The following is a 54884-nucleotide window of genomic DNA, read 5'->3' as shown; positions in this document are numbered from 1 at the left end:
GGGCGTCCTCTCCGGTAATCCAGGCGTTCGTGCCATCGGCGGCTGCGACGTAGCCATCGAAGGTTTGCGCAATTTTCGCGGTCACGAACGGGCGCGCTTCGCGCGTGGCGAGGAACCAGCGGCGGTTCAGTTCCGTTGCGCGGGCAGTGAGGTCCCCTCCGACGCTACCCGGCAACGCGTCACTCCACAGACGGGCGTTGATGCCGGCATCGCGAAGAAGAGCACCCCCGTTCGCGGCGATGTCGTGCGGGTCTTGAACGGCGTAGAGCACGCGCGCAACGCCCGCGTCGATGAGAGTGCGCGCGCACGAGGGCGTACGGCCCGCGTGGGCGCACGGTTCAAGAGTCACGATGCAGGTCGCGCCGTGCACATCGAGGCCACGTTCCCGGGCGACCGCGAGGGCATCTGCTTCGGCATGCGGGGTTCGGGCGCCTCGGTGGAAGCCTGTGGCAAGGAGTTCCCCGGAGGGGCTGAGGAGCGCTGCGCCGACGCGCGGATTGGCACCGAGGGGTCCGCGCCGCGCCTGTTCGAGTGCGCGCTCACACGCCTCACGCAGGGCGCTTTCGCGCGCGGCGTCGTGAGGGGGCTGATTCATGCCCATGGTCCTCGCCTCCCGCATCGCTCATCTCGATCGATGGTCCGGGAGAAGGGAAAACTGCGAGAGCACGGCGCGTAAAAGCGGCATGCTTCGCCCGCATGAACCTCCCATCCAGACTGTACTGTCGGCACCGGAATTCCACCGGTCAGGCCCAAGGCTCGCCCCACGGAGTGAAACGCGCCCGGGTTAGCGGGCTTTCACCGCCAGTTCGGAATTGCACCGAGTTCCCGGAACATGCGCCACCAGTTTAGCGCGCATGCGGGCGGGAACGACAAAACCCCGCTCTTTCAAGCGAGGGTTTCCGTGTCGTGCGCCATCAGGGATTCGAACCCCGGACCCACTGATTAAGAGTCCCAAACCAGGCGACCTTATCGAGGTTGATTTCACCGGCGGCAGCGGATGACCGCCTGAGTGACGCTACACCTTTGACGATATATATCTTGGGCAATATGGTGATGGCACGACGTGGACACTGCACTGCAGCATGGAAGTGTCCGAGTGGTACGCAAAACTCAGTCCCACAGACAAAGGGAACTCCTGCACGATTAGGTGACAATGGTGGTGTCAGGCTGCGAGGCTCACGGCCTGGTTCATGATGGTCTCGTATTCGATGGGGGCAGTCGGCCCAGTCGCGTTTGTCGGCGGCGCGGGTGGTACGTTCTCTCGATCCAGGTGCCGATTGCGATGCGGAGTTCTTCGCGGGTCCGCCACCGCTTGCGGTCCGGAACGTTTTTCTGCAGGAGTGCGAAGAAGGAGTCCATCGCTGCGTTGTCGCCGGCCGCACCAACTTTGCCCATCCACCCGATGAGGTGGTGGCGGTTCAGGGCGTGCACGAAGCTTCGCGCTCGGAACTGGAATCCTCGGTCCGCGTGCACGATGCACCCAGCAGCATCGGAACGGCGCGATACCGCGTTGTTCAGGGCGTTCACCGCGAGACGGGCCTTCATCCGGCCGCTGATCGAGTAGCCCACGATCCTCCCGAAGAACTCGTCTTTGATCGCGCACAGGTAGAGCTTGCCCTCGTCGGTCCAGTGCTCGGTGATGTCGGTCAGCCAGAGCTCGTTGACGTCACCTGCGGTGAAGTCCCGCTGGACGAGATCGTCGTGCACGCTCGGGCCTGGGCGTTTCCTGTTCTTACCGCGCTTCTTCCCGAACACGGGCCACCACTGGTTATCTCGGCAGATCCGCCACGCGGTTTTCTCGCACATCACTTCGCCCGCGGCGCGGGCCTCCCCTCCCCTACTAGGAATCTGGATCCGAACTAGGGATCGTCCCGGTGGGCGTCGAACAGAGCGTTTGCCCGGTAGGCCTCGGTCAGCTCGGAGGCGGTGACCTGCCGGTTTCGCCAGCGGTAGTAGGGCTGGCGGGAGAGGTTCAGGACCCGCAAGGACACCGCGACGGGGATCCCGTCAGCGGCGAGCTCGCTCACGAGCGGTTAGAACCATTTCCCGGCAAATTCGTCTGGGACAGGTAGGCGGCCGCTCGACGGAGGACCTCGTTCTCCTGCTCCAGCACCCGGTTGCGGCGACGGAGATCGCGCAGTTCCGTCGAGTCCTCACGGGTCCTCCCGGGGCGGTTGCCGTCATCGATATCGGCCTGGCGGATCCATTTATGGAGCGCCATCTCGTGGATTCCGAAGTCCTTCGCGATCTGCGCGAGCGTGACGCCGTCCTCACGGGACCGGGCCACCCGTACGACGTCATCGCGGAACTCTCGAGGGTAGGGAGCGGGCATAGGGCACATCGTTCCAGGCCGCCCTGCGGGCAAGCCAGATCAGATGTCACCTTTCCGCGCAGCAGTCCCTCCTGATTGCTTTTCAAATCGCGCTTAAACTCCTGCGCCGAGGAAGAGCCTGGTGCATACGTTGTTGGGAGGTGCTCGTGCGTCGGCTACATCTGCCTGTTGATGGGTGCGCTGCCGAATGTGATCGCATCGGCAGCGCACCCGCCGCGGGGGCGTTTTCAGCCGCCCGAGGCCCTAGGAGTCGACCCGGTTGGGCTCTGCCGCAGTGCGCGTGCTGCGGTTCGGTCCGCGTTCTGCCTCTCGTGGCGGCGACGGCTGTGAGTGTGCACTGCGTGCCTTGAACACGAAGCCCCCGGTCGCGACAAGGACTGCGAGTGCCCCAATGCTGGACCAAATAGCATGCGTCTGTTGAGTGAAGGCATCACTTACTGCGATGGAACTCGATACGCCTAAGCATATGCCGAATAGCGCACCGATTAACCGGTCTTTCATCATGGCGGTTCCTATCTCTCGGGCCGTCGTGTTAGGGAAGGCGCATGCACGGAACGCAGACATTGGGGGCGCCAAACTTTGAACAGCATGCTCGCAACGCGGGACCGCATGAAGCGAAGGCGCACGCTAGGCAGAGGGCGATACCGGCGCCGGTGGGAGATGAGGCGCATGGTGCCGCGCATGTAGCGCATCCTGCTGCTCGCTCCAGACACTGCATGACGTTCTTTGACTGGCAGGATCCACTCACCTGATAGTTCGTCTTCGCGCAACCGCCACAAGGATCTTTCTTTGATGCTCTCGCTGTGTGAGCATCGTACGTGGCAGCTAATTGGGCAGCTGGGATTGGCTTTTCCGCGCGACCATTGACACTTGCGGCTGAAAGGGAGAGAGCGTCGTTTTCCTGGTCATACCTATATATTTCGACGCCGACTCCGGTGGAGCCGTCTTCGGCGGTCTCTTTTGTATAAACGAGGAACCGAGAGTCGGGAAGCTGGAGGGCTGCGACGGACCGGTGGGAGCCGTCGCTGAAGCTTGTCCGGGCGAACTCCGATTGCATTGCTTCGGGCGCATCGGGACGCTGCCCGGCCTCGGTGGCCTCCTTACCACGTAATCCCTTCTGAGCGATGGCTGTGCTCCGCGGGAGACTCGTTGCCAGGTCGAGGTCAAGTGCGGCGAGGGCAGCTCTTGTGTTGCTATCTTCCGAAAGCTCTTGCATCAGCTCGTCGATGCTGGGCTGGTCGAGACCACTAGTCTTGGACTTTAGCGGCTTCGGCTCGAGGGCATGCGCCACCCCTGAGCCAACCCGTGTATGGATGGTTGCAATGGTAGCGACGGCCGCGAGCCCGGCTGCGCTTTGAAGCGCGGCGCGCCTACTGAAGAACCGTCGCTCCGCATGAGGAGTAGTAAATGCTAGATGTTCATTATTGCGGTGAACTCCGATAATTCGGGCCAACAGAAGGGACGTAGTCGGGCCAAAGCGGCGGGCCATGAGAGCAACAAGCCGCGGGCCTGAGTATACCTTTGGGGTAGTACGATTGAACGTGATCGCCACGGGGATGTGTGGCGGGTTTGGGCCGAAGTGGTTGATGCGGATCTGTTCGACCTCTGGGTCGGAAAGAGGTCGTGCGAGGAGTTTGCCGTTGGTTTCCTGCTCCAGTGAGTGAGAGATGGCGCTACATTCCCCGCACCCTGAATCAAAGGCGATGTAGGTTTTCGAATAGTCCAGTGAGTCCTGCGTCATTACGGTACTCCTGTGGCTTTTTCGGAAGGCACCGGTTGGTCACCCCTGAGTCAAACTAGCAGCCGACTCTAGTGTGGTCAAGATCTCAAGTGAGCTTCCTCTGAACTCCGGGCCAGTTCTAAGGACCAAGCATGGGGAGTTGGTCAAACGTGTTGCTCTCGGAGATCGGTTTGGATTTCGTGAACAAACGAGGTGTGTAGTCGGGCGGCGATAGCCCTTTGTGGAGGCGCATACCGCCGAGGCTATTTCCCGACTAACCTGGCCGCGATGACGTCGTCCGTGTCGCCCTGAACCGTGAGCACGGCACCCACCTGAAGGACATCGCCGAGGACTTCGGCACCAGCTTCTCCTGCCTGACGAACTGGGTCCGCCAGGCCGAGGCCGAGGCCGGCAACAAGTCCGGCACCACGAAAGCCGAAGCCGAAGAACTCCGCGCCGCATCCCCACGCCCCCAGATGCCCATGAGCACCACTGAAACGTGGCAACCGAGCCACCCGCGACACCACGAGCCCACGCATCCTGCATCAGCACATGGTCAAAACCGTCGCCGTCATCAGCACGCGACAGCTCCGAAAACCGTGTCACCGCCTCAACTCCAGGCCCCACCTGACGAGACCCAACCCCCATCACGTCCTCAACCGCAGCCCGATCAAGATTCGTCGCGACACTCGTAATCACGTAACCGAGAGGGTTATCCATCGCCAGCAACCGCGCCGCGAAAACCCCTAAATCACCGCCACCGCAGCCAGCCACAACCAAGACCGCTTCGCTCACGCAGTCCCCACTGCATTCGAGCGTCGAAGACTTAGCTGAAAGCACTTCACCGATGAGCTCCACGAACTCAGGACCTGCTTCGCCGTGCCAGCCGTCTTCGGCTAGCCCGCCCAAGATTCCCCGAAACCTCGCTTGGTCAGTCATCGCGCTACCGCCTACTGCGCCGAGCCCTCGTCGGACTCACGCGCTTGCTCGGCAGCTTCACCCCATCGGCGAAGCATTTGGCCGCGAACGTTAATTTTTTCGTCAGTCGCGGCTCGTAAGGACAATGCGACTTCGTCCCAGGTCGCAGGCCGAACGGAACGCCTTTGGTCCATTGCCCAGTCATAAAGTCCGGGGTAGCCCTTTTGTGTGAGCAGGATGTCTGCAATTCGAGCACTAGTAGTCATAAGGACAGCGGACTACTATTTTTAGTAATCTCGCACCATCTTAAATACAAATTGGTAACGATGCAGTTAGCGCCCACCCTGAGGGTATGTTGACACTGAATCAGGTAGGAATCATAAAGCAAACGGTAGACGAACGAATTTCTGCGGCCACTCGCGCACTGGTAGCACTCCACGGCATGAGGAACGCCGACCTAGCAGATGTGCTTGGCATCGGGCAGAACTCTGTGTTTATGAAGTTGCGCGGCGACTCACCTTGGAAGGCGGCTGAGGTGGCACTGGTGGCGGAATACTTCGGTGTGCCGATCTCTATCATTTTCGATGGGATGGCTGCCGTTAACAATGAAGAAGCCCCCGCTCTTCCGAGCGGGGGCTTCCGTGTCGTGCGCCATCAGGGACTCGAACCCCGGACCCACTGATTAAGAGTCAGTTGCTCTAACCAACTGAGCTAATGGCGCCTAACGAAGAAATACACTACGCCGCTCACTGCCGCCCGCGCCAATCGATCAAGATGTTTTATGCCGAAGCACACATTCAGTGGCGCCGCCTACACTATGGAAGAACGTCATTGCCGGAGCCTAAGGAGTTGAGCGGTGCGGATCGCAGTCACGGGTGCGACAGGCGTCCTCGGGCAAGAAGCTGTCGAGGCACTCGTGGCAGCCGGCCACGAGGTCACGGGCGTGACCCGCCGAGAGCGCGGCATCCCTGTGGTGGAAGGTCGCGGGGCCCATGCCGTCATCGCCGATGTCTTCTCCGCCAATGACCTCGAACGCGCCTTTCGCGGCCACGATGTCGTCATCAATACGCTCGCGAAGATCCCCACGGGCATGGGTGCCCTCCGGCCGTTCGCCTGGCGCGAAGATGACCGCCTGCACCTCGAAGCATCAGCCGCGATCGCAAAGGCGGCAGCACGGGCCGGAGTCAGGAAGCTCATTCAGGAATCCTCGATGTTCATGTACCCCGATAACGGGAACAAGTGGATCAGTGAGGAGCATCCCCTTGCCGTGAAAAACCAGGCATTCAAGCCGCGAGTATGCGAAATGCGCGCTGCCGTCGACTTCGCCGAAAGCGGGCGCAGCGCCGTTGTGCTGCGTCTAGGTCAGCTGTATGGGCGCGACCCCGGCACAACCTACGCCCTTCGCAAGACTCGCGAGGGCGAGGCGGTGCTCCTCGGCAAGCCGAGCGACTACATCACGCTCGTGCACCATATCGACGCGGGACGTGCTTTTCTCGCGGCCCTCGATGCCCGTTCCGGTTTCTACAACGTGGGAGGCGAGCCCATCACACGCGCGAGGTGGGCAAAGGATCTCGGGCGCGAAGCGCGCGCGCAGGGGGACGCAAAATTCTTCCCCGCCGCAACGCAGGCCGTTCTCCCCGCGAAAATGGACGTGCAACGCCGCTCGCTGCGCGTCTCTTCGATCCGATTTATGCGGGAAACCGGATGGCGCCCAACGATCGGGCCGTCGAGCCTCGGCTGGTCGCGCATGTAAAACCTCGCTCCCGCCGACACGTGACATCTGTCAGCTCCTTCTCGTGACAGACCCCGATGGAGGAGTTCTCGAGCCTCGAACAAACTTGAGGCATGAACGACATCGCAGTGGAGCTCACGAAGCTTCGGAAACAGTTTTCCTCAATTGTCGCCGTCAATGACATCGACCTCACAGTCGAGCGCGGCGAGGTTCTCGCTTTTCTCGGACCGAACGGCGCCGGAAAAACGACAACACTCGACATGGTTCTCGGGCTCACAAGGCCTACGTCGGGAAGCATTTCGGTATGCGGAACCACTCCGCGCGAAGCGATCAAAGCAGGAAAAGTCTCGGCGCTTCTCCAAACGGGCGGGCTTCTCGCCGACATTACCGTCGGCGAGACCGTCGATTACATCGCCTCAACCTTCCCAAAGCCGACGATGGGGCGGCGCGCACTCGAGCTCGCTGGCATCGCGGAACTCGCGAGTCGCAAGGTCAAAGCCTGCTCCGGAGGTGAGCAGCAGCGCCTCAAATTTGCCCTCGCACTTTTGCCCGACCCGGAAGTGCTCATTCTCGACGAGCCCACAGCTGGGATGGACGTCTCGGCCCGCCGCACGTTCTGGGATCGCATGCAAGGTGAGGCGAGCTCGGGCCGCACGATTATCTTCGCGACCCACTATCTCGAAGAAGCAGAGCAATTCGCGCGTCGCGTCGTGTTCATTTCGGAGGGCGCAATTGTCGCCGATGGTCCCACGGAGCAGATCCGCGACCTCACCGGCGCAAGGTCGATCCAAGCGAACGTAGAAAACCCAGAGTCGGTCATGGTTTCCCTTCGCGAACGCTTCCCTCACCTGAGCGTCGAGGTCACGGGGGCACACTTGACAACCGTCGCGAGTGAAAGCGACGACGTGGCCCGTTTCCTCCTCTCGCTCGCGGGCGTGAGCAATCTCGAAATTTCACACCCGTCGCTTGAGGACTCGTTTGTTCGCCTCACGAAAGATCGGAAGGACGCCTAATGTTTGCGATCGAACTCAAACGCCTATTCAGGGATCTCGTCACCCTTTTCTACATCGTTGTCTTACCGGTCATCATCTACATTGCCCTCGGCGAGACAAGCAGCTTTGCCGAGGCGAGGATCGGCGATGGTAACGTTGCGATGTCGATCATGGTGGCTATGGCCGCCTACGGTGCCGCGAGTGCAACGGCGGGCATCGCGTCACAAGCCGGCGTCGAAAAGATCCGAGGCTGGGGCCGCCAACTCGGCCTTACACCGCTCAGCGACATGCGCTACATCGCAGTGAAGTCGGCGGTGGGCTCCATCATCGCTGCCCTTCCCATCATCATCATGTTCATCATCGGCGCCTTCACGACAGCCGACGCACCACTCGAAGATTGGATCGTGTCGTTCCTCATCCTGTTCGCGGGATCACTGATGTTCGGCTTTTACGGGCTGATCTTTGCCTTCGCCATGCGTAGTGAAGGCGCAGCGACCGCTTCGACCGGGTTGCTCGTGCTCTTTGGTTTCCTGGGGAATCTCTTCATTCCGCTTAGCGGAACTCTCCTTGAGATCGGGCGCTTCACACCCCTTTATGGCTACGCCATGCTCGCCAAGTATCCCTTCATGCATGGGAAGATGTACTCCATGAATGGAGGTCTCTACACCGATCCTCTGTGGTACGGGCTCGTCAATATGGCTGTGTGGTGCGTGATCTTCACTGCGGCCGCAGTCTTGCTCGCCCGTAAAACTCGCGAAAGGCAGTAATGCTCGAGAATTCTGGAAAGGGAGTCACCGAGAATCGAAGGCGCACGCTTGCCTATGCGATGTCGCTCGTGTGGCTTCTTTTCCTTTCATTTCCACTGCTCACCGCGGTCTACGATGATATTCCGACGGCTTCTCGGATCCTGTCGATCCTCGTGACGGTCGCCTTTGCTGGCCTCTATGCAGGATCGATGATCCGGCATTTTCGTGACCCCGATCGAATTACCGATTCGGTCACGTGGAAGACTGTCGCGTTCATCGCGCTCCTCGTGGCGATGTGCGTCACACAGCTGCTCCTTATTGGCGTCGATGCACTTTCACTCGTCGTGTTCCTCGTCCCCACGACAGTCTTCCTCTTGACGCCACGCTCCGGCTATATCGCCGGAGCGTGCGTCGTGGTCGCGATTCTCGCGGCAAGCCTCCTCACCCGAAACCTCGCAATCCTCTCCTTCGGGATCATCTCTATCGGCGTCTTTTTCAGCTGTGCTGGTTCGGTCTTCTTCACGAAATCAGCAATCGATGATTCCCGCGTCGCGACTCAAGAGGCCGTTCTTGACGAGCGCGAAAGGGTTGCGCGCGACATTCACGACGTTCTCGGGCACACGCTCACGGCGATCGTGCTCAAGTCGGAGCTCGCCGAGCGCCTCGTTGAGAAAGATCCGATCGCTGCTAAGCACGAGATAGCCCTCATTTCACAGCTCTCACGTGAAGGCATCGCCGACGTTCGCGCGACTGTTCTTGGGCTTCGCGTTCGCCAACTGGGCACAGAGCTTGAGCAAGTACGCGAGGTTGCGCACGGTGCGGGGATCGACCTCACCGTGCATGGCGAACCAAACGATGTCGATCCGCGTCACAGGATCCTTTTCGCATGGGCCCTGCGAGAGGCGATGACCAATATCGTGCGCCACGCCAACGCCCAAAATGTCAGCATCACCATGACGTCGCACGGAATCGACATCGTCGACGACGGTGTCGGCTTTTCGGGAACCGTTGGCAATGGGCTCAGAGGCCTTCGCGAGCGCATCGAGTATTCAGGTGGCAAACTCACCCTCCGCGGCGGCAATGACGGAACGAAGGTGCAGGTATCAATGTGATTCGAGTGCTCATTGCCGATGACCAAGCCATGGTGCGCGGTGCCCTTGCTGCTCTCCTTAATCTCGAGGACGATATTGACGTCGTTGCTGAAGCGGCCAACGGTGAGGAGGCCCTCACCGCGGCGGCCTCCACGGCGATCGACGTTGCACTTCTCGACATCGAGATGCCAAAACTCGATGGCATTGAGACGACCGCGGCTCTTCGTGCCCGCCACCCCGACATTCGGTGCCTGATCGTCACGACCTTCGGGCGTCCCGGCTACCTTCGCCGCGCGCTCGATGCCGGCGCACGCGGCTTCGTCGTGAAGGAAACTCCCGCCGAAAAGCTCGCCGAAGCCGTGCGGAAAATCCACGCGGGCCAGCGAGTCGTCGACCCGGCTCTCGCAACGGAATCCCTTTTCGAGGGGGCAAACCCCCTCACCGAACGGGAGCAAGAAATCCTGCGTATTGCCCGCGACGGCGACATAATTTCGAGCATCGCGAAGAAGGTTCACCTGAGCGAGGGAACGGTGCGTAACTATCTTTCCTCGGCGATCCACAAGACCGGCGCCGCGACGAGGGCTGCCGCCGCAAAGCGCGCCGACGAACGAGGATGGCTCTAGAAGGAAAGCAAGCGTCGGGCGACCCTCTCATACGCGCGAACGCGCGTTGACCTCGAACCTATCGAGCATGTCCTCTACCGCGTGGAACGCGTGATGGGAGTAGGCGCCCACCGACCGTTCCTCCTCGAGGGCGAGCCGAAGTGCTTCCAGATAGCGTGTGAAGAGCGCCCAGTAGACATCGCGCGTATCCCTCTCGAGCCGAAGAGCTTCCGTGTTCGTGCGGTTGTTGAGCGCCGCCATTCGCCTTTCAAGCTTCGTGATGACGTGCGCCGGAACCGGCTTGCCGTCGATCGTCTGCTCGGCGAGGGGGCCGAGCTCACGGTTGACCGTCTCCAGCATGCTCCTCACGAGCATTTTTTCCTCGTGCCGCCGCTCATCAATGCCGGGTGCCGCAAGATCTGTTGCGCGAATAACGAACGGGAGCGTCCCCCCGAAGAGCAGCAGCGACCCCACGGCCACGAGGAAGGCGACAAGAATGATCGCGCCGCGATACTCGACGAGCTGACCTCCCGCAACATAGGGAAGGGTTTGGATCGCCGCGAGGGTCACGACTCCTCGCATCCCCGCCCATGCCAGCACGATTCCGCCCTTCGGCGAAATCTGCTCGGTGAGCGCGTATTCGATGTCGGCACGGGTGCGATTGAGCCATCGCGAGCTTTCCGATTCCCAGTTCGAACCGAAGCGGTTACGCGCACGCTGCTCGCCCTTCTCGGTGAGGCCGCCCTTGAGCGTGTGCCCGAGCGCGCGGGCACGGGCCTCGCGGTGATTTGACATCCACACGACAACCGCGACGCCACACGCACGCAGCACGATCAACACGGCGAGCACAACGAGCGCCATGATCCACACGCGCCCCAGGCTTCCACTCACGCGCGAGTCGTTCACGAGCCGCGCCACTTGCATGCCCATGAGAAGGAACACCGCGTGCTCGAGCACGTAGCTCGTAGTTGCCCAGGTCGAGCGGACCATCGCGCGTTCCTCCGCGTTGAGGGACCGCGGCGCAAGATGGGACATCACTACCGCGGTGACGACGACCGCGATCACGCCGGACGCATGCACCTGCTCCGCGGGAACATACGACGCCCATGGGCTCGCGAGAGTCACGATGGTGACAAGCACCGGGTCGTTGAGGCGGCCACGGGCCCAATTAATGACCCGACCGGTCACATACCCGATCGCAAGCCCGCCTGCGACGGCCCACAGGAAGCCGAGGCTCGCTTCAACGAGCGAGAACCCGGTCGCGAGGGTCGCGACCGCCATCCGCATCGTCACGAGAGCGGCCGCGTCGTTGAAGAGGCTCTCCCCCTCGAGCAAAGTCATGAGGCGATCGGGAAGGCCGAGACGCCGGCCGATGCTCGTCGCCGCGACCGCATCGATCGGCGATACCGCGGCCCCGAGTGCGATGGCGAGTGGAAGGGAGATCTCGCAAAAAAGCAGGTGCACGATCACGCCCACGAGGACGGCCGGCACTATGACCATGACGATACTGAGCCACGCAATCGGCTTGAGATTTCGTCGAAGCTCAATCACGGGCACGTTGCGACCCGAGGCGAAAAGAATCGGCGGAAGCACGCCGAGGAGAACCATCTCGTTCGTGAGTTCAACGTCGGGAATCCACGGGGTGAAGCTCGCGACGATCCCGAGCACGAGAAGGAGGAGCGGCGCCGCGATGCCGGTGCGGCGCGAGAAAAGTGCGGAGGCAACGAGGACGGTGAGCCCCACGAGCGCGAGGACGATGAGTTCCATTTATGGCTCTTTCCTCGTGCGCGCGGGGCCCACTGTCATAATGCTCATTTCGCGTCCACCTGCGCGAGGAAGTCCTGTGCGCCGCCCACGAGCTCAATGTGCCCCGTGGGCAGGTCAGCCGTCGCCAGTTTCGCGATCTCTTCCGCGAACTCGCGCACCGAGTACAGCTTCCCGGCCGCCTCGCGACGCGCCTCGAGCGCACCCGGCTCCATGCGGTTGAGGAGTGTTGCCGTGACCGTTCCCTCGATCATGTCGCCCGAGACGACCACGAAGCTCACGCCCTTCTCGCTCATCTCGGGGATGCGCGATGTCAGCTCGTCCTCGCCCGCGCGCTTCGACTTCGCGACCGCGTCGTACGCGTCCATGGTCTCGACATTATTGATGAAGTGCGCCTGGTGGCTCGTCACGAAGATCACGCGACCGCCTGGGTTCATGCGCTTAAGGGCGGCGGTGAGGGCGTTCGTTTGCGCGTCGCGGTTGAGGCGAAGAGCGTAGTTCTCGCCGAGGTCCTTTTCCATGCCGCCCGAGGCGTTGAGCACGAGCAGATCGAGCGAACCGAATTCGTCAATCGCCGTCTGCATGAGGCGTTCGAGATCGTCCTCGTTCGTGAGGTCGGCCCCCACGGCAATGGCGTGACCGCCGGCTTCCTCGATCTCCTTCACGACCTTGTTCGCACGCGGCGCCTTCTGTCGGTAATTCACGACGACGTTGTAGCCGCCCGCGGCAAGGATCTTCGCGGTATCGGCGCCCACGCCTCGCGACGAGCCCGTGATGACGGCGGTCTTGGTGGTGGTCATGAATGATTCCTTCCGTTCGGAGGCGAAATGGGGTCAGAGGTAGAGGCCGGCGACGTCACCCTCGCGCGCGTCTTCGTACACGGCATGCACGTCGCGCTCGCGAAGGAGCACATACACTTTCGCGTCGAGTTCAACCTCGGCACGATCGGCGGGATCAAAAAGCACACGGTCCCCGACGCGCACTTGGCGCACGTTGCTACCGGCGGCGACAACGTTTGCCCACGAGAGCCGAGTCGAAACGTTCACTGTCGCCGGAATGAGAATGCCGGACTTGCTGCGGCGCTCCCCCTCGGGATCGGGCTCCACGAGCAGTCGGTCGTGGAGCATTCGCAGGGGAAGAGCAGGGTTGTCGCTCACTTCTGGCGGTAGTCCCGGTCGAAGTAGTCGCCGTCCTTCGGCGTGCGGGTCACAAGCACGATGGCTCCGGCCGCGATCGCGAGAAGGCCGAGAGCGCCACCGACGAGGCCCGCAACCGGAGCGGGCTTCACGGCGCCGCTATCGGCGACGAAAAAAGACTTCGCGGTATCCGTTGCTTCGTTCTTCCAGCGCTGGATGGCGTTGACGGGGTTGACGCGGTCGAGTAGTTCGTCGATGTCAGCGGCGAGGTTGTCCTGGCGGCGCAGGGCCTCCCCCTTCATGTCCTCGAGGCTTTCCTTCTTCTTTCCCACGAGTTCCTCCCGGGATGTGTCGTCGCATGGTCGTACCGCTCGAGTCTACCGGGCGCCGGCTGGACTTTCACCGCGATGCGTTGGCCGGGTAGGCTAGACGGGTATGCGCACGTGGCGGAATTGGTAGACGCGCTGGATTTAGGTTCCAGTGCCCTCGGGCGTGGGGGTTCAAGTCCCCCCGTGCGTACTCGCTCTTATCTCGACAGCGCCCCGTGCGTTGAGGAGGAATCGATGACCCTGATCGGCCTCGTGCGTCACGGCCAAACCGACTGGAACCTCAACAACATCTTCCAGGGGGCGAGCGATGTGCCGCTGAACGCCACCGGTATCGAGCAGGCCCACCACGCGCTCGACTTCTCCCCCGCACTCCCGTGGGACTTCGTCATGAGTTCGCCGCTCATCCGCGCACGCCGCACCGCTGAGATCATCGCCGCCGACCACAACCTCCGATTTACCGGAGTTCACGAAGGCTTTCGCGAGGTGGATTTCGGGTGGGCCGAAGGTAAGCCGACCGCCGACGCCTACGAAGCGTACCCCCAGCGTGACTTCCCGGGCCGCGAAAGCATCGATGAGGTTCTCGAGCGCGCATGCGCGGCGCTTCGCGATCTTTCATCGCAGCACCCCGATGGGCGCATTCTCGTGGTCGCCCACGGAACGCTCATCCGCTACCTCGTGAGCGCCGTGGCCGAGCGTGACTTCACGTCGCTCCCGAACACCTCCCTCACGATGCTCGAGGTCTCCCCCACGCTCTGGCGAGTCCCTATGATCGCGGGTTATTCGCTTCGTGAACCATTCGAGTGGGCACACGAGGAGGGGGCACTCCCCCGCTTCGATCCCGCCTGGGACGCGCCAAACGGCATTGACCCAGCTACTCTCCCGCTCACCGAGCGCTCCGCACTCGAGGCGTACCGCCCGACAACCGAAAAAGCACCGAGCCACACCACCGAGGAGTCACGATGACGCGCACCGCAGTGGGAACCGAATCCAACTGGTTTGACGACGACGAGATCCGTGAGCTCCGTCGTAAGCTCCCGATCCTCTACATCGACGTCGTCCCCGTTCGCCTCGACCCCTACGGGGCGATCAAGGACATCGGCCTGCTGCTTCGAGCCGACGGCTCCGGGCGCATCATTCGCTCCCTCGTCTCCGGCCGCGTCCTCGTGCACGAGAGCCTTCGCGAGGCCATCATTCGCCACGTCGAGAAGGATCTCGGTACCGTGGCACTTCCGAAGGTCCCCACGTCGATGGTGCCATTCACGGTGGCCGAATACTTCCCTACCCCGGGCCAGTCGCCGTTTGTGGACCCGCGCCAGCACGCGGTTTCACTCGCCTACATCGTTCCCGTCGAGGGCGACTGTGCCCCGCAAGAAGATGCACTGGATCTCGGGTGGTTCGATGCGGCGACGATCCTTGAGTCAGCCGTCATGGATGAACTTGAGCAATCGCATGCGATTCTCGTGCGGCGCGCCCTTGCCGCCGGGGGCATCAACTAACAGCACACGCCTAGCGTCTCAGGCGCGCAAGCGCCCCGCGGGAATCAGATCAGGCTCGCGAGTCTCCCCGCCAACGCGCGAAACGCCTTGCCGCGGTGGCTGATCGCGTTTTTCTCCTCGGCAGTGAGTTCAGCCGACGTCTTCTCGTACCCCTCAGGGACGAAAAGCGGATCGTAGCCAAAGCCTCCCTCACCGCGCGGCGCACGAAGGAGGGCCCCTCGCATCGTGCCGAGCTCGACAACCTCTCGAGCGCTGCCACCGTCGGAATGGGGAATGACCGCTGCGGCCGCACACACAAACTGCGCTCCGCGGTGGGCCGGTGCGATATCGGCGAGTTGAGCGAGAAGGAGGACGTTGTTGGCGGCGTCATCGCCGTGGCGGCCCGACCAGCGGGCGCTAAAGATTCCCGGGCTTCCGCCGAGAATATCAACGGCAAGACCCGAGTCATCGGCGATCGCGATAAGGCCGCTCTCTCGCGCCGCCGAACGTGCCTTGATCAGAGCGTTCTCCTCGAAGCTCACACCATCCTCAACCGGGTCGGTGAGGCCCAATTCGGCACTGGAGACGACAAGAGCCGGGTCGAAGCCGTCGATCGCCCCCGCGAGTACCTCGCGCAGTTCTTTGAGCTTCTTGGCGTTGTGGCTCGCGAGAACGATCTTCGCGTCGGTACTCACTGGCGTTCCTCAAAGGCCGCGAGCTGCATCTGGATCAACTGTTCACAGCCCTGGGAGGCCAGGCCAAGGAGTTGGTTCAGCTCGTCGTAGCTGAAGGGTGCTCCCTCGGCTGTTCCCTGTACCTCAACGAACTCGCCCGAACCGGTCATGACGACGTTCATGTCGGTTTCGGCCTTGACGTCCTCGCGGTACTCGAGGTCAAGCATCGGGGTGCCGTCGATGATGCCGACGCTCACCGCCGACACGGAGTCGCGCAGGACGTCGGCGAGCACCGGGATCGAGGCATGGCGTTTGCCCCACGTGATCGCGTCGACGAGGGCGACATACGCGCCCGTGATTGCTGCGGTCCGCGTTCCACCGTCGGCTTGCAGAACATCGCAATCGAGCTGAATCGTGTTCTCGCCAAGCGCCTTCATATCGACGACGCTTCGAAGCGAGCGGCCGATGAGTCGCGAGATTTCGTGGGTGCGCCCACCGATCTTGCCCTTGACGCTCTCGCGATCCGATCGGCTCCCGGTCGCGCGAGGAAGCATGGCGTATTCCGCCGTAACCCAGCCCGTGCCGCTGCCCTTCTTCCAGCGCGGCACCCCCTCCGTGAAGCTCGCCGCGCACAGCACGCGCGTGCGCCCAAATTCGATCAGGCAGCTGCCTTCGGCGTGGTCAAGCCAACCGCGCGTGATCCTCACGTCGCGGAGCTGATCGACGGTGCGCCCGTCGACTCGGGTGATCTGCTCGGTCATGGCTTTCTCCTCGTTGGTTGCGAGTAGGGAATTAAAGCGTGTAGGTGCGAAGTGACTCGGCGAGTTCGAGAGGACCGTCGAACTCGGCCCTCGCCTCTTCGAGCGGGACTTTGCGATCGGTCCACGGCGGGATGTGGGTCAGCACAAGCTTCTTCACACCGGCTTCGCGCGCCAGAATTCCCGCACGCTTGCCCGTCAAGTGGATGCCCTGGAAGTGGTCGTCGCGCCCCTCAACGTACCCGGCCTCGCACAATAGAAGGTCAACGCCACTTGCGAGAGCCGAGGCGCCCTCGCACACGTCGGTATCGCCCGTGTAGGCGAGTACGGTGTCGCCCACGGCGATACGGAAGCCGAATGCGGGAACGGGGTGCTCCACGGGAACCGCCGTGATGATCGCGCGCCCCGCTTCGATGCTGTCCCCCTCCGATAGCGCAATGAACTCGTAGGGGGCGCGGCTTGCGCCAGGCGGGATGGGGTCGGGATTGCCGGTCGCGGCGCTCAAGCGTTCATCGATACCTTCGGGCGCGAAAACGCGGACCGTCGGGCAGTTGACCAGCGGGTGGTAGGCGAGGTAGACCTCGAGTCCCGCGAGGTCAAGGAAGTGATCCGCATGCAGGTGCGAAATGAGAATGATGTCGATGTGAGACGGGTCGATGACCTTGTGAAGGTTAGAGAGGGCACCATTGCCACAATCGATGAGGATGCGAAACGGCTTACCGCGTTTACCGGGCACGGTCACGAGGTAGCACGAGGCCGGCTCGCCCGGACCCTCATAGCTGCCGGAGCAGCCCACCACTGTCAATTCGATGCTCATGCATTCTCCTCACGGGCGGGGATGGAGGTCGTGTGGGTAATCGCGGGGCCGAGGAAGCGCTGCGAGAGGCGTGCGAAGTTGCTCGTGCGGCCCACGCGCGGCGCCGTCTCAGCGAAGATGTGGCTCGGCGCGGTGGCCGCCGTGCGCATGAGGTTTTCACCCTGAAGTGTGCGGTACACGTCGATTGCGGTTTCTTCCGAGGATGACACGAGCGTGACGTCCGGCCCCATCACGTAGCTGATTACGCCGGCGAGCAGCGGATAGTGCGTGCAGCCAAGCACGAGCGTGTCCACGCCCGCTGCTTTGAGGGGCGCGAGGTACTCTTCCGCGGCAGCGAGGACCTCCTCGCCCGAATCGGTCCCGCTCTCGAGGAACTCGACGAAGCGGGGGCAGGCTGCGGCCTCCACATGAACGTCAAGCGCCGCTGAAAAGGCATCCTGGTAGGCCCCCGACTTCACGGTCGCACGCGTACCGATCACGCCGATTCGCTTGTTGTGGGTCACGGACACGGCGCGGCGCACGGCAGGCTTAATGACTTCGAGCACGGGAACGCTGTAGCGCTCGCGCGCATCGGCGAGAACCGCCGCGGTTGCCGTGTTGCACGCAATCACGAGCATCTTCACGTCGTGTTCAACGAGTTCGTCCATGACCCCGAGAGCGTATTCCCGCACCTTCGCGAGCGGTTTGTCGCCATAGGGCGTGTGGGCCGTGTCGCCGATGTAGAAAAGCTCTTCATTCGGCAACTGATCGATGATCGCGCGTGCGACAGTGAGCCCGCCGATCCCGCTATCAAAAATCCCGATGGGTGAATCGTTCACGCTTTCAATCTATCGACCTGCGCGCTGACCGAGAGTGCTTCGGCCCACCCGTGCAAGGGATCTCACAGGCATCTAGGAGCGAGCGTTCAGAGCCCCGATCAACGTCGCCTGGAGCCACGAGGCGAACTCATACAGTGTTGCGAGGAACTCCAAACCGGCAACTCCCGGCTCGGCCTCAACCTGTTCGAGGTCGTTCGAACACAAAAGCTGGAGCGCTTCGAAGTCACCGTCGTTCTCGATCCCCATGCGGTCCGCGAGAACGAGGCGAATAACATTGAGCGCTTTAAGCCATGAGACCGCATCGGAGCGCTCGATCACGATCTCATCGTGCGGCCCCTCTCCCCCGATGTCTCCGGCAACTTCCAGGCTCGCGCGAAGCACACTCAAGTTCGCGATATGGGCATCGGCGAGGTTGCCCTGCGTGAGCCGCCGATACTCGCCCGCCTCTTCATCGTTCTCGCTCGCGGGCGGGAAAAGCCGCTGGGTTGCGCTGTCGCGCGGGGCCTCCGTCCGCGCGCGCGAGGTTTCAGCCTCGAGCCTCGCGAGCGGATCCTCTGACATCACCTCGCTCGGGCGTTGCCCGTTCTCATCACTCTCGCCGATTTCAAGATCGGCGCGGATGAGGTCGGTAATTTCGCCCGCTACTTGCGCGAGAACGGCGCGCTCTTCCGCTTCGAGCCTGCACATCAGTCGACCGTCGGCCCGCGCGATGAACGAATGCGCCACTACGCCTCCTCGAGGATCGCGAGGAGGCCGAATTCGTGCATCGCACCCACGTGAGATTCAGCGGTCTCTCGCCCGTCGCACGACACGATCGCACGCCCCTGCGTATGGACCTGCATCATGAGCGCGTGGGCCTTGGAGCGGGCGTACCCGAAGTGAGTGCGAAACACGTAGGTCACGTACGTTTGCTCATTCACCGAGTCGTTAAGCACGACGGTGTTCCACTTTCGGTCGGTTTCGGTTCCGACGCTTGCCAGGGACTCGCTCTGGCGGTCTTCGCGCACGGCGTTTCCTCCCTCGCCTCTCAACTGCGGGCTCCACTACGGGTATGAACACTAAGACTACCCGGCTTCCTCGTTTAGGCTTGTTCTGTGCCAACGACCTCACTAAAGACCGATTTGTACGAGCTCACCATGATCCAGGCCGCGCGTGATGCCGGTGTCGCGGATCGCCAATGCGTGTTCGAGGTGTTCACCCGCTCGCTTCCCGAGGGGCGACGCTACGGAGTGTTCGCAGGGATTGGCCGCATTCTCGATGCGCTCGAATCGTTTCGCTTCGAGGCTGAGGATCTCGATTTTCTGCGGTCGACGGGGCAGTTTACCGAAGACGTACTCGCCTATCTCGCGGACTACCGGTTCGAGGGCAGCATCGATGCGTATGCGGAAGGCGAGCTCTTTTTCCCGAGCTCCCCCGTCGTGCGCGTCGAAGGCACCTTCGAGCAGTGCGTGCTTCTCGAAACACTCGTGCTCTCCATCCTCAATCACGACTCGGCGATTGCGTCCGTGGGCTCGCGCATGATCCAGGCTGCGGCGGGGCGCCCGTGCATCGAGATGGGTTCGCGGCGCGTGCATGAGGATGCCGCCGTCGCCGCGTCGCGTGCCGCGGCCATCGTGGGATTTTCGTCAACCTCGAACCTCGAGGCCGGCCGAACCTACGGGATTCCCGTCGTTGGCACCTCCGCCCACGCCTTCACTCTCGTGTTCGACACCGAAGCGGAAGCCTTCCAGGCTCAAGTGAACTCGCTAGGCGCACACACGAGCCTGCTCGTGGACACGTTCGATATCTCCGCGGCCGTCGAATCCGCGGTAGCCATCGCGGGCCCCGACCTCGGCGCGGTGCGTATCGACTCCGGCGCCCTCGGCGAAACGGCCCGCGAGGTGCGTGCCCAGCTCGATGCGCTCGGCGCGACGCGCACCTCGATCACCGCGACAAGCGACCTCGACGAGTACCGCGTGTTTGCACTTCGCGACAGCCCCGTCGATAGCTATGGGATCGGCACTCGCCTCGTGACCGGCGGCGATCACCCCGCGCAGGGCTTCGTTTTCAAACTCGTCGAACGCGAGAACTTATCCGGCGAGATGGAGGCCGTTGCGAAGAAGTCCGCGCAAAAGGCCACCGTCGGGGGAAGCAAGCGCGCCTATCGCGTGCGCGGTGCCAAAGGCGAGGCATGCGCCGAGCTCGTCCTCGCCGATAACCAGGGCGATCAGCCATCGCAAGCCCCGGGCTCCCGGCCTCTTCTCACACGCCTCGTCGAGCGCGGTGAAGTTCTCGACTCACGTAGCCAATGGGAGCGTATCGAAGCCGCACGCAGTGTGCACGAGCGTGCTCTCGACGAACTTGCACTCGCCGATCCGCATATCCGCACGGGGCAAGACGGCGATGTCGTGCTACCGGTCATCCACTCCCTCGAGGAGCTCGCCTCCCTGCGAACCGCCAAGGAGCGATAGTTCCCGGCAAGCGTCGGGCTACTTCTTGCCCACGAACCAGCCGCGCAGTATGTCGATCCTTTTTTGGATCTGTTCCGCGCTCGCCTGCGGAACGGCCGGGCCACCCGAGCGGCGGCGCAGTTCGTTATGCACCTGACCGTGCGGGGTTCCGGTGCGGCGCGCCCAGCCCGATACGAGCGAGCTGAGCTCCTTGCGGAGCGCCGTCACGTCGCGGTGCGTTGCTGCTGCAGGCGCGCTCGAGCGCGCTGACGAACGCTGCTGCTGACTCTTTTGACGCTCGCGCAAGAGCGTCGTCACTTGTTCCGGCTCAAGCAGGCCCGGGATTCCCAAAAACGCCTGCTCTTCCTCGCTCCCCGCCATCGCGAGGGTCCCGTACTCGCCACCATCGAAGAGAACGCGGTCGAAGTGGGCATCTGATTCGAGAGCTTCGTAGCTGCCCTCAAGCTCACTGCTCGCCTTCTCCTCGCGATTGGCCTCGCGCAGTGCCTCCTCATCGAGGCCCGTCTCCGGGTCAAGCTGGTCTTTTTCGCGCATGTCGAGGACGTGGTCACGCTCGACCTCCATCTCGTTTGCGAGGCCGAGAAGAACGGGGACCGAGGGAAGAAACACGCTCGCGGTTTCACCACGCGTGCGAGAGCGCACGAAGCGGCCCACCGCCTGCGCAAAGAACATCGGGGTCGAAGTCGACGTTGCATACACGCCCACGGAAAGGCGCGGAACGTCGACCCCTTCGGACACCATGCGCACCGCGACCATCCAGCGATCCTGCGAGGCGCTGAACTCTTCGATCTTGCGGCCCGCGGTCGCGTCATCCGAGAGAACGAGGGTGGGTTTCTCACCGGTGATGCGTTCGAGAATCTTTGCGTACGCGCGCGCAGTGGACTGATCCGTCGCGATCACGAGGCCGCCCGCGTCGCTCACGCCACGACGAACCTCGGTGAGGCGTTGATCGGCTGCCGCAAGAACAGTGGGGATCCACTCGCCCTTCGGATCGAGCGCCGTGCGCCACGCTTGCTGCATGATGTCTTTCGTTTCGAGACCGCCAAGCTGCGCCGAAACCTCGTCCCCGCTTTTCGTCCGCCAGTGCATTCGCCCCGAATACGTCATGAACAACACGGGCCGCACCACGTGGTCCTGCAAAGCCTGACGGTAGCCGTACGTGTAGTCGGCCTTTGAGCGCATGAACCCCTCGGCGTCAGGTTCGTAGCGCACGAAGGGGATGTGGGCATCGTCCGAGCGGAACGGGGTACCCGTGAGTGCGAGTCGACGTTTCGCGGGGTCAAAGGCCTCGCGGACACCATCGCCCCACGTGAGCGCGTCGCCCGCATGGTGGATCTCATCGAGAATGACGAGGGTGGGAGCCGCCTCGGTTCTCGCTCGGTGCAACCTCGGGTTCGCCCCCACTTGCGCGTACGTGAGGGCAACGCCCTGATAGTGATCGCCGTGCCGACCCTGGGAATTAGAGAAGTTCGGGTCGATCTGAATGCCCACACGCAGAGCGGAATCCGCCCACTGGGTCTTCAAGTGCTCGGTCGGGGCAACCACGGTAACGCGGCGCACGACCCCTTCCTTGAGCAGGCCCGCGGCGATCTGCAAAGCAAAGGTTGTTTTGCCAGCGCCCGGGGTCGCCACGGTCATAAAGTCGCGAGGCTGGCGCTCCTGGTAAAGGTTCAGGGCTTCGGCCTGCCACGCACGGAGCTTCGGCGCCGTGCCCCACGCTGCGCGCTCGGGGAATGCGGGCGGCATCTGCTGCGCCGCAAACGACGAGGGCTTGCGGGGCGTCGACTGGGTGTGCACAGCCGGCGCGTGTTGCTCGCTGGTGCGCGTCGACTCCAGATAACTCGAGAACAGGTCGGGCGAAGCGGAAGACTCGTGGGCATTCATAAGCGCCATCCACGATAAACCCGGCAGCGGCTAGAGCATCTCAGCGACCCGAACCGAAAAGCCCCCGAAAGCCGCCAAAGCCGCCTTTACCTCGGCCTTTATCCTCGCCGTCGCCTGAGTTGCTTCCGTCACCAATGCCCTCGTAGATCTCTTTGCACTGCGGGCACACGGGGTACTTCTTCGGGTCGCGGCCCGGAACCCACACTTTGCCGCACAGCGCGATCACCGGCGAGTTGTTGAGCGCAGCCTTCGCGATCTTTTCCTTCTGCACGTAGTGGGCGAAGCGATCGTGATCGCCTGGATCGGCGTCCTCCGTCTGCTCCTCACGTTCGAGCACCGCCGTCGAGCTCGGCGCAGCGCCGGGGGCAGCGGGTGCCTGCGGGGCGCCGTGGTCCGGGGAGTTCGGGTCCGAGATCGAGGCCGTGAAGCGAATGCGTGTCGTACTCATGCCTCGATCCTAGCGGGGCTCCCCCGTTCGGGCCACGGCGCGCGCAACCGCGGGCGTGACGCGCTCGTCAAACACGCTCGGCACAATGTGCCGTGGCGAAAGTTCCTCGTCGCTCACAACGGAGGCGATCGCCTGGGCCGCCGCGAGAAGCGCCTCGTCGGTCACCTCGCACGCGTGGGCGTCAATGAGCCCGCGGAACACGCCGGGGAACGCAAGGACATTGTTGATCTGGTTCGCAAAATCACTGCGGCCCGTCGCCACGACGGCGGCGTACTTCCAGGCGATCTCGGGGTCGACCTCGGGCACGGGGTTCGAGAGCGCGAAGACGATCGCTCGCTCGTTCATGCTCCTCAGCATGGCCTCATCGAGAATGTTCGGGACGCTCACGCCGATAAACACATCGGCCCCCGCAACGGCCTCGCGCAGCCCGCCCTCCACGTTGCGAGGGTTCGTGTGGCGAGCGATCCACTCGAGGCGGTCCCCGGCCTCGCGGCCTTCTCGAACGATGCCCTTCGAGTTAGTCACGATCACATCGCGCGCGCCCGCCGCAAGGAGAAGCCGCAGGATTGCCGTGCCCGCAGCACCCGCCCCCGACATCGCGATGCGGACCTCTTCAATCGGCTTTTCCACGATCGTGAGCGCGTTCGTGAGCGCCGCAAGGACACACACGGCGGTACCGTGCTGGTCGTCGTGGAACACGGGAATGTCGAGCTCGGCACGCAGTCGATCTTCGATCTCGAAACAGCGCGGCGCGGAGATGTCTTCGAGGTTGATTCCCGCGAAGGCGGGTGCGATTGCCTTCACGTGCGCGACGATGTCCTCAACCTCGTGCGCATCGAGGCAGATCGGAAAGGCATCCACGTCCGCGAAACGTGAAAAGAGCGCCGCCTTTCCTTCCATCACGGGTAGCGCGGCGAGGGGGCCTCGATCGCCGAGACCTAGGATGGCGGAGCCGTCGGTCACGACCGCGACGGTGTTCTTCTTGATCGTGTACTCGCGGGCTTTCTCGGGCTTTTCCGCAATTTCCTCGACGACGCGTGCCACGCCCGGCGTGTAGACGATCGCGAGGTCGTCAGCGTTGTCGATCGGAGCGGTGGGCTCTACTGTGAGCTTTCCGCCTTCGTGGGCCTCAAAAATGCGACGTTCGACGGCTTCGGTTCCGGTCTCAAGACGCGTGGGTTCGGTGCTGTCAGGTGTGTGCGTAGCCATGATTTCATCCTTCCACGGCCACGACATTTCCGCCGGGACTTACCGAAGATCCGCGATCGCGCGGCGCACTCTCTTTTCCGAAACCGTGTACCGCGTTCCAAGTTGCTGCGCAAAGAACGAGACTCGCAGCTCTTCGAGCATCCAGGGAATCTCGCGCGCCTCTTCGCTTTCGAGCGTTTCTGCCGAGATTTTCGATTTCGCCTTCTCGAACATGCCGGCAAGATCCTCGATCTGCCACGCAAGTTGAGCATCGCGCGCAGGGTTGTCCTGCATTTTCTCGATCCTGTGGATGTCTGCCTTCAGGTAGCGAGGAATCTCGGGAACGATGTGCGCAGGCGTGCGCGAAATGAACCTCCCGGAGGTAAGCGAGTCGGCGTGCTCGCGGATTTGGGTGAGTTGCTGCAGCACCGAGAGGCTCGAAACTTTGGAGACGGCCCGCTGAAGCTTCGCGTGAAGGGCGAGAGCGTCGACGGCGGCGAGCACGAGCGTGCGTGAAAGGCCTGCGTGCTCGGCACGCACGGCCTCGACGAGCGCGTCGAATTCAGCCTTCGTCCACACAAGACCGCCGTTTTCCGTTCGGGAGATCAACTCGGCGCTCGCGGCGAGCGCCGCATCGCTCAAAAGCGCCTTTGCGCTCCCGTAACTGGATTGAGAAATCGCGAGCTTCGTGGGATTCGGGAGCGAGCCGAGCACCTGCGCCGAGTTCGACCCGAGCGTTTCGGTCACGAGGTGCGTCACGGCACGGACGTGCTCGCGGCGCTGATCGAGGGCAGTCGGCATCGCGGTGAGGTCGACACTCACACCGCCGCTATCCTCGCGGAGTTTGAGCGCGGGATACACGACAACATTGAGCCCACCTTGCCGGTTGCGTTTCGTGCGGGGAATCTCGAAGTCAGGAAATCCGTCGAGATCGCGGTCGCCAAAGGACTCGGCTTGCCGGGCCGCGCTTGATTCAACACGTGCGTGATGTGCCTTCTTGAGTGAGTGAAGGTCATCGCCCGAGCCGATCTCGCGCCCGCGATCATCGCGCACCGAGAAATGCATGCGAAGGTGCGCGGGAAGTTTGCTCGCATCAAATTCATCGCCGTAGAGCGGCAGGTCGTCGGGGACACCGGGAAGTGCCACGAGTTCGTCGGCAACAGCTTCGACAAAGCGCTCGCCCGTATTCGGATCGTCGTCGCGCAGGATCTGGGCGACGGCGCGAGCCTTGTCCGGCGCGGGGATGAGATGGCGGCGAATCGGCTTCGGGAGGGTCCGAATGAGCTCGGCAATTTTTTCCTCGCGCATGCCAGGCACGAGCCAATCAAAGCCCTTCGGCTCAAGCCTGCCGAGCACGGCGAGGGGAACGAGGGCCGTGACACCATCCTTGAAGTGGGCCGTCGATTTCGGCTGGTCACCGTCGGAGGCACCTCGAGCCGAAGGCTCGAACGTATAGCGAAGCGCGAGCGTGATGTCCCCCTGCACCCATGTGTCGGGGAAACCTGCGGCGTGGTCCTCCGCGTCGTCCTCGAGCAGGATCTCACGTGTGAGATGCAAAAGCTCGGGGGTCTCATGACGCTGCTTCTTCCACCACGCATCGAAGTGCCGCCCACTCGTCACCTTCGCGGGGATACGCGCGTCATAAAACTCGAACAGTGCGGCGTCGCCCGCGATGAGGTCCCTGCGCCGCGCCTTGTTTTCAAGCTCTTCGAGTTCCTCGATGAGTCGCACATTGTCGCGGAAGAAGTGGTGGCGGGTGTTCCACTGCCCCTCGATGAGGGCATGCTGAATGAAAATCTCGCGGGAAAGTTCGGGATCGATGCGGCCGTAGGCAACGGTCCTGCGCGCGAAAATCGGGACGCCGAACAGTGTCGCTTTTTCGTACGCCATCGCGCTTGCCTTCTTCGAACTCCAATGCGGCTCGGAGTAGCTGCGCTTCATGACATGGGGGCCGACGTCCTCAATCCACGCGGGATCGATCTTCGCGGCCGTGCGGGCGAACAGGCGCGATGTTTCCACGAGCTCAGCGGCCATGACGTAATCGTGGCGCTTCCTCGCGATCGTGCTTCCGGGCCAGATCACGAACCGAGAATTGCGCGCGCCCTGGTAGTCGCGCGTGCGCTCGTCATAGAGCCCCACGTGGCTCAGAAGCCCGGCCAGCAAGCTCTGATGGATGGTCGCCTCGCTCGCCGGGTTATCCGACGGCCGCAGCCCCACGTCGCGGCACATGTCTTTGAGCTGCGCGTGGAGGTCCCACCATTCGCGGATACGCACGTAGTGCAGGTACTCGCTTTTGACTTCGCGCTTGAATGCCGAGTTGGAGAGCGCCTTGCGGCGCTCGCTCAAGTGCCGCCAGAGGTTGAGGTAGGTGAGAAAGTCACTGGTGTCGTGAGTGAAACGCGCGTGCAGCTGATCCGCCTGCGCTTTCTTCTCGAGGGGACGCTCGCGCGGATCCTGAATCGAGAGCGCGGCGACGATCACGAGGACTTCGCGGAGTGCACCGCGTTTATCAGCTTCGAGGAGCATGCGCGCCATACGCGGGTCGAGCGGAAAACGCGAGATCTGCTCGCCGATCGCCGTGAGCGCTCGTCCACCGGGGGCATTCTTCTCGCTGCGGATCGCCCCGAGTTCCTCGAGGAGGCGCACGCCATCACGCACCGCGCGCTTATCGGGGGCTTCGACGAACTCGAAGCTCTCGATGTCGCCGAGCCCAAGAGCGGTCATCTGCAGGACGACGCTCGCAAGGGCCGTACGAAGAATTTCTGGTTCGGTGAACTCGGGCCGCGTGGCGAAATCCTGCTCGGAATAGAGGCGAATCGCTATGCCGGGGCTCGTTCGCCCGGATCGACCAGAACGCTGCTTCGCACTCGCCTGACTGATCGGCTCGATCGGGAGCCGCTGCACCTTCGTGCGCTGCGAGTAACGTGAAATGCGGGCGAGGCCCGAGTCGACGACGTATTTAATGCCCGGAACGGTGAGGGAGGTTTCCGCGACGTTCGTCGCGAGAACGATCCGACGACGTCCGTCTTTCGGCGGGCTGAAGATCTTCTGCTGGTCCTGCTCTGAGAGACGGCCAAAGAGAGGCAGAACGTCTATTCGACTCGCCGCCCCCACCCGTTTCTTCACGTGCGTTTGGAGCTCCTCGCCCACCTCGCGGATCTCGCGCTCGCCCGGGAGAAACACAAGGATGTCGCCGGGTCCCTCAGCGATCAGTTCATCGCACGCATCGACGATCGCCTCGGTGAGGTCGCGCTCCTCGCTGCGGATGTCTGCGAGTTCGTCCACCTCACCGATCTCGGGCTCGAGGACGAGCGGCCGGTAGCGCACCTCAACGGGGTAGGTACGGCCCGACACCTCGATGATGGGGGCGGGGTGCAGGTCACCCGCGCGATCCTTCTTTCCGAAGAATTCGGCGAAGCGCTCGGGATCGATTGTCGCCGAGGTAATGATGATTTTCAGCTCGGGCCTACGGCGGGCGATGCGCTTGAGGTAGCCGAGCAGCATGTCGATCGTGAGACTGCGCTCGTGAGCCTCGTCGATGATGATGGCGTCGTATTTCTTCAGCAGCCTGTCGCCGTGAATCTCCGAGAGGAGGATGCCGTCGGTCATGACCTTGAGACGCGTGGATGTGGCGGTGTTTTTCGTAAACCTCACCTGGTATCCGACGCTTCCCTCGCCAAGCCTCTCGCCCAATTCCTCCGCGATGCGACTCGCGACGCTTCGGGCGGCGATCCTTCGGGGCTGCGTGTGACCGATCATGCGCCCGCGGCCACCGTAGCCGAGTTCGAGGAGCATTTTCGGAAGCTGCGTGGTTTTGCCCGAGCCTGTCTCGCCAGCGACGATCACGATTTGGTTGTCGCGAATCGCTCGCTGGATTTCCTCACGCCGCTGAGAGACGGGAAGGTCAGCGGGGTAAGTGATCGCAAGACGCGGCTTCGCCGTACCGGGGCGCGCGCCAGTATTCTCGTTGCTGGAGGTCATATCGCCTCCATCGTAGTCGCCGGATCGCCGCATTCGTCCGTGGGAGTGGACACAAGCATCCCTCACATGCGGCAGGTGCGTCCGCATCCGAGTCTCGTTCAGCACGACACCCCTACCATTGAGGCGCATCCCTACCGAACAGAGAGGTTCTTATGAAAGCCCTTCGCAAGTCCGCCCCACAAAAGGGACTCGAGATCGTTGACATCCCGGAGCCGCAGGTCGGCCCCAACGATGTCAAAGTGCGTGTCATGCGCGCCGGTATCTGCGGCACCGACCTGCACATCCTCGAGTGGGATGCTTCCGCACAGGACATGTGCGATTCGGTCCCGTTCACGCCGGGCCACGAGTTCTACGGAGAGGTCACCGAGATCGGTGACGACGTCGTGGACGTGCGCGTTGGCGATCGCATCTCGGGCGAGGGCCACGTCGTGTGCGACATTTGCCGCAACTGCCGCGCGGGACGCCGCCACATGTGCATTCGCACGCGCTCGATCGGTGTGCAGCGCGATGGCGCGTTTGCCGAGTACGTCGTCATCCCGCAGCAAAACGTGTGGGTTCATCACAACGATGGTGGCGAAAAGGTCATCACGCCCGAGCTCGGCGCGATTTTCGATCCGCTCGGCAATGCCGTGCACACGACGCTTAAATTCCCACTCGTTGGCGAGGATGTTCTCATCACCGGCGCTGGCCCGATCGGGCTCATGTGCGCCGCCGTTGCTCGCCACGCCGGTGCACGCTACATCGCGATCACCGACGTCAAGGAGCACCGCCTCGCGATGGCAAAGGACATGGGCACGGATGCCCAGATTGACGTCTCGAACACGAGTATTCGCGACACGCAGGCGTCTCTCGGCATGCGCGAGGGCTTCGATGTCGGCCTTGAGATCTCCGGGCAGGCAAGCGCCCTCCAAGACATGATCGACAATATGAACCACGGCGGCAAAATCTCCATGCTTGGCCTGCCCTCGAAGCAGTTCGAGATCAACTGGACGACCGTCGTGACGCGCATGCTCACCCTCCAGGGCATCTACGGACGCGAAATGTTCGAAACGTGGAACGCCATGAACGCTATGGTGCGCACCTCGAAGATTCTTCGCGAGCGCGTGCTGTCGACCGTGACCGACGTGCTGCCCGCTGAAAAGTGGGCGGATGCCTACGCGCTCGCGCGCTCAGGCGAAGCTGGCAAGATCGTTCTCGACTGGGAAAACATTTAAGGAGTATCGATGTACACGAGCATGAAAGACGAGCTGACCGCGGAACTCAACGCCATTCGCGAGGCCGGAACGTACAAGAATGAGCGCCCGATTCTCACCCCGCAGTCGAATGCGGTCTCGGCTGCTTCCGCGCGCGATGCAGAAGGCCGCGACGTCCTGAACTTCTGCGCGAACAACTACCTCGGTCTCGCCGATCACCCCGAGCTCATCGCCGCCGCAAAGCGCGCCCTGGACGAGCGCGGATTCGGCATGGCGAGCGTGCGCTTCATCTGCGGCACCCAGGATCGCCACCTGGTCCTCGAACAGAAGCTGAGCGAGTTCCTCGGAACCGATGACACGATCCTGTTTTCCTCGTGCTTCGATGCGAACGGTGGCGTTTTCGAGTCACTCTTTACGAAAGAAGACGCCATCATTTCCGATGAGCTCAACCACGCGAGCCTCATCGATGGCATCCGCCTGTCGAAGGCCGCGCGGTACCGCTACAAGAACGCCGACATGGACGATCTTCGCACCCAGCTCGAGGCCGCGAAGGGCGCCCGCCGCACCGTCATCGTGACCGACGGCGTCTTCTCCATGGACGGCTACCTCGCTCCGCTCGACAAGATCTGCGACCTCGCCGATGAGTTCGGCGCGCTCGTGCTCGTGGACGACTCGCACGCCGTGGGCTTCATGGGCGAGACGGGGGCGGGCACCCCCGAGCACTTCGGAGTTTCGGATCGCGTCGATATCTACACGGGCACGTTCGGTAAGGCCCTCGGCGGCGCAAGCGGTGGGTACGTGTCGGCGCATCAGGAGATCATCGATGTTCTGCGTCAGCGCGCCCGCCCCTACCTCTTCTCGAACTCACTCGCGCCGGCGATCGTCGAAGCGACCATTACCGCTCTCGACCTCGTGAAGAATTCGGGTGAGCTTCGCACGAAGCTGTTCGAGAATGCGGAGCATTTCCGCAGCGCTATGACCGAAGCCGGGTTTGAGCTGCTCGAGGGCGAACACGCCATCGTCCCCGTGATGTTCGGCGACGCCGCCCTCGCGGGCCGCATCGCGGACCGCATGCTCGAGCACGGCGTGTATGTCACGGCGTTCAGCTACCCGGTCGTGCCGAAGGAGAAGGCACGCATTCGCGTGCAGCTCTCGGCGGCCCACACGAGCGAGGATATCGATCGCGCCGTCCAGGCATTTGTCGCGGCTCGCGACGCCGAAAACTGAGTTTCCCATCGCCCTGAATTGCATAGGGGTTGTGGGGGTTTGACCCAAGCTCTCTCCCCCATTGCCCTGAATTGCACGGGGGCCACGGGGTTTGACCTCCGACCACTCCCAATAGCGAAAGGCCCGGCATCTGAACTGGCCCCCGAAAGTTGGACTGGTTTAACTCTAGGCGGTTAGGGCTTCAAGGGGGGGGGTAAGTAGCAAAATGTGTGTCTGATTTTCGGGGTTCTTACTGATCAAACGGTATAAATCGGGCGTGTATAAGGTTTCGCACCTTATACACGCCCGATTCTGGTCCAATCCATCAGAACGGCATCCTCATGTGCTATCCGGGGGTTGGTTCGCTCCCAGGAAATCTTCCGGTGGTGCATGCGCTACAACACGCGCAGGCGGCACTCCTGGTGCAACCTTCTAGCCCCCGTTGACTTCCTAGCCCCCGTTGATTTCGAAGCGCTTAATTCAGCTACACTGACCCAAGCAGCATAGTTAGCCCCCGACGTGTCTACTTTCCAGGGGCCAGGCCCACCAGCACAACTAGGAGAACACCATGTCGAAGAAGCAGACCGTTCTACGCACCGGCCTCGGGACCCTGTTCATCGGAGCCGGCATCATCCAAGCCACTCACCGCGAATTCTTCACCGCCCTCGTCCCGGAACAGATCGCTGAACATGGCGACCGGGTGCAGGGCGCCGCGACCGTCGCCCTCACAGGGATCGGGGCGAGCTTCCTCATCCCGCCCCTCAATCCCATCGCTCGTTGGGCCGCGACCATCATGCTCGCCGGAACTCTTCCCGCTGCGATCGATCAGCTCCGCAACCCCGAAGTGACGGAGAAGCTCGGCATCCCGACCTCCGTCGTCGCACTCCGCATCCCAGCGCAGGTCCTGGTGATCATCGGCGCCTGGTACGCCACCCGCAAATCGAGGTAGCAACCTCCACGCGCGTCTGACCAAGAGCAATGGCAGCGGCTCTATAGCCCATGCCTTGCTCAAACAGTCCAACCAACTGCTCGCGCTGATGCTCACTCAGCGAACTTCGTGCTCTCAACGAAAACTACTCCCCACTAGTTGGTAACTGATTTCTCAGTCCAACTAATGGGGAGCAGTTCAATCCGTGCCGGGCCTTTCGCTTTCCTGGCACACTGGCAGGCATGACTTCCCAGACGCCCCACGAACCGGGCAACTCGCGTTCTTCCGGCACTACCGGGCAGCAGGACATCATCATCGGGGTGATCGTCTTCCTGCTCGGGTTCCTCGCTATCGCCACAGCGTGGGGCACGATCTCCTACATGACAGCGCTGGCCAGCTGGATCGCTGGCATCGTTTTGGTTATGCGCGGAATCCGCAAGCACCGGGGTACTCCGCCGCAGGCTTAGCGTTCCCCCTGCGCACGCACCTCTAATCCGTCGAGCATCACGTCCAGAAGTTCCTCCTGAATCTCGGAGAAGTAATTCTTGCTCACGGCAGTCTCCGGAAGCGGACGCGTGATCACCCCTAAGCCAAAATGGACATCAAGGGGAGCAACCTTCTGCGGACATAGCCCGGCTGCTTTCGCCTTGTCGACTAGCGGTTCGTAGATCCGACGCAGGTCAGCCACACGGTTATCCACAATTTCACCTACCCCTTGCGTCCCGCCCGCAGTGCTGGCATTGAGGGCGCCGAAGAGCGCCTGCGCGAGCGCTGCCAGCTTCATCTCGCCGATGGCGTGCGCCGCGCCCCGCCAGGCATCCCGAGGGTTCTCATCGAACTTCTCCCGAGCCTCATTGATCACAGCCTCGATATCGGTCACGGCGCGGGCTCCGATTGCGTCGAACAGCTCAACGCACCCAGGGAAATGCCTACTGGCCGTCGCTACGCCGACGCCGGCTTCCTTCGCGATCGCCCTCATGGACACACCGGGTCCTTGCTCCACGAACAACTTTCGGGCTGCGTCGACAATGACGTCTCGGTTCGCTACTGCATCTTGTCTCACGCTTGCATCCTAACAAATGGAACACTATGCTCCAGTTTATAAGTGAAACGCAATGTTCCAGTTAAGGAGTTTGCCCATGTCAACAACCACGACCGAGACGCGAAAAGCGTCCCCAACACTTAAAGCCTTCGGTGTCATCCTCGGTATCCCGGTAATCATGGGACTCATGCTCTTTGCGTTCCTCGCCCCGAATTTCGCCTCTGGGCCCCAGGACGTCCCTGTTGCTCTGTCCGCACCCGAGCCCGTCATCGAGCAGATCACTCAGGGCATCAAAGACAAAGCCGGAGACGAGGCACCCGACATCCGCGTCATGGACAACCCAGAGACTGTGCGCGAGTCGATCCTGAACCGGGAAACGGTCGGCGGCATCGCCATCACCCCCGACGGAGCCACCACGTACACCGCCTCCGGAAACGGCGCACCGTACGTGCAGCTTATCGACGGCATCGCTGCCTCCCTCGAAGCCCAGAACATGCCCGTCGAACGCGAAGATCTCGCCCCCACAACCAAAGACGACCCGCAAGCAGCCGGCATCGCTCTGCTCGGCCTCCCGCTGGCTTTCGGCGGCATCATCTCGGCGGTCGTTGCAACGTTCCTGTTCCGTGGCAATAAATGGCTCAAGCTCGCCGTCCTCGTGGGCATCGCAGCTCTGGGCGCATTGGTGGCAACGTGGATGCTCCACTCAGTCTACGGAACGTTGTCCGGCAGCTTCGGCATGGAGTGGCTGGCGGTTTCCCTGGGCATCCTGGCCACGTCCATGCTCACCGCTGGCCTCGGCGCTGTGATCGGCACCGCAGGTGCGGGAATCGGTGCGATCCTGACGATCTTCCTGGCCAACCCGCTCTCCGGACTATCAACGGGTCCCTGGCTCCTCCCCGCCGGCTGGTCGACCCTCGGCCAGTGGATGCCCATCGGCGCGACTGGCCACCTCGTTCGGTCTCTGGCCTTCTTCGACGGCGGCGGTACCGGCGCAGCGTGGTGGGTCCTCGCGGCATGGATCGCTACGGGACTTCTGCTGCTGCTTTTCGACCGCTCGGCTAAGCCCGCGACCAAAACTGCATAAATCCAGTTAGTAGGTCGCAGTCAAAGCGCCCTCACGCGTGAGATCCGGCCCCGCAGGCAACAGGCCAATGTGAACTGGCCCCCGGAAGGTGGACTGGTTTAATTCTAGGTGGTTAGGGCTTCAAGGGTCTGATTTCGATATTGCATCGAGGTCAGGCCCTTGAGTCGTTGTTGGATGCGTTCGGTGTTGTACCACTGGATGTACTCGTCGATCGCCTGGTTGAACTTTGCGACGGTGTCGAAGACTTCTCCGTGGTACATCTCGGTTTTCAAGTGCCCGAAGAAATTCTCCATGACCGCGTTGTCGTAGCAGTTGGCTTTACGCGACATCGACTGCACACCACCGTTATCGCCGATCAGGTTACGCCAGGAGGCATGCTGGTACTGGAAACCTTGGTCGGTGTGCATCATCCACCCAGGTTCAGGCGCACAGGTTTTAATCGTCTTAGTTAAAGAATCGGCGGTCAACGCTGTCGACGGCGATGTAGCAACGGTGTGGGCAACGATTGAACGGTCGAACAAATCCATCACCGGCGACAAATACACTTTTCGGCCTGCGACCCTGAACTCGATGACGTCGCTGACAAAGACGGCACTTGGCTTATCTGGGGTAAACTTGCGGTCGAGTGTGTTGTCGGCAATGTGGCTGATCGTCCCGCTGTAGGAAACATACGGCCTGCGCTGGCGGACTTTGGCTCGAAGCCCCATCTCGCGCATGAGTTTGTAGACGAGCTTGTGGTTGACCACCCACCCCTGGTTGCGCAGGTCAAGTAGCACTCGTCGGTAGCCGTAGCGATGCTTGTTACGCTCGAAGCTTTCCCGGATCGCGTCTTTGAGCGCAGCATGTTTATCCGGCTGGCCGCGGCGTTTCTGGTGGTAGAAGAACGTCGACCGTGGGATACCTGCTGCCTCTAGGAGGTACTCCAAGCGGTGATGCGACTTGAGGATGACAATCGCCTGGACTTTCAGGCGCGTCCCTGATTCCTCAAGTCCCGCAATTTTTTTAGATAGGCGTTTTCCGCTTCCAACCGTGCGATCTGGCGTCGCAGCTTCTCTTCCTCCGAGAGCGGCTTCGGCGCGACCGAGCCTTTGGGTCTGCCCTTCGGCTTCGGTTTTAGTGCCTCATCGCCACCTTTACGCCATTTCCACGACCACCCGCTGACCAGCTGCTCCGATGACAGGCCAAATTCGCGCGCAAGATCCATCGCTGTCTCACCAGCACGGTGGCGCTCGGCAACTTCCTTCTTGATTTCGAACGAATACTGCTGCTTAGTCGGTTTCTCCACAAGACATAGCCTGCCATGGAGCTTAAATCAACGACAGAGCGTACGGACGGCGTATCTGGAGACACCAAAAGCATTCGCAGCGGCGTGATAGCCCATGCCTTGCTCAAACAGTCCAACCAGCTGCTCGCGCTGATGCTCACTCAGCGAACTTCGTGCTCTCAACGAAAACTACTCCCCACTAGTTGGTAACTGATTTCTCAGTCCAACTAATGGGGAGCAGTTCAATCCGTGCCGGGCCTTTCTCGTATCAGAACACCGGTTGAGGCCTAGGCCCCCGACCGTACTGTCCCGACGTTTGCTCAGTGTTCGTCGTAGTGGTCGCCGTGCTCCGCGTGGCGGTGGCCGTCGTGGATGTAGTCAACGTGATCGTCGTGCTCGACAGCCTCGTGTCCGCAATCCTCGCCGTGCTGGTGATCGGCGACGGTGTGCTCAGCCTGCGGCTGGTGCTCGTCGTAGTGGTCGCCGTGCTCTGCATGCAGGTGGCCGTCGTGCTTGTAGTCCACGTGATCACCGTGCTGGACTGCTTCGTGGCCGCAGCCTTCGCCGTGCGCGTGCTCCGTGGGGGTGTGTTCGGCTTTGTGGTCAGTCATGGCGTTCTCCTTCTTGTGCGTGCGCCAGTGCGTCGTGGATGACGTGGGTGACATGGGCATCGGCGATCGAATACCTCGTCGCTCTTCCCTCACGCTCCCCCTTCACCACGTGCACCTCGCGGAGTTTCCCGAGGTGCTGGGAGACGAGCGGTTGCGAGAGACCCGTGAGATCTACGAGCTCCTTGACTGTGCACTCGCGTTCAGCGAGGTGCAGCACGATCTCGAGACGCGAGGTGTTGCCAAGCGCCTTGAATACTCGTGCGGCGTGCTCAATCTGCATGCTGTCTTCCATACGACAATCACACCACATCCATGCGCATATTGCAATATGCCTATTTATTGCGAATCGTTCCTACTCTCGCCATCACGCGACACCCGCGAGGAGCGCACGCACCCCCACGGCGATTCCCGCCCACGCAGCCGCCCACAGCACCGAGGCGAAGGTCCCAATAATGAACAACTCCCCCACGCGAGCCGCCTCACGCCCTTCCTTCTCCGCACGCAGCTCCGGATACCGACCGAGCCCCTTCACGGCAAGCGCGACAGCGATACCCGTCGGGAAGCCCGCAACAATCGAGACGTAGACAGCGATTCGCTCGAGAATGCCGATCCATCGCCCTCCCGGCAATTCTTTTTGCGCCCCCATGAGGGTGCCCTGCACAGCGGCGGCACGCGCCCCGCCTTCATCAATGCGCCGCAAAAGCGCGCGAATAACCCCATTGCCCGCCACGGCTCCACAGCCACACACAGTTAGCGCAAGCGCGCTCCACACAACCGTCACAACACCACCCGTTTAGGCATTTCCTACATTTGAGACAAATTAAGCTATTCTCTACATATGGCACCAGTGAAGGATCAGGCTTACGCCGTCGCTGTCATCGGCGACATCGTCAACTCTCGCGATCACAACCGCACCGCGCTCCACGAACACCTCACCAGTGCGCTCAACGCGATTCAGACACCATCACACGAACGCCTCCACCCTACCGTCGGCGACGAAATCCAAGGCGTGTTCGCCACCCACGGCGACGCCCTTCGCGCCACCCACATCCTCAGGCTCCACCTTCGCGAACATGACATCGACATTCGATTCGGAATCGGAGCCGGTGAGATCCGCATCATCGACGAAGGCGCCGGCATCCAGGACGGCTCCGCCTGGTGGGCCGCGCGCGAGGCCCTTGAGCGCACAGAAGAACTCGCCCAAACCTCCGGGTTCTCAGGTATACGCACCGGGCTCAGTGCAGCAACCTCGGAAAATACAAAGTCCGACGGTCGCCGGGCAACCGTCGGAACACAAGCCCCGCAAGGCCACGACACGCCCCCGCCCGAAGCGCTATGCCACTTGATCGACGCACACGTGAGCGCGCTCAAGGGGGGCGCCTGCGGAAGCTTACGCGGAATCCTCGAGGGCGAATCAAACGGCGATACCGCGGCGCGCCTCGGCATCTCTCCGAGCGCCAACACGCAGCGCATCATGCGCAACGACCTGCGTCCGCTCGCCGAGGCAATGCGCGCGACGTGGCTATCAAACGCCCCCGCTACACGGCCCGAGCGCTAACGCGGGAAGGCACGAAGGCGCCGGAACGCTCTACCGCAGGGCGTCGCGCACCTTGACGAGCATCGCCATTGCCGCTTCAGCCTGCTTCCCCGCCACGATTGGATTATCGGCAAACGTCGCGAAGCCGCAGTCGGTATTCAGGAGCACTCGATTCTTGCCGAACATCTTCACTGCGGTACGCCCGCGCTCGAGCACAGCTTCGAAGGTTTCATCCTGCGGTGCCTTCTGGTTGAAGATGCCGATACCGATGCGCTGGTCTTCGCGCAGGCCCGTCAGATGCTCCCAGTCCCCGGCGCGCGGCGTGCATGTTTCCACAATGACGTTGCCGATCGGCACGGATGACAGGAGCGGGAGCAAAGGCGCGTAGTCTCCGGAAAGTGCCTTGGACTCATCGGGGGTCCAGTTGCCACGGCACACGTGAATACCCAGGCGATCGGCAGGAAAGCCCTCCGCTACCTGCGCAATCAGATCCCGCGCAAATTCCAGCTCCGGCTGCACTGCTTTACGCTCACCGAGCGCCCCGCACATGAATGTACGACCGCCGCCACCTTCGTTGCCGTAGACCACTTCGCTAAGCACGGGCTCGTCAATTTCCACCAACGCAACGCCTGCGGCGAGAAGCTCGGCGATTTCCTCCCGCAGAATCCGGACCACGTCGGTGGCGAGGGTTTCCCGATCGGGGTAGGCGCGATCGGAAACGCACTCCATCCACATGGTGCGAGTGAGGAGGTAAGGGCCGGGAAGATCCACCTTCACCGCGCGATCGGTGATGGTCTTCAGGTATTGGGCTTCATGCACAGCAAGGGATCTGTCACGGCCGAGCGGCCCGAATACCGCCGGGTGGCGAACCTCCCCTGCCGGCACATCGAGGGCGCGCAGCTCACGTTCAAACTGCACCGGATCATCAACGTACGGCAACAGATCCGTGATGGGGATGAGCTGACAGTTCTGCAGCAGACCCCCAACGAAGCTGGAATAGTTATCGCGGCGCATTTCACCGTCGGTGACGACGTCGACGTCGGCGCGTTCTTGCGCTGCCACGACAAGCTGCACGGCGTCATCAGCGGTAGCGTCAAACTCCTCCTGGGAGAGCCGGCCTTCCAGATGCTCATGCAATGCGCGAATCAGCCACGACGGCCGCGGCCAGCTGCCCATAGTGTGCACGGCCAGGGGCTCGAGCGCGGGCGCCGCAGCAGGCTCGGGAAGCTCGGCAGGAATATGTGGCGTGACCACTTCCTGCGTAATCGCCATTTGCGGGCGCTTACGGGGTTTCTTTCCTTTGCCTGCCGCGGGCACGAGTGCCTCGGGGGTGTTCTCCTGCTGAGGCATGCTCGCTGCGCCGTCGTAGGCACCCTTGCACACCAAGAACCGCCACTGGGTGAGTTCGCGCCCCTGAAACTGCACGGTCGTGGTCGTCGTATCGACCAGGTCATTCCCGGTCATACTGCACCAGCTAGGCAAGTCGACCTCTACCGTGGAATCCACGGAGGCGATCTCCAGGAACTTTCCCGGATCCAGGGGATCCAGATGTTTGCGGATCAGCAACAGCAGTCCGTTGCCACAATCCAGATCTCCACCGTCAAAACTGGTGTGGCCTTTCAAGCCGTCTTTGAAGGTGGCCGGGGTGAACTCTTGAGCGTTCGTCATGGCGGTATTCGAGTAGCAGCCGTCAGTAGCTCACGCAGCTAGCGCCCTGAGACATGTACTCGACGAGCTTCGCGCCGCCGACGATCGTCGCGCCGTTGATGAGCTTGCCTTCGTCCAGTCCACGCTTCTTGTAGCACGGCGAGCACACCCAGATCGTGCCGCCAGCTTCGGCGTAGTTGGTGATCAGTTCCTTGAGCGGCGCGAAGCCCTCCTCGTGAAGGTCATCGGCGTAGCCTTCTTCAGCGAGCCGCGCCCCCTCGGAGGAGAGGAACACGACGGTTTCCTGATCGGAGGCGATCGAGGCATTGGCGATAACGAAACCCACGGTCGCCTTGTCAACATCGTCTTTGGCGTGGGTGATGCTCACACAGATCTTGGACATGTCAGGAATCCTTTCGTCGGATCAAAAACCGCGGCGGCTGTGCCACGGCAAGAGTGTGCCCGGTGAGACTGCACCAGGCGGGGATGTCGATGATCGCGCCTTCGTCGGTGGCGATCAGCTCGAAGATTTCTCCCGGATTCAGGGCGAGCATTCGCGAGCGAAGCTTCATGACAAGCTCGCCGCAGCCCAAGTCCTCGGCGTCCCATCTATCTGCAATAGCGAGATCCGCGGAGTTGCTCATATGCATGCCTTTTCACCCAATGGACAAATCTAAAGGTGTTGTAGTCATACACACCACTGGCTCCACCATATCAACGCAGGCCAGAACCGGCTTGCCCAATCCACAAAGCAACAAAAAGGGCGCCCACTTTGCATAGTGGGCGCCCTCATCGTGGAGCCGGCGGGAATCGAACCCGCGTCCGATAGTGCGAAGCCAGGGCTTCTCCGGGCGCAGTCCGCGAAATCGTTTTCTCAGCCCCAGCGCTCACACGGACACGTCGCTGACAGGCTCAGTCACTCTAAGGTGTTCACCCAACCCCGGTGACCAGGGTTGGTAGCAGTGGCCCTCTAGATGATGGACAGGTCAGATCGAAGGCAATCCCTGACGGTCCAGACTGCTGTCGCTGATCAGGCAGCGAGAGCGAAGTCAGTGCGCTTAGGTTCGGCACTTATTGTTTTCCAGGGAGCGTTAGCGAGATAACCCTGGATCCTCGGCCCGCTTCCCCTGGCTGGACAACTACCGTCGAAACCGATCGACCCCGTATCGGGTGGCAACGCCCGTAAACGGAACGTGCCAGATAATCTGCACCCGCAACTGCGGGTGGGATGCGTGCCTGATTCGCACACCCTATTCGATTATCAAAAATCTGTTGCACCTTCCGGCACAGCAGTTCAGTATACAGCTTTCAACGCCTACCGCCAAGGGCTCTATTCCCGAGGGCAAGCGTCGGCCCCTTCGCCACCGCGGAACCTGGCGTGCGGGCGGTTCCGACGCTAGCTGAGCATCTCCCGCCGCCTCATCGCGCGTTGAGCCTCGCGAGCATCCTGCTTTTCGCGCAGGGTTTGGCGCTTATCCCACTCTTTCTTGCCGCGAGCAAGCGCGATCTCGACCTTGGCGTGCGAGCCGAGAAAGTAGATCGATAGGGGGATGATCGTGTACCCCTTTTCGCGAGTCTTATTCATGAGTTTCAGGATCTCGCGTTTGTGCAACAGGAGCTTACGTTTGCGGCGCGCCGCGTGATTCGTCCACGTACCCCGTACATACGGAGCGATGTGCACGGCATCCATCCACACTTCGCCGTTGTCGATATAGCAGTAGCCATCAACGAGAGACGCACCGCGCTCGCGCAGCGACTTCACCTCGGTGCCCTGGAGGACCACGCCGGCCTCCCACGTCGCATCGATGTGGTAGTCGTGGCGCGCCTTTTTATTCGAGGCGATAAGCTGCTTTTTTCGCTCCGGCGCTACGGGCGCCTGCTTCTTTCCAGCCTTCGTGGCCACGTTCATCCCTCCACAGCTGCTGACACATTGACCGCCTAGTATCCCACAAATTTGCGGGGGTCGAGCGCCGTGCCGTCAAGGTGCGTCTCGAAATGTAGGTGACAGCCAGTCGAGGCTCCCGTGGAACCAACGTAGCCCACGGTCTGCCCGGCCTCGATCCGCTGGCCGGCAGAGACCGCGAACCCCTGAAGGTGGTGATACGAGGTCGTGAGGATCTGACCGTTATACAGGCCATGGCTCACGATGACTTTGTTCCCGGCGCCGCTGTTGTGAGTCGTCGCAAGAACCTTGCCCGCAGCCATCGCCCCCACGGGAGTCCCGCATGCCGCCGCATAATCCATACCCTTGTGGAGCTTGCGCGTGTGGTACACGGGGTGGAACCTATAGCCAAACATTGAGCTGCGGCGCGCCGAAACGGGATCGCGGAAGCCACCCGACGATGCGCCACCGCCGCTCTCAGGCTTCGGCTCGGGGATTCTGCGGGGCTTTCGCCGCTCGCGCTTTGCCCGGCGCTTTTCCGCCTCGCGAGCCTCGCGCGCCTCCCGAGCCTTCCGCTCCTGCTCGCGTTGGCGCGCAAGCGCTTCCTGACGCTCTTTTTCGATGAGCTGCTGAATGTCTGTTTCGAGAGTGCTCGACTCAGATTCGAGCGCCGATTCCGACGCTCGATACTTGTCCTTGAGCGTTTCGAGGTTCGCCGCCTGAGATTTCTGCGAAGCGTAAAGACCATCGAGGTCTTTCTTTGCCTGCGCCGCTTCGCTCTCAGCCTGGCGGCGCTCGGCGACCGCAGCCGCTGACTTCTTCTTGAGGTCCTCGATCTCGGCACGGATCGCCTCAAGCCGGTCCGCGGAGTTCACATTCGTGGCTTGCTGACCGCGAAGATCCGTGAGCTTCGCGCCTTGCGCTTGAAGCGTGAGGCGGTAGTTCATCGTTCGATCGACCGCGTCCTGCGGATCCTCCGAATTCAAGAAAATCGACGCGGGATTGGGAGCACCCGTGCCTTTATACGCCTCGATAGAGGCCCGTGAGACGTCCTCGTTCGACTGCGAAATCTTTTGCTGGCCACTTTCGACGGCCTGCCGGATTTCACTCTCCTCGGCTTGCGCGGCCTCGAGCCGCTTCGCCTGTCGGGCGTCCTCAGCTTTCGCCGCCTCGAGCGCGGAGCGCGCGGAGTCGAGGCGTGCTTGTGCATCGGGAATCCTCGACTCAGTTTCGGCGAGGGCGAGGTACGCGTCGGCAAGCTCCGTGTCAACCTCGTTGAGGTCCTCGCGCAACGCTGCAAGCTTTTCGTCGACGCTCTTCTTTTGTTTCTTCTTGTCGTCGATATCGTCAGCGAGCACATAGTCGTGCGAAAAAATGCCTGACGAGGCTAGGCCGAGAACGGCAGCGAACGACGCACCTTTCACGAGTGCGCGTCGAGAAAGAAAATTCATTTTCCCCTCATCATTCGACATATCCAGAACCTGCCTACACCTTCAAATAGCGGTTGAGCGAAACGACGGACGAGCCTATCGCGAGAATAGCACCGAGCGCGAGCAAAATAGGTCCTACCCACAACAGGTCCGACATCGTCATGTGGATGAGATCAGCTCCGAGAGTCGGAGCGAGCCAGCCCTCCACAAGATATTTAATGGCGAGCGAAAGTACACCGGTAGCCAGCGCTCCGCCGATCAGTGCGGCAACAGCCCCCTCCAGAAGGAATGGCAAGCGAATAAAGATATTGCTCGCGCCTACAAGGCGCATAATCGCAATCTCACGCCTTCTATTCGCCACCGACATACGGATCGTCGTCGCAACGAGGAGCACCGCCGCCACCAGCATGACGACAGCGAGAGAGATCGCAAAGACAGTTGATTGATTCAAGATCGAAATAAACGGTGCATATACCGCGAGAAGATCGGATACCTCATCGACCCCTTCTCTCCCCTGGAAGAAATCCACGACAGCACTCGAGCGCTCCGCCTCCACAAGCGTGATGTGGAAACTCACCGGCATATCTTCGGCAGTGAAATCCTGCGCAAAGCTCTCACCGCCAAACTGATCGCGGTACACCTCGAGAGCTTCCTCCTGGGAGCGCTCATCCACGGACGCGATATACGGGCCCAAAATATCACCCTTGAGCGCCTCACGGACCTCGGCAATCTGTGCGTCCGTCGCAGCGCCGCCGGCACATGATGTCGCCGTCGAATGCGGAGAGCACATATAGACGCTAATTTGCGAGTTCTTCACGAGGATGTCCTGAAGCGCGACAATCTGCTTCTGCATCAGAAGCCCCGCTCCCACGAACGTGAGCGAAACCGCGGTCACAATCACGACGGAAATCACCATCGCGATGTTGCGACGAAGCCCTCCGAAGCTTTCTTTAAGGATGTAGCGAAGCCTCATGCGAGTTCATCCTCCTCGCCCGTATCCGATTCCTCGAAGGCGCGATCGAAATCGCCCATGCGCTCGTCACCGCTCGCGGTTTCGTCAAACCGCTCGAAAGCTACGTCTGAGGCGCGCACACTTCCTCCGGTCGCGGAGTCCGACGGCTGTCGCTCCCCCGCTGCCTCACCATCGGGTACCGCGCCCGAGATCACGCTCTCATCGGAGGATCCTCGATAGTGGCCGCGCTTCTCATCACGCACAACGTGCCCATCGACGAGTTCGACCACACGTTTGTTCAAGCGATTCACTGCTTTCTCGTCGTGAGTAGCCATGAGAACGGTCGTTCCGCGATCGTTGATGTCTGCGAGAAGATCCATAATCCCCTTGGCCGTTTCCGGATCGAGGTTGCCCGTTGGCTCATCGGCAAGAAGGATCGTGGGCCGATTCACGTACGCACGCGCAATGGCAACACGCTGCTGCTCGCCACCAGACAGCTCATGCGGAAGCCGTTTTCCTTTGTCTGCCAAGCCCACCATGTCGAGAACCTCGGGCACGAGCTTTTTCACCACTCTGCCCGGAGTCCCAATGACCTGGAGCGCAAACTCCACATTCTGGAACGCCGTCTTCGAGGGCAGCAAACGGAAGTCCTGGAATACCATCCCGATTTCACGGCGGAGCCGGGGAACTTTCCAGCTCGACAGACGCGAAAGGTCCTTGCCCGCCACAAAAATGGAACCAGAGGTCGGATTAGTTTCCTTCAAAATGAGCCTGAGCATTGTCGATTTTCCCGAGCCTGAAGCCCCAACGAGAAAAGCGAATTCGCCACGCTCAAACTCGATCGACAGATCAGTGAGGGCGGGCGCGCTCTTACGCTGATATGTTTTCGTCACGTGTTCGAAACGAATCACAGGCTCATCCCATCTGGGCGGGTCGACAGCTCCCCTCGAGATGTCCGCGGGCACTACGAGGGTCAGTACCCGTCAACCCTAACCACGGCCCACCTCAAATCTTCGGATTCAGGCCGGTCACACGGGTCACGTTTTCCTCAAGAATTCGTCAAGAGGTGCTAGAGGCAGCGCGCTGAGCCTCGCGCCCATGTGAGCTCAGCAAGCGTCGGCCCCGTGCGGGTACGGGCCGAGCTCTACCCCGGCGAGTCAGTCCTCCGTGCGTGCCTGTTCGACGCGCCAGCGGATACCGGCCTCGATAAAGCCATCGATATTGCCATCAAACACCGAGGTGGGATTGCCTTCCGAGTACTCCGTGCGCAAATCCTTCACCATCTGGTACGGGTTCAGGACATAGGAGCGCATCTGGTCGCCCCAGCTCGCCTTGATATCGCCGGCGAGCTCCTTACGCTTGGCGTCTTCCTCTTGCTTCTTCAGGAGCAGGAGTCGCGACTGAAGCACGCGCAGAGCCGCGGCACGGTTCTGGATCTGCGACTTCTCGTCCTGCATCGAAACGACAATGCCCGTGGGGATGTGAGTCATGCGCACGGCCGAATCGGTCGTGTTCACGCTCTGGCCACCCGGACCCGACGAACGGAACACGTCGATCTTGAGTTCATTCTCGGGGATCTCGATGCTGTCGGTCGTTTCGATGAGCGGGATCACCTCGACTGCGGCGAACGAGGTTTGACGGCGCCCTTGGTTGTCGAACGGGGAAATACGGACGAGGCGGTGCGTCCCGCCCTCGACACTGAGCGTTCCATACGCGTATGGCGCACTCACTTCAAAGGTGACGGACTTGAGACCGGCCTCCTCCGCATACGAGGTGTCCATGACCTTGGTGGGGTACCCCTTGTGTTCAGCCCACCGCAAATACATGCGCAGCAGCATCTCGGCGAAGTCCGCGGCATCAACACCACCGGCGCCCGCGCGAATCGTCACGACCGCGTTGCGCTGATCGTATTCACCGCTCAGCATCGTGCGAACCTCGAGCTCGTCAAGCGCTTTACGAATCGCGGCAAGTTCTTTTTCAGCGTCCTCGGCGAACTGGGCATCGCCTTCTTCCTCGCCAAGCTCGACCATGACCTCGAGGTCGTCGATTCGACTCGACAGTTCGCTGACGCGGCGCTTCTCCGCCTGCGCATGCGAGAGATCGGACGTGACTTTCTGAGCCGCCTCCGGGTCATCCCACAGATCGGGGGCGGCCGCCTGCTTCTCGAGGTCGGCGATCCTAGCGGTCAGCGCATCAAGATCGGTGACCTTCTCGATCGATTCGAGGGTCGAACGCAGGTGGGGAATCTCGGCAGAAAAATCAGAACTCACAAACATCCACTCTACGCTACGCACTCACCGCACGGCAGGGACGCGACGCTCGCGCCCGGGCCAATGCGGCCCGCTACACACCAGCACCGGCGGTCCGCACTAGTGCGCATGCGCCGATGAGTCCACGCGCACAACGATGGGAGAGTCGAGCGCACGAGAAATCCACCCCACGAGCGGCGGGTGCACGCGAGCTTCGAGGGACAGCCTCACCTCACCATTCGGCGAGAGGGCAAGCGCTGTAATGTCCATATCGCTCACGCGAGAAAACTGGTGCGGGTACTGCGCGAGATAGGCAGAGGCGCGCTCGCGCGCTTCGGCCTCCGTAGGAATACGTGGGTCACCCGCGTCATCGTAGAGCCTGTTTTCGCTCGCTCCCCCCGCTGCGTATAGGGCCGCGCCATCCGCCACGAACTGGACACGATTGCGGTCGATCTCGACACCGGTCACGGCGATGCCGAACGCAATCACCATCAAAACCACGACGCTGACGCCTATCGTCAAGACGCTGGCGTTGCCGCGCTCCCCTCTGCATCGCGCCAGGCGACGCTTTCGGATCATGGCGTGCCCCCTTCAGCAATCAACGCGTGTCGGCCTTTCACGTCGACGATTGAGGACTCAAGACCGATCACTCCCAGGCCGGGAATGGGCGCCGCGAGGCTCACCTCCACCGAAACGACCTCTCCCGCAACAGGACATGACACCGACTCACACGACACTGCGATGTCCCCGGCCTCAACCTCGACACCGTAGTCGCGCTCCACTTCAGCCACGATGCCCGCGATGCGTTCCTCGCGCCCCTCGGCAAGGTCATGGACCGAATACACCCGCGCGATCTGCCGCGCGAGGGTATCGGCGGCGAATGAGGCGGACTGCACCGAGGCACACGTGAGCAAGAGATATACGAGCGGAATGAGGAGGATGACAGATAGTCCAGTGAACTCGACGACCGCGTTCCCCGATGCATCCCTCAACCGACGCGACGTTTCCTTCGCGACGGCGCCCAACCTAGAGCGCATCCTCGTCCACCGCATGCCCCACGACGTGCAATGCGTTGCTCGGTCCGAAAAATCCGATGAGCGGCAGGGCCGCGTGGATTTCTATCTCAATCACGCCCGCATGCTCGCGAGCCTCGACGTCCACGTCACCGAGTTGCTGAAACCGAGCAGAGGCAAGTTCTGAGGCCCGTGCGAGGCCGTCGCTCGGATCATTGCCGAGCAACGCCCCGTGGTACGCCGACTGTACGGCGATATCCGTGAGTCCATTGCGCACGTGAAGGAAGAGGGCAAGCTGGAGAAGGCTCAGGCCAAGCGCTACCACGAGTGCCGCGATGAGGGGGAACTCCACGACCGCGTTGCCCCGTTCTTCGCGCAGGCGCCGATGCAATCGGCGTATACGCATGCGCACGCTACTCGGTGAATTGGCTCATGGCCTGGTTGAACAAGCCCACGAGGGCATCGGATGCCACGGCCCATAGAGCCACAACGATGCCGGCCGTCATGAGAGTGATGAGGACCCATCCGGGAACGTCACCGCGTTCACTGGCTAGGCGCTCGCGCGCCGCGAAGAAAGCCCGAACGGTCGCACGGGAGATGCGCTCACGCAGCGGGGTGCGAGCGGTGGCATTGTCAATCAAGGTTGAGCGGTTAATGGACACGGGGTTCTCCTTCGGAATGAGGTGGGATACCAAAATTGCAAAACGCGGGGCCATGCCTGTCATAGCCCCACTTGGAGTGCGGTGATGCCGGGGAAGACCGCAAACACAATGACGAGCGGCATGAGGAGGAAGACGACGGGCAGAAGCATGTACACCTCGCGCCGCCCTGCGCTCTCCATCAAGGTCCGCTTCGAAAGCTCGCGGGCATCTTGCGCTTGCGCGCGCATGACATCTGCGAGTGGGGTGCCTCGTTCGAGGGCGACGGCAATGGTTTCCGCGAACCTCGAGAGGGAGTCGAGCGGGGAGCGGGTCCCAAGACTGATAAGTGCGTCCTCGAGACTCGCTCCCGCGCGGATCTCGGAGACTGCAATCGCCAGTTCCCGCGAAAGCTCTCCCTGAGAGGTGCGCGCGACTCTCTCCATTGCCGCGATTGGCCCTTCCCCTGCTGAAATCGCGAGGGCCAGTAGATCGGCAATAGTGGGGAATTCGCGCGCCATTGCCTGCTTCCGCGACGAAATCGCGCTCGTGAGGAGGTAGTCGCGCACGAGCGGTGCGGTCACGCTTGCGATCACGACAAGTGCGAGGAGCGCAATGAGCGGCGCTCGCTCGAGCGCGAACAGCCCCATCCCGAGGGCAGCGCTCGCCACGAACGCCACTATCGCCCAGGTGAACTGCTGAATTCTGAAATCGCGATAGGTGATCCGACCACCCGCGAGCGCGAGACGCTTCTCGATCTCACGTTGACTCCCGAGCGCCCGCGCGGCAAAAGCGCGCACACTCTCGAGAAACGGGCCCACGCTAGCGTCAATGACGGGATGCACTCGTGCACTGTTCTCGAGAAAACCGATTGCTCCACGCGCACTGCCCCGTTTGATGTACGGGCTGACGCGAGCCTCAACTGACCGAGGCCGCCGCCACGGATTCTCGAGGATCACGAGAGCGAGGCCAAGGCCAAAAAGTGCGCCGAGGGTGCACCCCAAAATGACGATCGTGAGCGTATTGTCGCGGATGATCATTTGCGCAGCACCCTCTCGTCTTGTGGCAAGCGCGCGAGCACGAGCATGAGGCGATAAGCGAAGAACGACACGAGCGCACCAGCGATGATGAGCATGCCGCCGGCGGCCGAGTCGTAGGCCTCTGCGGCTTCGGGTCGCAGAATCATGAGCCCGAGCACCACCCACGGGGCGATAAGGGCGAGCTTCGCCCCGTTGACCGTCCAACTCTGCCTCGCTTCGAGCTCGGAGCGCACGCGCGCATCTTCACGAAGGAACGATGACAGGGTACGTAGAAGCGTGCCGAGATCGGTTCCGCCCACGTCTCGCGTAATGCGCAGTGCCTCGATGATGCGATCCGCAACAGGGTCGCTCAAGCGCGCCTTGAGTCGATCGAGGCTGTAGGAGAAATCGCCGGTAGCGTGGTATTCCCTCGCAAATTCACCGAATGACGAGCGCAGTTGCTCGGGACCGCGATCGGCGAGTTGGGCGAGCGATTCGGGCAGCGAGAGCCCCGCGCGGACAGCCGATCCCACGAGGTCGATTACTTCCGGCCATACTTCGCGGAGGTTTTCTTGCCGACGCCTTGCCAGTGCTCGCAGCGCCCATGCGGGGAAAAGGCTTCCGCCGACCCCTGCAGCGGCGCTCGGGATCATCGCGGTGCTGAGCCCTAAAGTGAGGATGAAAGCCACGCCACCGGTGAGCACCGACGCAATAAGAAGGTGATGCGGGCGTGCACTCGAGAGCCCGATCCGGGCGAAATCGTCGCGGATTCGCTGCTCAATACGGGTACGCGAGCCTACCCGAACCGGCTTCCTGGCTTCACGGGGCCAAAACGCTGACCAGATCGTCACGAGCCCGAGGCCGAAGAGAGCTCCAGCAGCAAAGCCCGGGATCATCGCTTGTCCCCAAGGAGGGTCGATAGCGAGAAACCGGCTCGTTCGAACCGTTCGGGGTGCGGCGGGTATCCGTCGCCCCTGCATAGCCGGCCGCGACGGAACTCGAAAATGTGTCCGAGCTCGACTACGGAATCTTCGACTCTCCCCGGAACGGCGACGATCTCTCGCACTCGACGGGTGCCATCGTGAAGGTGGTCGAGGTGGACGACAAGATCGATTGCGTTCGCGACGGTAGGCGTCACGAACGAGCCGCTGACGTTTTCGCCCGCGAGCAACGGGAGCGTGCACAGCTTGGCGATCGTGTCGCGGGCGGAGTTGGAGTGAATGGTGGCCATCCCTGGAAGGCCGCTGTTAAGCGCGATGAGCATGTCGAGCGACTCGGCCTCACGAACCTCGCCAACGATTATGCGGCTGGGGCGCATACGCAGCGCCTCCTTCACAAGGCGGCGCATCGTAATCTCGCCGACGCCTTCGAGGTTCGGCTGCCGGCACTGCATGCCCACGACGTCCCGTGCGGAAATGTTGAGTTCGAATACTTCCTCGATCGTCACGATTCTTTCGCGCGGGTAGACGGCCGAGCCGAGGCAACTGACCATCGTCGTTTTGCCTGCGCCTACGCTCCCGGAGACGATGATGTTGAGCCCTGCCTTTACGCTCGCGTCGAGGAAGTCGGCAGCTTGCTGCGTGAGGGACCCTAACGCGACGAGGTCTGCGAGCGAGTGTGCTTTTGAGATGAACTTTCGGATGTTGACGGACCAGTGCTTGCGCGTGACATTCGGGATCACGGCGTGAAGGCGCGCACCGCTGGGGAGAAGTGCGTCGACGAATGGTGTACTGAGGTCAAGGCGGCGACCCGTTTGCGCAAGCATTCGTTCGACGAGCCCGCGAACTTCGCCGGCCGAGAGCACGAGTGGGGTCAACTCACTGACGCCGTGCCGGTGGACGAAGATTTCGCTCGGCGAGTTGATCCAGATCTCTTCGATCTCCGGATCGTCGAGGAACGTCTGCAGGGCGCCGAAACCTCCGATGCGTGCGGCCACTTCCCCCACGGCCGACTCGCGCTCACGCAACGCGGGGACTTCACCACGGGCGGCTTTGGCGTCGTACTCGTTGACAACTGTGGCGATGAGGTCGTCGAGTGACGACGACGTCGCATCGAGACCCTGCTCGCGAATCGCTTGGCGAGCTTCGGCCTCGATGATGCCGAGTGCGTCGTGCATGGGTTTCCCCCCCTTATGCAATCGTGGCGCCTACTCAAGGCTCCCCGCGCCCCGTCCCCCTGGGGCTTTCTGTCATCTTTGTACCAGAGTTTGAGGGCACACGAAACACTGTTCGGCAATTGTGGATAAGTATTCCTGGGTTATCCAGACTGCGGGTGCGTGTGCGGTGCGGCATACGTGCAGATCGGCCGTATAGACTCACGTCGTCCCGTTCCCCGTCCCAGAGGATGACCGCATGGCAACGCGCCTTTCCACCCGCGATACCGCGGCCGAAGCAAAGATGTCGAAGACCGAATGGACGTACGCGGCAAGGCGCACTCTCACGGAATTCTCTAGAGCTGGCGGAACGGATCTCGCCGCTCAACTCACATACTTCATCGTCCTCGCCATCGCCCCATCCCTCCTAGCCCTCTTCTCGCTCGCTGCACTCGTGCTGAGCGGTTTCCAGGACGAAATCGTCGGGCTCATTACCGATGCAGTGGCGAAGTCGAACATTGCGAAGGGCTCGGGCGATCTGAGCGGCCCGATCGAATCCACACTCAAATCTCTCCTCGGGTCGACCTCCTCAGGCACGATCGCTCTCATCATCGGTATCGTGACCGCCCTGTGGTCGGCTTCGGCGTTCGTCAAGGCATTCTCGCGAGCCTCCAACAAAATTTACCGGGTGGAGGAGACCCGCGGCCCTGTCAAGTTCAACCTCTCGATGCTCGCGGTCACTGCCGCACTCATCGTGGGAATCCTCCTGCTCTTCATTTCCATGTTGCTCAACCAAAGCATGGTCGACTCCCTCTTTGGACCCATTTTCTCGGCGATCCAGATGCCGGATCTTCTGTCCTTCCTCACCGACACCTTTATCCCGATTTGGGCGTGGGTGAAGTGGCCGTTCATGCTCGCACTTTTGTTCGCTGTCGTGTCGCTGCTGTACTGGGCGACGCCGAATCTTGAGCACAAGTACCGTTTCATCTCGCCGGGTGGAATTTTCGCCATCGTGGGCATTGCCCTCGCGCTCGTTGCCCTCAGCATCTACATGTCGACCGCGGCGAGTTACTCGAGCTACGGCGCCATCGGTGGCGTCATGGCAATCCTGTTCGTCCTGTGGGTCGTGAGCATCGTGCTCATTCTCGGCGCGGCGTTCGATGCCGAGGTTTTGCGCGGGCGCCAGCTCGCCGCTGGTATGCCCGCCGAGGACGGTTTCGAACTTCCAAGTCGAGGCGCCGAACCGCCCACCAAAGCCGACCTCAAATACGCCAAGATCGTTGAGGAAGGTCGCGAAATCCGCGTCGGCAACCTTTACAAAAACCAGGGCAACTACACGGCGACATTCGCGGGTGAGGACGCGCTTCGCAAGGGCGACGAGGATGTCTTCTCCGTCTCCGAAAGCGACGAGTCATCGGGTGAGGAGCCCGCGGCTTCAGCCACCGAGAACAGCGCGCGCGACGCGCAGGATTAGGCTGCGGCGTCGCCATGTGCGGGCGTTTCGCGTTTTTCCAGGAGATCGAGCCGCTTCTCGATGACATCGGCGCCCTCGATCGCGCCGATCCGCACCTGGCGGCGCGCTACAACATCCCTCCCACGACGCCGATCTATGTCGTGACCGAGGGGGTCGAACGCGATACCGGCACGCTCGCAAGAGCTGTGCGTACCGCCCATTGGGGCCTCGTCCCACGGTTCGCAAAAGACCTCTCGTTCTCCGCGAAAACCTTTAATGCGAGACGGGAAACTCTCGTAGAAAAGCCAAGTTTTCGCGGCTCCCTTAGCCGCTATCGTGCCCTCGTCCCCATGAACGGCTACTACGAATGGCAATCGGGACCGAACGGGAAAATCCCATACCACCTCCACGATCCGCACGCCCCACTCCTGTATGCAGCCGGCCTCGTGTCATGGTGGAAAGACCCTGCGCGGCCAGAAGCCGCATGGCTGTTGACAGCGACGATCATTACGAAAGCGGCCGAGGGACAACTCGAACGAATCCATTCCCGCATGCCCGTTTTCCTCAACCCTGAGGGCCGCGAAACTTGGCTCGGTTTCGAGTCTTTCGCAACGGGGAACGACGCCCATACCTGGATCAACGGCTCTGAAGGGCAGCTCCCAGCTCAAGCACTTGAAGCCTACCGGGTGGGAGACGACGTTGGAAACGTGACGAACGAGGGCGCCCATCTCATTGATCGGCAGAATCCGACGCCTGCCTAGAACCGTCGGCGGCTTAGTCCTCGTCGGCGATAAAGAGCTCGCGATCGGGTCGATTCTCAGGGCGTATGAGAAGAACGAACAGCGCAATCGCGAGGGCGAGCGCAGTAAAGCCAGCCCAAAGGAGACCTCCACGGATGAGGCTTCCCCCAATCAACGCCTGAAAAAGCTGCCATGTCACTCCAAAGCTCACGCCGTAGCGACCGCGTTTCATGAGCGAACGCGCGGCAAGCGCGACCATCAGGGCGAAGATCCCTAGACATGCGGTGAGTCCCACGGCGAGCGTTGAGAGTTTCGGGGACTGAGCGGGGAGCGTCACGAGGGCATAGAGCGCAGCGGCGAGAAGCAGGAGCGCCTCGACCACGAGAAGCGCAGCGCTCACGCGGCGCAGAGGGTGCGTGGGGCGTTGAGATTGCGCCTTGGAACCGGGGGCACCGCTAACGGAAGTCATGCCCCCACCCTAATGCCCGGTACGCCGTGTGACCGCCGCTGGCAAGATGCAGGCGGTGTGGAAAAGATAACGAGGGATCTTCTCGCTAGATCCTTGTCCATTAGCGACGTTGCCAGGAACAATAGAGTACTACATCGCTTCGACACCACCGTGTTAGAGGCGATATGCATTGATGTCGAGGCCCACTGGGCCACACGCCATTGTGACCCCACTACGGTCACGATGCACTGGAAAGAGAGAGTGACCCGATGGATTGGCGCCACCGCGCTGCATGCCTCACCGAAGATCCCGAGCTTTTCTTCCCCATCGGGAATACGGGACCGGCGATCACCCAGATCCAGGAAGCCAAGGCCGTGTGCCAACGCTGCGAGGTCATGAACATCTGCTTGAAGTTCGCGCTCGAATCCGGCCAGGATTCCGGCGTGTGGGGCGGCCTTTCCGAAGATGAGCGCCGCTCACTTAAGCGCCGCACCGCGCGAGCGCGACGCGTCGCCTAACGGCCACTACACACAGGCGTATTTTTCGAACCGTATCCAGCGGCGTTACTGCCGCGAGGTACAGCCGCGTCAACTCTGGACTTGCCCTCCCCACTCCTTAGCGTGAGATCGGGTCGAGATACACATCAATCGTGGCGCGCGTGCCACCGTCGGGCCTATTCTCCCAGGTGAGAACGCCACCAAGCTCCCCCTGCACGAGTGTTTGCGCGATGTTCGTGCCGAGTCCCTCGGGCCTGCTGGGCATCCCTTTGCCGTCGTCGTCGACGTCAATCACGAGATGGGTTCCGCTCCGCTCGCTCGTGATCGTGAGGTTTCCTCCGGTTTCCGAAAGTCCGTGTTCGACGGCATTCGTGGCGAGCTCCGTCAAGACAAGCGCCAGCGGGGTCGCCTCCTCCGCGCGTACGAGCCCTGCCTTGCCAACCTTGTGAGTCGTGACCGTAACCTGCCCGATGCCGCTCGCGTGGTCACCGTCATGCACCGTTGCCGAGGCGGCATCGACCGCGAGGCGCAGGCAGCGATCGATCACGTCGTCAAGCAAAACGGTCTCTTCGCTGCCCTGCAGGAGGGATTCGTGAACCAGTGCGATCGTCGAGACGCGCCGCATCGCCTCAAGCAACGCGTCCTTCGCCTCGTCGGACTTCATGCGCCTCGATTGCAAGCGCAAAAGCGCAGCGACCGTTTGCAAATTGTTCTTGACGCGATGATGAACCTCGCGGATCGTCGCATCCTTAGTCATCAACTCTTTTTCGCGACGGCGCACCTCGGTCACGTCGCGTACAAGAATGATGGCCTCCGTTCGCTGCCCCCGGCGCGTGATCGGGATCGCGCGCAGTGACAGGATCCCGCCTTTTGCCTGCATGTCGACGCGCCACGCGGCGCGCCCCGTCAACACAAGTGGAAGCGACTCATCGACGGGAATTCGAGATTGCAGATCTGCGGTCGCGAGCTCCGCGAGGAGGGACCCCACCATGTCTCCCTGCATCCCACAGCGGTGGAAGGCGGAAAGTGCGTTCGGAGAGGCGGCCTTGACAACACCTTCGCTATCGACCGACACCCAACCGTCACCCACACGAGGAGCCCCTCGGCGGGGCGGAACGGGCGCCCCTTTAATGGGGAACGCCCCCTCCCCCATCATGAGCAGCAATTCTCGGCCAAGCCGATGCTGCTCCACTTCCGCGGCGGTGAGTCGCGCATCGGCGGGCGATGTAAACGATTCGATCGACACGATCGCGAGGACCACGCCCTTGCGACGAACGGGGGCAAAGCGCACGAATGCGGGGCGAGACTCGCGCTCGACCGTCACGAATGTGTCGACATCGTCGATGCCCGCTCCCGCATTGTCATAGGCCGCGAGTAGCTCAGGCCAATCCTCACGCGTGTAGACACTCGAGATCGGGTCCTCGAAATACACCGTACTGCCGTTAGCCGGGCGCGAATGCGCGGTCGCGCACATCCCCTCTTCGCGCGGCACCCACAGCACGAGATCGGAACCCAGCAGGTCCGAGACGACCTGCCAATCACCGAGGAGAAGCTGGAGCCACTCAACCTCGGGCCTCGGCGTTTCATCGTCATAGGTAAGCACGTTGTTCACGGTGGGAGCCATATCTCAAGCCTACTGCCTCACGGCTTGAGTCCGGCACCGCGCACACGCTCGTCTCGCCGCGCGCCGCTAGTCTTAGGTCAGCACCAGATGTGAGGAGACGACAGTGAAAACACTCCACGACACCATCGACTACAGCGCGAGCGTCGAGCGCGTCGCACGCTTCTACGCGAGCAGTGAGCACGCAGCTGAGCGTGCGCGAAGGCTCGGCGTGAACGATACGCACGTGGATGTCCAGGGCAATCCCGACAGCGCCTTCACCACGACGATCCAGGCGACTGTGCCACGCGAGCAGATCGACCACGACAAGTTCAGCCGTTTCCTGCCCGGGCGCCTCGACGTGACCATCGTGCATGACTGGGACGCTCCCGACGGCGGCTCCCGGACGGGGCGCCTACGCGCGACGGTCGCCTCTCTTCCGGTCGACCTTTCGGCGGACTTTACTCTCAGCGGCAGCGGCGACGGCTCGCGCATGAGCATCGA

General features: G+C 62.0%; 55 protein-coding genes, 2 tRNA genes, 1 other RNA gene and 3 pseudogenes (2 of these 61 running past the window's edge). 20 read left to right on the top strand and 41 right to left on the bottom strand.

The features are described from left to right. Nucleotides 1-595 carry the 5' portion of a bifunctional diaminohydroxyphosphoribosylaminopyrimidine deaminase/5-amino-6-(5-phosphoribosylamino)uracil reductase RibD gene (gene ribD / locus HMPREF3176_RS03330; protein ID WP_070458807.1) on the bottom strand. 530 nt of this gene lie to the left of the window's left edge, so the window shows 595 of its 1125 coding nt (coding positions 1-595); its start codon is at nucleotides 593-595; its stop codon lies beyond the left edge, outside the window. Between the two features lie 567 nt (nucleotides 596-1162). Then, a pseudogene (locus HMPREF3176_RS03325) lies at nucleotides 1163-2332 on the bottom strand (IS3 family transposase). 3080 nt (nucleotides 2333-5412) lie between these two features. On the opposite strand from HMPREF3176_RS03325, the gene HMPREF3176_RS10015 reads away from it, so the two are divergent. Next, nucleotides 5413-5652: a helix-turn-helix domain-containing protein gene (locus HMPREF3176_RS10015; RefSeq protein ID WP_167346644.1), complete on the top strand. Its 240-nt coding sequence runs from the start codon at nucleotides 5413-5415 to the stop codon at nucleotides 5650-5652. Here HMPREF3176_RS10015 and HMPREF3176_RS03305 read toward each other — a convergent pair. Then, nucleotides 5618-5691: transfer RNA gene (locus HMPREF3176_RS03305), tRNA-Lys, on the bottom strand. The genes HMPREF3176_RS10015 and HMPREF3176_RS03305 overlap by 35 nt on opposite strands. A gap of 135 nt (nucleotides 5692-5826) precedes the next feature. Here HMPREF3176_RS03305 and HMPREF3176_RS03300 point away from each other — a divergent pair. From HMPREF3176_RS03300 to HMPREF3176_RS03280, 5 genes are all read left to right on the top strand, one after another. Next, nucleotides 5827-6723: an NAD-dependent epimerase/dehydratase family protein gene (locus HMPREF3176_RS03300; RefSeq protein ID WP_070458210.1), complete on the top strand. Its 897-nt coding sequence runs from the start codon at nucleotides 5827-5829 to the stop codon at nucleotides 6721-6723. 92 nt (nucleotides 6724-6815) lie between these two features. Further along, nucleotides 6816-7715, top strand: coding sequence for an ABC transporter ATP-binding protein (locus tag HMPREF3176_RS03295; protein ID WP_070458208.1), 900 nt, complete (start codon nucleotides 6816-6818; stop codon nucleotides 7713-7715). Next, nucleotides 7715-8461, top strand: a complete 747-nt coding sequence (locus HMPREF3176_RS03290; protein ID WP_070458206.1) for an ABC transporter permease — start codon at nucleotides 7715-7717, stop codon at nucleotides 8459-8461. Before HMPREF3176_RS03295 ends, HMPREF3176_RS03290 begins: the two co-directional genes overlap by 1 nt. After that, the gene (locus HMPREF3176_RS03285; RefSeq protein WP_070458204.1) at nucleotides 8461-9552 is read left to right on the top strand and encodes a sensor histidine kinase; all 1092 of its coding nucleotides are present in this window, start codon (nucleotides 8461-8463) and stop codon (nucleotides 9550-9552) included. Before HMPREF3176_RS03290 ends, HMPREF3176_RS03285 begins: the two co-directional genes overlap by 1 nt. Further along, nucleotides 9549-10154 (top strand): response regulator transcription factor, encoded by a 606-nt coding sequence (locus HMPREF3176_RS03280; protein ID WP_083286212.1) that lies wholly within the window; start codon nucleotides 9549-9551, stop codon nucleotides 10152-10154. The genes HMPREF3176_RS03285 and HMPREF3176_RS03280 overlap by 4 nt, the downstream gene beginning before the upstream one ends. A 27-nt stretch (nucleotides 10155-10181) precedes the next feature. Here HMPREF3176_RS03280 and HMPREF3176_RS03275 read toward each other — a convergent pair whose 3' ends face one another. Genes HMPREF3176_RS03275 through HMPREF3176_RS03260 form a run of 4 tightly spaced genes read right to left on the bottom strand, consistent with a single transcriptional unit; the run spans nucleotide 10182 to nucleotide 13365 of the window. Continuing rightward, on the bottom strand, nucleotides 10182-11900 hold the full coding sequence (locus tag HMPREF3176_RS03275) for a cation:proton antiporter (protein ID WP_070458201.1): 1719 nt from the start codon (nucleotides 11898-11900) through the stop codon (nucleotides 10182-10184). Nucleotides 11901-11944: 44 nt separating this feature from the next. Continuing rightward, nucleotides 11945-12697: an SDR family oxidoreductase gene (locus HMPREF3176_RS03270; RefSeq protein ID WP_070458198.1), complete on the bottom strand. Its 753-nt coding sequence runs from the start codon at nucleotides 12695-12697 to the stop codon at nucleotides 11945-11947. A gap of 33 nt (nucleotides 12698-12730) precedes the next feature. Next, a complete protein-coding gene (locus tag HMPREF3176_RS03265; protein WP_210386453.1) occupies nucleotides 12731-13024 on the bottom strand; it encodes a GroES family chaperonin in 294 nt (97 codons plus the stop codon). Nucleotides 13025-13050: 26 nt separating this feature from the next. After that, nucleotides 13051-13365 (bottom strand): hypothetical protein, encoded by a 315-nt coding sequence (locus HMPREF3176_RS03260; protein WP_070458188.1) that lies wholly within the window; start codon nucleotides 13363-13365, stop codon nucleotides 13051-13053. 105 nt (nucleotides 13366-13470) lie between these two features. Between HMPREF3176_RS03260 and HMPREF3176_RS03255 the strand changes: the two genes are divergently transcribed. The 3 genes from HMPREF3176_RS03255 to HMPREF3176_RS03245 all read left to right on the top strand — a co-directional run bounded on the left by HMPREF3176_RS03255 (nucleotide 13471) and on the right by HMPREF3176_RS03245 (nucleotide 14858). Then, nucleotides 13471-13552, top strand: a tRNA-Leu gene (locus HMPREF3176_RS03255). Continuing rightward, on the top strand, nucleotides 13546-14325 hold the full coding sequence (locus HMPREF3176_RS03250) for a histidine phosphatase family protein (protein ID WP_246826644.1): 780 nt from the start codon (nucleotides 13546-13548) through the stop codon (nucleotides 14323-14325). The genes HMPREF3176_RS03255 and HMPREF3176_RS03250 overlap by 7 nt, the downstream gene beginning before the upstream one ends. Next, entirely contained in the window at nucleotides 14322-14858 is a 537-nt protein-coding gene (locus HMPREF3176_RS03245; RefSeq protein WP_070458183.1) for a DUF4916 domain-containing protein, read from the top strand. The genes HMPREF3176_RS03250 and HMPREF3176_RS03245 overlap by 4 nt, the downstream gene beginning before the upstream one ends. A 44-nt stretch (nucleotides 14859-14902) precedes the next feature. Here HMPREF3176_RS03245 and rdgB read toward each other — a convergent pair whose 3' ends face one another. The 6 genes from rdgB to clpS all read right to left on the bottom strand — a co-directional run bounded on the left by rdgB (nucleotide 14903) and on the right by clpS (nucleotide 18911). Further along, nucleotides 14903-15532, bottom strand: coding sequence for an RdgB/HAM1 family non-canonical purine NTP pyrophosphatase (gene rdgB / locus HMPREF3176_RS03240; protein WP_070458181.1), 630 nt, complete (start codon nucleotides 15530-15532; stop codon nucleotides 14903-14905). Further along, entirely contained in the window at nucleotides 15529-16272 is a 744-nt protein-coding gene (gene rph, locus HMPREF3176_RS03235) for a ribonuclease PH (protein ID WP_061211655.1), read from the bottom strand. The genes rdgB and rph overlap by 4 nt, the downstream gene beginning before the upstream one ends. Nucleotides 16273-16303: 31 nt before the next feature. Further along, the gene (locus HMPREF3176_RS03230) at nucleotides 16304-17086 is read right to left on the bottom strand and encodes an MBL fold metallo-hydrolase (RefSeq protein WP_061211654.1); all 783 of its coding nucleotides are present in this window, start codon (nucleotides 17084-17086) and stop codon (nucleotides 16304-16306) included. Further along, entirely contained in the window at nucleotides 17083-17904 is an 822-nt protein-coding gene (murI, locus tag HMPREF3176_RS03225) for a glutamate racemase (RefSeq protein WP_016664953.1), read from the bottom strand. The genes HMPREF3176_RS03230 and murI overlap by 4 nt, the downstream gene beginning before the upstream one ends. Before the next feature lie 72 nt (nucleotides 17905-17976). Beyond that, entirely contained in the window at nucleotides 17977-18630 is a 654-nt protein-coding gene (locus tag HMPREF3176_RS03220; RefSeq protein ID WP_070458178.1) for a DUF2017 family protein, read from the bottom strand. Further along, a complete protein-coding gene (gene clpS, locus HMPREF3176_RS03215; RefSeq protein WP_061211652.1) occupies nucleotides 18630-18911 on the bottom strand; it encodes an ATP-dependent Clp protease adapter ClpS in 282 nt (93 codons plus the stop codon). Before clpS ends, HMPREF3176_RS03220 begins: the two co-directional genes overlap by 1 nt. 87 nt (nucleotides 18912-18998) lie before the next feature. Here clpS and HMPREF3176_RS03210 point away from each other — a divergent pair, with 87 nt between their 5' ends. Beyond that, a complete protein-coding gene (locus HMPREF3176_RS03210; RefSeq protein WP_070458172.1) occupies nucleotides 18999-20354 on the top strand; it encodes a nicotinate phosphoribosyltransferase in 1356 nt (451 codons plus the stop codon). 18 nt (nucleotides 20355-20372) lie between these two features. Here HMPREF3176_RS03210 and HMPREF3176_RS03205 read toward each other — a convergent pair whose 3' ends face one another. The 4 genes from HMPREF3176_RS03205 to hrpA are packed head-to-tail and all read right to left on the bottom strand — an operon-like array spanning nucleotide 20373 to nucleotide 27855. Beyond that, nucleotides 20373-22238: a DEAD/DEAH box helicase gene (locus HMPREF3176_RS03205; RefSeq protein WP_083286211.1), complete on the bottom strand. Its 1866-nt coding sequence runs from the start codon at nucleotides 22236-22238 to the stop codon at nucleotides 20373-20375. A 40-nt stretch (nucleotides 22239-22278) separates the two neighbouring features. Next, on the bottom strand, nucleotides 22279-22686 hold the full coding sequence (locus HMPREF3176_RS03200; RefSeq protein ID WP_034373862.1) for a DUF3039 domain-containing protein: 408 nt from the start codon (nucleotides 22684-22686) through the stop codon (nucleotides 22279-22281). A gap of 9 nt (nucleotides 22687-22695) precedes the next feature. Beyond that, nucleotides 22696-23895: an NAD(P)-dependent malic enzyme gene (locus tag HMPREF3176_RS03195; protein ID WP_070458169.1), complete on the bottom strand. Its 1200-nt coding sequence runs from the start codon at nucleotides 23893-23895 to the stop codon at nucleotides 22696-22698. A gap of 39 nt (nucleotides 23896-23934) precedes the next feature. Continuing rightward, nucleotides 23935-27855, bottom strand: a complete 3921-nt coding sequence (gene hrpA / locus HMPREF3176_RS03190; RefSeq protein ID WP_070458166.1) for an ATP-dependent RNA helicase HrpA — start codon at nucleotides 27853-27855, stop codon at nucleotides 23935-23937. 152 nt (nucleotides 27856-28007) lie between these two features. Between hrpA and tdh the strand changes: the two genes are divergently transcribed. From tdh to HMPREF3176_RS03170, 4 genes are all read left to right on the top strand, one after another. Beyond that, nucleotides 28008-29069 carry an L-threonine 3-dehydrogenase gene (gene tdh / locus HMPREF3176_RS03185; protein ID WP_016664961.1) on the top strand — a complete coding sequence of 354 codons (1062 nt, stop codon included), beginning with the start codon at nucleotides 28008-28010 and terminating at the stop codon, nucleotides 29067-29069. 9 nt (nucleotides 29070-29078) lie between these two features. Then, nucleotides 29079-30275: a glycine C-acetyltransferase gene (locus tag HMPREF3176_RS03180; protein WP_016664962.1), complete on the top strand. Its 1197-nt coding sequence runs from the start codon at nucleotides 29079-29081 to the stop codon at nucleotides 30273-30275. A gap of 547 nt (nucleotides 30276-30822) precedes the next feature. Beyond that, on the top strand, nucleotides 30823-31203 hold the full coding sequence (locus HMPREF3176_RS03175; RefSeq protein WP_016664963.1) for a hypothetical protein: 381 nt from the start codon (nucleotides 30823-30825) through the stop codon (nucleotides 31201-31203). Between the two features lie 221 nt (nucleotides 31204-31424). Next, nucleotides 31425-31649: a hypothetical protein gene (locus HMPREF3176_RS03170; protein ID WP_061212566.1), complete on the top strand. Its 225-nt coding sequence runs from the start codon at nucleotides 31425-31427 to the stop codon at nucleotides 31647-31649. Here HMPREF3176_RS03170 and HMPREF3176_RS03165 read toward each other — a convergent pair. After that, the gene (locus HMPREF3176_RS03165; protein ID WP_246826643.1) at nucleotides 31646-32062 is read right to left on the bottom strand and encodes a hypothetical protein; all 417 of its coding nucleotides are present in this window, start codon (nucleotides 32060-32062) and stop codon (nucleotides 31646-31648) included. The genes HMPREF3176_RS03170 and HMPREF3176_RS03165 overlap by 4 nt on opposite strands. A gap of 24 nt (nucleotides 32063-32086) precedes the next feature. Continuing rightward, nucleotides 32087-32245, bottom strand: a pseudogene (locus HMPREF3176_RS10690) (helix-turn-helix domain-containing protein); the annotation flags it as partial. 76 nt (nucleotides 32246-32321) lie between these two features. On the opposite strand from HMPREF3176_RS10690, the gene HMPREF3176_RS03160 reads away from it, so the two are divergent. Next, on the top strand, nucleotides 32322-33308 hold the full coding sequence (locus HMPREF3176_RS03160; protein ID WP_070436214.1) for an MATE family efflux transporter: 987 nt from the start codon (nucleotides 32322-32324) through the stop codon (nucleotides 33306-33308). A 104-nt stretch (nucleotides 33309-33412) separates the two neighbouring features. On the opposite strand, the pseudogene HMPREF3176_RS10200 reads toward HMPREF3176_RS03160, so the two are convergent. From HMPREF3176_RS10200 to HMPREF3176_RS03135, 4 genes and pseudogenes are all read right to left on the bottom strand, one after another. After that, a pseudogene (locus HMPREF3176_RS10200) lies at nucleotides 33413-34709 on the bottom strand (IS3 family transposase). Nucleotides 34710-34892: 183 nt separating this feature from the next. Further along, a complete protein-coding gene (locus HMPREF3176_RS03145; protein WP_070458160.1) occupies nucleotides 34893-35183 on the bottom strand; it encodes a hypothetical protein in 291 nt (96 codons plus the stop codon). Beyond that, entirely contained in the window at nucleotides 35176-35463 is a 288-nt protein-coding gene (locus tag HMPREF3176_RS03140; protein WP_081976513.1) for an ArsR/SmtB family transcription factor, read from the bottom strand. Before HMPREF3176_RS03140 ends, HMPREF3176_RS03145 begins: the two co-directional genes overlap by 8 nt. An 84-nt stretch (nucleotides 35464-35547) precedes the next feature. Then, on the bottom strand, nucleotides 35548-35913 hold the full coding sequence (locus HMPREF3176_RS03135; RefSeq protein WP_246826642.1) for a hypothetical protein: 366 nt from the start codon (nucleotides 35911-35913) through the stop codon (nucleotides 35548-35550). 108 nt (nucleotides 35914-36021) lie between these two features. Between HMPREF3176_RS03135 and HMPREF3176_RS03130 the strand changes: the two genes are divergently transcribed. Further along, nucleotides 36022-36741 (top strand): SatD family protein, encoded by a 720-nt coding sequence (locus tag HMPREF3176_RS03130; protein WP_016664967.1) that lies wholly within the window; start codon nucleotides 36022-36024, stop codon nucleotides 36739-36741. Between the two features lie 30 nt (nucleotides 36742-36771). Here the strand turns inward: HMPREF3176_RS03130 and HMPREF3176_RS03125 are convergent, their stop codons facing one another. The 16 genes from HMPREF3176_RS03125 to HMPREF3176_RS03050 all read right to left on the bottom strand — a co-directional run bounded on the left by HMPREF3176_RS03125 (nucleotide 36772) and on the right by HMPREF3176_RS03050 (nucleotide 49666). Next, the gene (locus HMPREF3176_RS03125) at nucleotides 36772-38388 is read right to left on the bottom strand and encodes a hypothetical protein (RefSeq protein WP_016664968.1); all 1617 of its coding nucleotides are present in this window, start codon (nucleotides 38386-38388) and stop codon (nucleotides 36772-36774) included. A gap of 22 nt (nucleotides 38389-38410) precedes the next feature. After that, complete coding sequence (locus HMPREF3176_RS03120; protein WP_016664969.1) at nucleotides 38411-38770, bottom strand: DsrE family protein; 360 nt, start codon at nucleotides 38768-38770, stop codon at nucleotides 38411-38413. A gap of 1 nt (nucleotide 38771) precedes the next feature. Then, nucleotides 38772-39011, bottom strand: coding sequence for a sulfurtransferase TusA family protein (locus tag HMPREF3176_RS03115; RefSeq protein ID WP_016664970.1), 240 nt, complete (start codon nucleotides 39009-39011; stop codon nucleotides 38772-38774). 148 nt (nucleotides 39012-39159) lie between these two features. Then, nucleotides 39160-39530: a transfer-messenger RNA gene (ssrA, locus tag HMPREF3176_RS03110) on the bottom strand. 233 nt (nucleotides 39531-39763) lie between these two features. Continuing rightward, nucleotides 39764-40276, bottom strand: coding sequence for an SsrA-binding protein SmpB (gene smpB / locus HMPREF3176_RS03105; RefSeq protein WP_051120666.1), 513 nt, complete (start codon nucleotides 40274-40276; stop codon nucleotides 39764-39766). A gap of 29 nt (nucleotides 40277-40305) precedes the next feature. Further along, the gene (locus HMPREF3176_RS03100) at nucleotides 40306-41700 is read right to left on the bottom strand and encodes a M23 family metallopeptidase (protein ID WP_070458798.1); all 1395 of its coding nucleotides are present in this window, start codon (nucleotides 41698-41700) and stop codon (nucleotides 40306-40308) included. 34 nt (nucleotides 41701-41734) lie between these two features. Beyond that, on the bottom strand, nucleotides 41735-42652 hold the full coding sequence (ftsX, locus tag HMPREF3176_RS03095; protein WP_034373887.1) for a permease-like cell division protein FtsX: 918 nt from the start codon (nucleotides 42650-42652) through the stop codon (nucleotides 41735-41737). Then, nucleotides 42649-43542, bottom strand: a complete 894-nt coding sequence (gene ftsE / locus HMPREF3176_RS03090) for a cell division ATP-binding protein FtsE (RefSeq protein ID WP_034373889.1) — start codon at nucleotides 43540-43542, stop codon at nucleotides 42649-42651. Before ftsE ends, ftsX begins: the two co-directional genes overlap by 4 nt. 246 nt (nucleotides 43543-43788) lie before the next feature. Beyond that, on the bottom strand, nucleotides 43789-44907 hold the full coding sequence (prfB, locus tag HMPREF3176_RS03085) for a peptide chain release factor 2 (RefSeq protein ID WP_070458154.1): 1119 nt from the start codon (nucleotides 44905-44907) through the stop codon (nucleotides 43789-43791). A gap of 93 nt (nucleotides 44908-45000) precedes the next feature. Beyond that, nucleotides 45001-45459 carry a pilus assembly protein TadG-related protein gene (locus tag HMPREF3176_RS03080; protein ID WP_016664976.1) on the bottom strand — a complete coding sequence of 153 codons (459 nt, stop codon included), beginning with the start codon at nucleotides 45457-45459 and terminating at the stop codon, nucleotides 45001-45003. Then, the gene (locus HMPREF3176_RS03075) at nucleotides 45456-45917 is read right to left on the bottom strand and encodes a hypothetical protein (protein ID WP_070458151.1); all 462 of its coding nucleotides are present in this window, start codon (nucleotides 45915-45917) and stop codon (nucleotides 45456-45458) included. The genes HMPREF3176_RS03080 and HMPREF3176_RS03075 overlap by 4 nt, the downstream gene beginning before the upstream one ends. Continuing rightward, the gene (locus tag HMPREF3176_RS03070; protein ID WP_051120722.1) at nucleotides 45907-46299 is read right to left on the bottom strand and encodes a hypothetical protein; all 393 of its coding nucleotides are present in this window, start codon (nucleotides 46297-46299) and stop codon (nucleotides 45907-45909) included. Before HMPREF3176_RS03070 ends, HMPREF3176_RS03075 begins: the two co-directional genes overlap by 11 nt. 7 nt (nucleotides 46300-46306) lie before the next feature. Further along, nucleotides 46307-46555, bottom strand: coding sequence for a hypothetical protein (locus HMPREF3176_RS03065; protein WP_034373902.1), 249 nt, complete (start codon nucleotides 46553-46555; stop codon nucleotides 46307-46309). Between the two features lie 59 nt (nucleotides 46556-46614). Beyond that, nucleotides 46615-47571, bottom strand: coding sequence for a type II secretion system F family protein (locus HMPREF3176_RS03060; protein ID WP_070458148.1), 957 nt, complete (start codon nucleotides 47569-47571; stop codon nucleotides 46615-46617). Beyond that, a complete protein-coding gene (locus HMPREF3176_RS03055) occupies nucleotides 47568-48446 on the bottom strand; it encodes a type II secretion system F family protein (RefSeq protein WP_070458146.1) in 879 nt (292 codons plus the stop codon). The genes HMPREF3176_RS03060 and HMPREF3176_RS03055 overlap by 4 nt, the downstream gene beginning before the upstream one ends. Then, nucleotides 48443-49666, bottom strand: coding sequence for a TadA family conjugal transfer-associated ATPase (locus HMPREF3176_RS03050; RefSeq protein WP_070458143.1), 1224 nt, complete (start codon nucleotides 49664-49666; stop codon nucleotides 48443-48445). Before HMPREF3176_RS03050 ends, HMPREF3176_RS03055 begins: the two co-directional genes overlap by 4 nt. Before the next feature lie 235 nt (nucleotides 49667-49901). Between HMPREF3176_RS03050 and HMPREF3176_RS03045 the strand changes: the two genes are divergently transcribed. After that, nucleotides 49902-51116, top strand: coding sequence for a YihY/virulence factor BrkB family protein (locus HMPREF3176_RS03045; protein ID WP_070458139.1), 1215 nt, complete (start codon nucleotides 49902-49904; stop codon nucleotides 51114-51116). Nucleotides 51117-51130: 14 nt separating this feature from the next. Then, nucleotides 51131-51856 (top strand): SOS response-associated peptidase, encoded by a 726-nt coding sequence (locus tag HMPREF3176_RS03040; RefSeq protein ID WP_070458137.1) that lies wholly within the window; start codon nucleotides 51131-51133, stop codon nucleotides 51854-51856. A gap of 13 nt (nucleotides 51857-51869) precedes the next feature. Here the strand turns inward: HMPREF3176_RS03040 and HMPREF3176_RS03035 are convergent, their stop codons facing one another. Then, nucleotides 51870-52304 carry a hypothetical protein gene (locus HMPREF3176_RS03035; RefSeq protein WP_016664985.1) on the bottom strand — a complete coding sequence of 145 codons (435 nt, stop codon included), beginning with the start codon at nucleotides 52302-52304 and terminating at the stop codon, nucleotides 51870-51872. Nucleotides 52305-52552: 248 nt separating this feature from the next. Here HMPREF3176_RS03035 and HMPREF3176_RS03030 point away from each other — a divergent pair, with 248 nt between their 5' ends. After that, nucleotides 52553-52801 (top strand): WhiB family transcriptional regulator, encoded by a 249-nt coding sequence (locus HMPREF3176_RS03030; RefSeq protein WP_016664986.1) that lies wholly within the window; start codon nucleotides 52553-52555, stop codon nucleotides 52799-52801. Nucleotides 52802-52898: 97 nt separating this feature from the next. Here the strand turns inward: HMPREF3176_RS03030 and HMPREF3176_RS03025 are convergent, their stop codons facing one another. Next, nucleotides 52899-54404, bottom strand: a complete 1506-nt coding sequence (locus HMPREF3176_RS03025) for a sensor histidine kinase (RefSeq protein WP_070458134.1) — start codon at nucleotides 54402-54404, stop codon at nucleotides 52899-52901. Nucleotides 54405-54507: 103 nt separating this feature from the next. On the opposite strand from HMPREF3176_RS03025, the gene HMPREF3176_RS03020 reads away from it, so the two are divergent. Further along, nucleotides 54508-54884, top strand: partial view of a DUF2505 domain-containing protein gene (locus HMPREF3176_RS03020; protein WP_070458131.1) — the 5' portion only. Its footprint extends 127 nt past the window's final position; only the first 377 of its 504 coding nucleotides appear in the window; the start codon lies at nucleotides 54508-54510; its stop codon lies beyond the right edge, outside the window.

The sequence above is a fragment of the Dermabacter sp. HMSC08H10 genome, assembly GCF_001807585.1.
Lineage (GTDB): Bacteria > Actinomycetota > Actinomycetes > Actinomycetales > Dermabacteraceae > Dermabacter > Dermabacter hominis.
Note: the sequence above shows the minus strand (reverse complement) of the source record. Positions and strands in the feature narration are given on the sequence as shown.

Bases quoted from the DNA above. Each gene is read 5' to 3' on its own strand.
- tdh (WP_016664961.1), top strand. From the start codon at position 28,008: ATGAAAGCCCTTCGCAAGTCCGCCCCACAAAAGGGACTCGAGATCGTT.
- HMPREF3176_RS03295 (WP_070458208.1), top strand. From the start codon at position 6,816: ATGAACGACATCGCAGTGGAGCTCACGAAGCTTCGGAAACAGTTTTCC.
- HMPREF3176_RS03130 (WP_016664967.1), top strand. From the start codon at position 36,022: ATGGCACCAGTGAAGGATCAGGCTTACGCCGTCGCTGTCATCGGCGAC.
- HMPREF3176_RS03035 (WP_016664985.1), bottom strand. From the start codon at position 52,304: ATGACTTCCGTTAGCGGTGCCCCCGGTTCCAAGGCGCAATCTCAACGC.
- HMPREF3176_RS03200 (WP_034373862.1), bottom strand. From the start codon at position 22,686: ATGAGTACGACACGCATTCGCTTCACGGCCTCGATCTCGGACCCGAAC.
- HMPREF3176_RS03170 (WP_061212566.1), top strand. From the start codon at position 31,425: ATGACTTCCCAGACGCCCCACGAACCGGGCAACTCGCGTTCTTCCGGC.
- HMPREF3176_RS03040 (WP_070458137.1), top strand. From the start codon at position 51,131: ATGTGCGGGCGTTTCGCGTTTTTCCAGGAGATCGAGCCGCTTCTCGAT.
- HMPREF3176_RS03050 (WP_070458143.1), bottom strand. From the start codon at position 49,666: ATGCACGACGCACTCGGCATCATCGAGGCCGAAGCTCGCCAAGCGATT.
- HMPREF3176_RS03045 (WP_070458139.1), top strand. From the start codon at position 49,902: ATGGCAACGCGCCTTTCCACCCGCGATACCGCGGCCGAAGCAAAGATG.
- HMPREF3176_RS03160 (WP_070436214.1), top strand. From the start codon at position 32,322: ATGTCAACAACCACGACCGAGACGCGAAAAGCGTCCCCAACACTTAAA.
- HMPREF3176_RS03140 (WP_081976513.1), bottom strand. From the start codon at position 35,463: ATGCAGATTGAGCACGCCGCACGAGTATTCAAGGCGCTTGGCAACACC.
- HMPREF3176_RS03175 (WP_016664963.1), top strand. From the start codon at position 30,823: ATGTCGAAGAAGCAGACCGTTCTACGCACCGGCCTCGGGACCCTGTTC.
- HMPREF3176_RS10015 (WP_167346644.1), top strand. From the start codon at position 5,413: ATGAGGAACGCCGACCTAGCAGATGTGCTTGGCATCGGGCAGAACTCT.
- HMPREF3176_RS03275 (WP_070458201.1), bottom strand. From the start codon at position 11,900: ATGGAACTCATCGTCCTCGCGCTCGTGGGGCTCACCGTCCTCGTTGCC.
- HMPREF3176_RS03205 (WP_083286211.1), bottom strand. From the start codon at position 22,238: ATGAATGCCCACGAGTCTTCCGCTTCGCCCGACCTGTTCTCGAGTTAT.
- HMPREF3176_RS03055 (WP_070458146.1), bottom strand. From the start codon at position 48,446: ATGATCCCGGGCTTTGCTGCTGGAGCTCTCTTCGGCCTCGGGCTCGTG.
- smpB (WP_051120666.1), bottom strand. From the start codon at position 40,276: ATGAACGTGGCCACGAAGGCTGGAAAGAAGCAGGCGCCCGTAGCGCCG.
- ftsX (WP_034373887.1), bottom strand. From the start codon at position 42,652: ATGAGGCTTCGCTACATCCTTAAAGAAAGCTTCGGAGGGCTTCGTCGC.
- HMPREF3176_RS03285 (WP_070458204.1), top strand. From the start codon at position 8,461: ATGCTCGAGAATTCTGGAAAGGGAGTCACCGAGAATCGAAGGCGCACG.
- HMPREF3176_RS03125 (WP_016664968.1), bottom strand. From the start codon at position 38,388: ATGACGAACGCTCAAGAGTTCACCCCGGCCACCTTCAAAGACGGCTTG.
- HMPREF3176_RS03025 (WP_070458134.1), bottom strand. From the start codon at position 54,404: ATGGCTCCCACCGTGAACAACGTGCTTACCTATGACGATGAAACGCCG.
- HMPREF3176_RS03075 (WP_070458151.1), bottom strand. From the start codon at position 45,917: ATGCGCTCTAGGTTGGGCGCCGTCGCGAAGGAAACGTCGCGTCGGTTG.
- HMPREF3176_RS03265 (WP_210386453.1), bottom strand. From the start codon at position 13,024: ATGCTCCACGACCGACTGCTCGTGGAGCCCGATCCCGAGGGGGAGCGC.
- HMPREF3176_RS03180 (WP_016664962.1), top strand. From the start codon at position 29,079: ATGTACACGAGCATGAAAGACGAGCTGACCGCGGAACTCAACGCCATT.
- HMPREF3176_RS03080 (WP_016664976.1), bottom strand. From the start codon at position 45,459: ATGATCCGAAAGCGTCGCCTGGCGCGATGCAGAGGGGAGCGCGGCAAC.
- HMPREF3176_RS03145 (WP_070458160.1), bottom strand. From the start codon at position 35,183: ATGACTGACCACAAAGCCGAACACACCCCCACGGAGCACGCGCACGGC.
- HMPREF3176_RS03290 (WP_070458206.1), top strand. From the start codon at position 7,715: ATGTTTGCGATCGAACTCAAACGCCTATTCAGGGATCTCGTCACCCTT.
- HMPREF3176_RS03070 (WP_051120722.1), bottom strand. From the start codon at position 46,299: ATGCGTATACGCCGATTGCATCGGCGCCTGCGCGAAGAACGGGGCAAC.
- HMPREF3176_RS03230 (WP_061211654.1), bottom strand. From the start codon at position 17,086: ATGAGCATCGAATTGACAGTGGTGGGCTGCTCCGGCAGCTATGAGGGT.
- rph (WP_061211655.1), bottom strand. From the start codon at position 16,272: ATGACCGAGCAGATCACCCGAGTCGACGGGCGCACCGTCGATCAGCTC.
- HMPREF3176_RS03195 (WP_070458169.1), bottom strand. From the start codon at position 23,895: ATGGCTACGCACACACCTGACAGCACCGAACCCACGCGTCTTGAGACC.
- HMPREF3176_RS03030 (WP_016664986.1), top strand. From the start codon at position 52,553: ATGGATTGGCGCCACCGCGCTGCATGCCTCACCGAAGATCCCGAGCTT.
- HMPREF3176_RS03270 (WP_070458198.1), bottom strand. From the start codon at position 12,697: ATGACCACCACCAAGACCGCCGTCATCACGGGCTCGTCGCGAGGCGTG.
- HMPREF3176_RS03100 (WP_070458798.1), bottom strand. From the start codon at position 41,700: ATGAATTTTCTTTCTCGACGCGCACTCGTGAAAGGTGCGTCGTTCGCT.
- HMPREF3176_RS03120 (WP_016664969.1), bottom strand. From the start codon at position 38,770: ATGTCCAAGATCTGTGTGAGCATCACCCACGCCAAAGACGATGTTGAC.
- HMPREF3176_RS03245 (WP_070458183.1), top strand. From the start codon at position 14,322: ATGACGCGCACCGCAGTGGGAACCGAATCCAACTGGTTTGACGACGAC.
- hrpA (WP_070458166.1), bottom strand. From the start codon at position 27,855: ATGACCTCCAGCAACGAGAATACTGGCGCGCGCCCCGGTACGGCGAAG.
- HMPREF3176_RS03060 (WP_070458148.1), bottom strand. From the start codon at position 47,571: ATGATCATCCGCGACAATACGCTCACGATCGTCATTTTGGGGTGCACC.
- HMPREF3176_RS03115 (WP_016664970.1), bottom strand. From the start codon at position 39,011: ATGAGCAACTCCGCGGATCTCGCTATTGCAGATAGATGGGACGCCGAG.
- prfB (WP_070458154.1), bottom strand. From the start codon at position 44,907: ATGTTTGTGAGTTCTGATTTTTCTGCCGAGATTCCCCACCTGCGTTCG.